Origin of the sequence: Alteromonas sp. KUL150, assembly GCF_009811475.1 — a bacterium.
Taxonomy (GTDB): Bacteria; Pseudomonadota; Gammaproteobacteria; order Enterobacterales; family Alteromonadaceae; genus Alteromonas; species Alteromonas gracilis.
The window spans coordinates 1-56689 of record NZ_BLIJ01000027.1; the positions used below are offsets into that span (position 1 = coordinate 1).

A 56689-nucleotide genomic window follows, 5' to 3' on the forward strand; every position below is an offset into this window, starting at 1 on the left:
TTGCTGACTTGCTGACTTGCTGACTTGCTGACTTGCTGACTTGCTGACTTGCATAGCGTGAGGGACAATCAACCATCACTGCAAGTTTTTTAAGCTCATTATCGATGCAATACCCCAAAATTAAGAAAGCCATTCGCATACACGAATGGCTATCTATCAATATATCAATTGTTGGCGCTTTACTTAGAAAGAACCAATTAACGATAGGCGAGCATTAATTGGCGCACCTACGGTCGCCTGATGCGTAGAATGCGCATTAGGGAAGTAGAGCGTATCGGTTAAGTTTTCCACGTTTAACTGAAGACGCGTCTTGTCGCTAAGCGTGTAATATGCTGATGCATCAACGCGAGTATAGCTGGGTAGTACAGGTGAGTCTTCACCTGTTACAACAAAACTTTCGTCTTGATATGTTGCACCAATACCAAAACCAAATACGTCATTAACTTCGTAGGTTGTCCATACCGACATGGTATTTTCAGGAAGCTCTCGAAGCGCAACACCACTGGCATTTTCGCCATCTAGGTTGCTGTAGTTCGCAGTAATATGCCACTTGTCAGTGATATATCCCTGGAGTTGGATTTCAAAACCTGAAATATCTGAATCTACTTCTATAAAGCGTTCAACATCATTCGGGTCGTTATCAAGTGACGTTTGCTCATTTTCAAAGATAGCCGCGGTAAAGCTCATAGTGTCGTTGAAATCCCACTTAATACCGATTTCTTGGTTAGTAAAGGTATCTGGGTCTAGTGCGTCAGCGTCACCATTGATATTAGCGTATTGCTCGCCACTGCGCGGTAAGAATGACTCGCTGTAGCTTGCGTAGATTGAAATGTTTTCTTGTGGCTTATAGACAAGTCCCGCACGTGGCGATACTTCTTCATCCTTTCTGCTGCGCGTTTCTGCCGCAACAACGTTAAACACTTCAATATCGAAGCTATCAAAGCGCGCACCTAGCACTAGGTCGAAGTTTTCTGAAAGTGCTATTTCGTCTTGAACATAGAAAGAGTAAACATCGAGATCTACGCGGGTGTCATCGTTGATGTCAGAAAACGTCGCCGTTACTGTATTACCGTCTGCGTTAATGCCAGTTAGGCCGTTGAAACTAAGTGGACGAGATATAGTGAACGACTCTTTGTCACCACCAGTAGAATCAAATACTGGGTTGAAGCGGTCTTGATTCGATTTGGTATTAATAACCTCACCGCCAAAGATTACCGTGTGTTCAATGCGACCTGTTGTGAATTCACCGACTAAGTTTGAAGATAAAATCAAATTTTCACGCTGGGTGTTATCTACATAGCCGTCCAACGTTACTTGATTGGCATCCCCGTCGTAACCAGCAGCATAAAAGTTTGCATAAACCTTGTCATAATCGCCATAAAACGCGTTAAAGTTTCCTTTGAGGTTATCAGAAAAGGTATGTTCAACATTAGCACGGAATACATCGGCACCTAGTGTTTGATAGTTGTTCTCTGGGTCGCCGAATACAATATCTTCAAACGCTTCTACTGGCTCACCATTGGCCGTTGGCACGCCACGGTCAATAAAACGTTCATGATCAATGTATTCATAAGAAAGGTCTACAATGGTGTCGTCGCTTACTTCAAAGCGAGCCGTAGGGTTGAAGCCATAGCGATCGCCATAGAAAAAGTCGCGATGGTTATCCAGACTTTCGTACATAGCATTAATGCGAAGCGCAGACTTGTCGCCTGTATCAACGTTAGTGTCTAGCTGAAGATTATATGCGCCAAACGTATTAGCAGATACGTTGTAATTTACAAACTTCTCGCCAGTTTTGGCCTTTTTAGATACACGGTTTAAGATACCGCCAGTACCACCGCGTCCAAATAATAAGGCATTTGGTCCGCGAAGAATTTCAACTTGTTCAACGTTATAAAGCGCGCGATAGTACTGAACGTCGTCGCGGTTGCCATCTAGGTAGAAATCAGCAGTCGAGCGCACACCGCGAAATACCACAGAATCGCGGTGACCTTCACCTTGAGAGGTATTAACACCTGGCGTGTAATCGATAATTTGACCAACGCTGGTAATACCACGAGCTGTAATTTCTTCAGCCGTCATTATCGACAAGCTTTGCGGCACATCTATGATTGGCGTTGGGCTTTTAATTGAATTTGACTGATTTACTGAAAGGTATTTACCTTCAACCGTTAGTCTCTCAATATCTTCCATATCAGCAGCAAACGCAGCAGGGCTCAAAACTATCGCAGTAGCAATACTCGTAAGTCTAAATTTCACAATTGCTCTCCAAGTGTTCTTCAAAGTGTTGTGTGTTCTTTTTACAACTATGTAAATCTTATTATTTGCTGAGCATTTGTTGTCGCTTCCAATTGCGCCTGCAATTGCAAATAATAATAGTTGTCATTTGTGATGAGGATAATATAGAAAATTTTGTAAGATGACGAGCCCCAAACAAGTAAAATTTAAAAACTCTTTATAAATTTTCTTAATTTTGCGTCCACACGGTGTTTTTATGATCAAAATTTAAACAAAAACAGTGTCTTTATGCCTGTTTCACCGTTTTCGAGGTGTCTTTTGAAGTGGGATTTGAAATGTATTACTCAGGCATGCATTAAGAAATACAGGAAATTAATAGTGAGCTTATTGAAAACGAATAACGAAAAAATAAACGTAGAGGGGTGTAAGTGTTGAAATAAAATAGCTATCACATTACTCATGCAATAGCTTATTAGCTAGCAAGTCCATTACGCCACAGCGTAACGGCTTGTAATGAGAGCCACAGTGTTTTTAGCGATGTTTCGCTTATCTCTATCGCTTAATACGTCGTTTATCTTAAAAAGCTGCGGCCAAAAACACTGCCCTTTTACAAGACTGTCAATTTCATCGACAACCCGACTTAAGTCATCAAACTCAATTTTCTTGTCAGCTTTTGCAGCTTTTAACCAGCGATGCAGAGCCGTTTCTTGCGCCTTTAACTGCGCCACTTCGTCTTTGAGTTTCTCGGGCTCGTAGAAAAAATGCCCAATTGCAACCCTGGCGATATCCAAGTGCGACTCAGTTACGGTAAATTCGATATCTTGAAGAATTAGCTCACAGAGCTGTTCAGATAAATCGCGAGACGAATCGTACTCCACTGTTATACTTAACTTTGCTTCTTCAAACTGCTTGGTTATGAGGTGCATCACCAAATCTTCTTTCGTGGCGAAGTGATTGTACACCGTACGCTTAGACACATTCGCTAATTCAGCTAGCTTATCCATGCTTGTACCATTAACGCCGTATTCTTGAAACGCCTGTGTTGCTGCCTGAATAATTGCTTCGCGTTTTACATCACTTCGCGTACGTGTGCTGCCCGTCATAACTTTGTTCTCGTATTAAGATACCTTCATTTTACACCGTGTAGTTTACTTTTCAATGCGACCGCACTAAAATGCACTCACTAGTTTACTTTTGGATTTGGCGACAACATTACTTTGTCCAAAGTAATTTGTGTTTGGGTACTCATATTCGCTGAGGTCTGAATGCACACGTCTATTTTCTATTTACCCTGACAATGGATTACATACACCTATGTCCATAATGCGATTTTCTCACATTTTATTTTTAAGCGTTGTTTCGGTTTCTATTCTCTCTGCCTGTTCTTCTGAAGAACCTGCCGAACAACAAATAAAGACGACTCCTCGCTACGTAAAGCTTGCCACTGTTAGTAACATACCTGACTTTGATGAGTTCACCTTCCCTGCTGTTGTTTCAGCGGTAAAAACCGTAGATTTAAGTTTTGAAGTTTCAGGTAGACTTATTCAAACCGACTTAGTGACGGGTAGCGATATAGATAAAGGAAAATTGCTGGCGACAATCGACCGCAAGCCCTTTGAACGCCGTGTAGAAGAATCAAAAACGCGCCTTGAACAAGCAAAACGTGAGCTAGACAGAATCGAGAAAATTGTTGCACAAAAGCTGGTTTCGCAAAGCTCATTGGATTCTGCAAAAACCTCTTACGAATTAGCGTTGATTGATTTAAAAAATGCAGAACAGGATTTAAGCTATACACAACTTTATGCGCCTTTCGATGCGAAGGTGTCCCAACGATTAGTCGAAAATAATAGCTTCGTAGCGGCTGGTACTCCCATAGCCCGCCTGCAAGATGTATCTAAGATTTACTTCAACATCAACGTGCCCGAGCGTTTGCTCACCGCTAATATTGGTCGCGGTATCAAACAAGCTAGCGCTACACTGGCGACTAATCGCAACCGTTGGTATCCGGTTAATTATGTAGAGCATTCCACCCAGCCTGATCCTGTGTCGCAAACCTACGAAGTGGTATTTGCCATGGAACCACGCGAAGAGCTTCCTCTCACACCGGGTGCCCGCGCAGTGGTTAAAGTTAGCCTACAGGGAAGTTTGTATCCCGAGGGCTTAGTGGTGCCTGTACAATCTTTGGTTGGCGATGAGGACTCAGGTTTCGCGGTCTGGGTATTTAACGATGAAACGAGTTCAGTGGTCAAACAAGCCGTCTCGGTTAAGCACATAGAAAACGAATTAGCGGTTATTGAGGGCAAGAACGAAAGCGATATTACGCTGGGCCAACAAGTAGTTGCCGCGGGCGCCACTCAAATGCGTGCAGACATGAAAGTACTTCCTTACCAAGGAGAGAAGTAGTTCATGGATATTGCACGCTATTCAATTGATAAACCCGTTAATATTTGGTTGATGGTCATCATTCTGCTTTTAGGCGGCATTTTGGCTATGAGCAAAATTGGTCGTTTGGAAGACCCTGCGTTCACTATCAAGCAGGTAAAGGTATACACCAATTACCCTGGCGCCAGCGCTGAAAAAGTAGAGCGTGAAGTTACCGAACGCTTGGAAATTGCCATTCAGCAAATGCCGCAGCTAAAGGAAGTAACGTCAATTTCATCCCCCGGCCTCTCGGAAATTACGGTTGAAGTAAAAAGTACCTACGACAGTAACTTATTACCTCAGATTTGGGATGAACTAAGAAAGCGACTTCGCGACACGGCAAGTTCGCTGCCAACCGGTGCGCGAGACCCAGTAGTATTCGACGATTTCGGTGACGTATACGGGCTTTACTATGCGTTAAGTGCACCAGACTTTGATACCCGAGAGCTTCGCGAGTTTGCACGAATTATTCGACGAGACCTGCTAACTACAGAGGGTGTAGCTAAAGTTAATGTCACAGGCGTTCAGAAAGAACAAATTGTGGCGTATATCAACCCTTACCAATTGGCTGGGTTAGGTATTTCGTTCCCCGATCTTGCTGCGCTTTTCGAAGAAAACTTGCGGCCATTTAACGGCGGCCGTATCAAGGTTGACGAGAAAAATGTGCGTCTTATCGTAGAACGGGAACCAGATAGATTAGAAGAAATATCTAACTTAACCGTGGTGATACCCGGCACCACTCGCTCGCTTCGGGTTGCTGATATTGCCACGCTAAAACTAGAACCTGCCGACATACAGCCTGTTTACGTGCGCTACAACGGTGAGGAAGCACTTACTTTATCAGTATCCGCTCTTACCGATGTAAATATCGTTGATGTGGGTGAGCGCGTAAACGCAAAAGTGGAAAAACTGCTTCAAGAGCTGCCTGTCGGCATTACGCTTACGCCGATATACGACCAAGCCTCAGTGGTTGATGAATCAGTAACAGGGTTCATTAATAACCTGGTCATGTCGGTAGCCGTGGTTACCTTAACTCTGTGTTTATTTATGGGGTGGCGCTCAGGTGTAGTAGTTGGCTCTGTGCTTCTTGTTACCGTGCTAGGTACTATTCTTGTTATGTGGCTCATGGATATTCAGCTTCAGAGAATATCCCTTGGTGCTATGGTTATCGCCATGGGTATGCTAGTAGATAACGCTATTGTGGTTGCTGAAGGTATGATGCTTCGCATGGCAACTGGCTCCACGGCTAAAGAATCAGCCAGCTTTATTGTTAAGCGCACTCAATGGCCGCTACTTGGCGCAACGGTTATTGGTATCGCGGCGTTTTCAGGCATCGGCCTTTCAAATGATGCTACCGGCGAGTTTCTTTACTCGCTATTTGCCGTAGTCTTAGTTTCACTAATGATCAGCTGGGTATTAGCAGTAACTTTGGTCCCTGTTCTTGGCGCGTATTTCTACCGAAAAGGTATGAGTCAGACTGCAGGCAACGAACTCTCAGCATCGCAGCGCTGGTTTAAGCGCACGTTGCTAGGCGCGCTTAAGCTTCGTTGGGTTACCATTGGTGCACTCTTTGTCATTACTGTTGTGGCTTATGGAAGCTTTGGTATGGTAAAGCAAGGCTTCTTCCCACCTTCCAACGCTCCACTCTTTTTTGTGCATTATTGGGGCCCGCAAGACAGAGATATTCGTGCAACAGAAGTTATCGCTAAGGAAGCGGAAAAACGTATTCTAGAGATGGAAAATGTAACGGATGTCACTACCTTCATTGGCCAGGGTGCTGACAGATTCACCCTTACTTATGCACCTAAAAGCGCTAATGAAAACTATGCCTTTTTCATGGTTCGAGCAAACGAACTAGATAACATCCCAGCTATTCAAGAGAAGCTTAGAAGTAAGCTTACCGACTTAGACTTCGATGCCAATTTCTATATGGAACGCATGCAGTTTGGGCCCGGTTCTGGTGCAAAACTGGAAGCAAGGTTTTCCGGCCCAGATACTGAAGTGCTTCGTGAATTGGCGGAAAAAGCTAAAGCGCTACTTTTTGCAGACGGTCAAGTTAAAGACGTTCGTCACAACTGGCGCGAAAAAGGCTTTGCCATTAACACCCAGTACGATAACTACAACGCGGGTATTGCGGGCGTATCGCACAATGACTTTAGCCAAACTATTCAATACGCGAGTAGTGGTGTTCAGCTAGGCACAGTGCAAGACGGCGACTACGCCTACAGTATTATTGCGAAAATGGGTAAAGCGGAAGACACCGAGCTTCAGTCGATACGCGAGTCGCAGGTATGGTCTACCCAACAACGTCAGTACGTACCTTTTACACAGGTGTCGCAAGGGTTAGAGTTAATGACCGAAGAAATGCGAATTCATCGCCGTGACCGCGTGCGCACCATTACCGTAGAAGCCGAGCCGGGTGACCATGAGACCGCCGCAAAAGCTCTAGCTCGAATTCGTCCGCTCATTGAAGATATTGACCTACCCGCGGGTTATGCTTTGGAATGGGGCGGCGAGTTTGAAAGCTCTAGCGATGCACAAAAAGCACTAGGTGCCGGATTGCCCGCTGGCTTTTTAGTCATGTTTATTATCTCAGTATTGCTGTTCGGTCATGCACGCCAGCCCCTGATTATTTGGCTTGTGGTACCTATGGCTGTGGTGGGCGTAGTAACAGGCCTTCTTAGTACAGATATGCCTTTCGGCTTTATGTCGCTACTGGGCTTTTTAAGCTTGTTCGGCATGCTTATTAAGAATGCTATTGTACTAATTGAAGAAATTGACCTTCAAATTGAAGAAGGCCTGGCTATTCGACAAGCTATTGTTGACGCTACTATCAGCCGTGTACGTCCTGTGTCATTGGCGGCGGTAACGACTATCTTAGGTATGGCGCCGCTACTGTTCGACGCTTTCTTTGCCGATATGGCAGTAACTATCATGGGCGGCTTGGCATTTGCCACAGTACTTACGCTTATTGCAGTACCTGTGCTTTACAGCCTGTTGTTTAAAGTCAGCTATCGTCAGAGCTAAGCCCTAAAAACTAATGGCCTCTTTACCGCAATATTTATAGACGCAGGTAGAGAGGCCACTTTTTTTGAAAAACTCATAAAATATAGACTAGGCGTACCGAGCTACCGCTTAGCCTCTACTCTACTTTGCATAAACTTCATCACATCGCGCCACGACACCATGCCAACTGGGTGCCTACCCTTATCGATAATGGGGATACAGGAAATCTTATGTGTATTAAAAAGCTCAATGGCCGCGAATACTGAGTCAGTAGGATTCAGCGTTATCACTTCACGGGTCATAATTTGATGGGCGCGTTTATCCAGCGTAGCGCGATCTAGCATACGCTCGCTTAACGTGTCGACGAAAGGACTAATCGATTTCATTAAGTCTCTGTCGGATATAATACCCTGCAGTTTATTGTCGTGAACGACCACTAGATGATGAAAGCCCGTTGCAGCAAATAACTCTCTTAACGACTGCAAGCTATCATCCATGTGCACGCTAACTACACGTGTAGACATAATTTTAGCAATGCTCATCAATACTCCTTATTCACTCAGCTTCTTTCTTTTGAAACATTCTGTCGCTAAATAATTGTCGCGACAACTCTAGACGGCAACCACAACTCTGCATACTAGCTCGGTAAATTAAGCCTTTCTGCCTGCTAATAGTATTAGCTAGGCCCATTAACATAAAACACTCTTAGATAAATATCCGTTGCGTATACTTCAAACGTACGGATTCTCGCCCATGGCCACCGCAACGCAGAATAACCTCAAGTCTAGTTCAAGCTGATGGTAATCAGGCTCCATGTGGCAACAAAGTTTATAGAAAGCTTTGTTGTGGTCCTTTTCTTTGAAGTGCGCCAGCTCGTGTACTACTAAGGCCTTTAATAAAGGCTCAGGTGCAAGTAGCAAATCACTATTAATGGCTAAGTCGTGCTTTCGCGTTTTACCTTGCATACGGTAGGTATGCGTACCTAACGCATTGGTAACCATATCTCCCTGTTTCTTAAACGCGGCGCGTCCAAATGGGGGCGCATTTTTTAAGTACTGCTTTTTAAAATCCGTCGCGTACTGGTAAAGCAGCTTATCTGTAGTTATATCATGGGCTTTGGGATATTTTTTCAACAAGTAGCTTTTTAGCCGATTGTCCGAAATTAGCTGTAGGGCTTGTTCTACAATAGTTGAAGGGTAGCCATTAAAATACCGGGCATATTCATTCACGTTTATTTCTCCTTAGCAGAAAGAATTATAAAGCATTTGAACGTTATTGATCACAGAGAGCGGCATGAAAAGTTTAAGCTTGAGTCTACTGAGAGAAAGTGCCTTACGTTTCTTCTTAAGCTATTAAAAAATGACAAGCCAGTCTTCACAATGACTTCTTGGCTGAGCGGTTAGGTGCTATCTACTAACTGTATATAGCTAAATAGAATTATTTTTAAACCGCCTTAACTTGATGCATTTTATTAATTGGTTTTTAGGTACTTTAAATAAAAGCCGTAATTTTTAAATTGCTTCTTCGTTTCTCTACTATCCTTGTACTAAAGTAAAATTGTCAGAACAATGCTTTTTAGGCTACATTTCACGCAGACTTCAAATTGGGTAATACAATGATAAAAAAGCCGTACTTGTTTTTCGCGGCCATCTTCAGCTTGCTGCTGGCTAACAGCCCGTCAGCAGAACAAAATAAGTTAAACATTAGCGGTTTTGGCACCTTAGCAACGGCTACCGCTGATACCAACAAATATCAATTTCGAAACGACCGGTCTCAAGCTGAGTTTGCAAAAAAAGATGGCTTTGCATTCAAGCCGTTGAGCTTAATCGGGGTACAGCTCGATTACAGCCTCTCAAACAACCTCGACTTTGTAGGGCAATTTGTTTATCGAGAGCAAGACGAGCAGGACATAGACTCAATAACGCAGATGGCGTTTTTACGCTATGACGTAACGCCTTCATGGCAGATCAGAGCGGGAAGACTTGCAGCCGATATCTTCCATTTCAGTGATACCAGAGACGTATCTATCGCCTACCCTTGGGTAAAAGTGCCTACAGAAGTTTACGGCATTGTCCCAGCTAGAAGCCTTGACGGCGCTGATATTCGTTACTTAAAACGTTATGAAAACTTCAACCTATCGGTAAAGGGTTTTTGGGGTAAAGGAGAGAGTGACTTTTCTAGTGTCGATTTCGAACCCATTACCTTTGACAACCTGAATACACTGGGCATTGAGTTAACCGCTTTTGATTGGAGCGTTGCGTTAAAACACACGCGCACTGAAGCTGGAAATGATAATTTTGACATAGCACAAGTAACATCAGCGGTTGAATTATTACAACCCCTTTGGAGCGGCGCGAGAGATTTTGCCAATTCATTACAACTACTCGACGCTACTATTCAGTATACCTCTCTGTATGCCCACCGTAATTTAGGTGACTGGGAAATATCCGGTGAACTTTCGCATATTGATTCAGAATCTGTCGCACTAAGACCCTCTTTTAATGGCTTTCTAAATATTAGTTATCTTTATGGTGCGCATACCTTTTACGGACTATTTTCTTTTGCAGAAACTGATACCTATTTTCTCAGGGAAGAACAGCCTGAATTTCCCATCATTCCTGCTACAGCTGAACTCGCTATGTTTGTTGAAGAAGTGGCCAGCACACTAGCCCACCGACAGAAGTCATTCTCTGTTGGCTGGCGCTGGGACCTTAAAGAAAATCTAGCTTTTAAAGCCCAAATAGAACGCAGCGATATAGAAGCCAGAGGCACAGGCCTTCGGGCCAGAAATGGTTTAGTTGTGGATGACGAGGCGAGTGTCGCTCATACCCTTTTCTTTGCTTTAAGCTTCAGTTTTTAGGGGAGTATCGTGAGATTTTTTGATCGTTACTTTCTAATGCTTACGGTGCTACTTGGGCTGCAAGGTTTTTCTTGTGCTGTAAACGCCTCAGAGAAAATTGTCGTTGTGACACACCCCAAAAACACCGTGCAATTTTTAGACAAAAAAGGCCTTATTGATTTATTTATGGGTAAGTATTCAGCGTTTCCAAACGGCAAGCTTGCCACCCCTATTGATGTCGAAATTGAGACTGAGCTTAAAACCCAATTTTACCAGGCGTTGGTAGGGCTACCCTTAGCACGTGTAAATGCCTATTGGTCTAGGTTGAAATTTTCTGGTCGAGTAAAGCCTCCCGCAATCGAAAAAACCATAGACGATGTGAAACAGCGGTTGAAAGAAGATGAGTCTGCTCTAGCCTATGTTTATGAGTCCGCTGTCACTGACAGCATGAAAGTGGTATATCGTTTTGATTAATGTTCAAGGATTAGGCTTCCGCTTCTCGCTATTTTTAATCGCGGCGTCAATGTTAGTGGTATTTACCACCGCTGAATTTTTTTATCGCACTACCTATGAAAATGAAATTCGTGATGCCAATAATGATATTGAAGAGCTTTATCAGACGGTAGGGGCGACAGCGTCTATTGCGGCTTTCCTAGAAGATGAAGATTTAGCAAAAGAGGCAATTAATGGCTTGGTTAAAAGCGACAAAATTCTAGGGGCTTCAATAAAAAGCGACGCGCTGTACTATCAATTAAACGTAAACGAAGCCATTGATAGTAATATCAATCCACGTGTTTTTATGGTGAGGCATCCCTTCATGCCAGAAGATATCTTGGCTGAAGTCAATGTATATCCCAATTTCGAGCATATTATTAATCAAGCAGAAAAAATCAGTATTGATAACAGCTATTCGCTTTATGCTGAAGCACTCGTGGTCGGCGGCGTAGCATTGTTAATCACATACTACATCATCATCTCTCCCATGCTTCGGGTAGGCCGCTCTTTAAACGAAATCACGCCTGGAACATCACAGCGGATCTCCACTCCTAAATATCACTCCCGAAGTGAAATAGGTAAACTCGTCTACGACACCAACCAGCTGCTGAACAAAGTCGAAGAGCAATTTACCCAAGAACGACAATTAAGAGAAGAAATCGAGTTTCTTGAAAAGCGATTTAGAATGCTGTTTGAGAACGCCAAAACTGCAACTGTTTTGATGGCTGAGAATGGCACTATAGCGCTTCGAAACGAAGCGTTTAATGATTTAGTAGAGAAAACAGAGCTTGGAATAAAGCAAGGCTATGGCGAACTGTTAAACGAACTATTCGAAACACCAGAAGCAATGAAAGCTGCACTTCAAGAAGCCTTTGCGCGAAACGAGTTTGCGACGGGAGAGTACAAGCTAAAAAGTAGCGCAAATGACAATGCCATTTGGGTTCAACTTATTGCTAGCCCATTACTGACAGAAGAAGGTGAACGTTACTACCAGCTTACGTTGAATGACATTTCGAGTCGTAGACAAGAGTTACAAAAGCTTGCGCTACAAGCAGATTTTGACGCTTTAACGGGTATCTACAATCGAAATGGCGGTGAAAAGCTCATAGCCAAACTCATGAGAAAGGAACACCAGTTCGCGTTGGCACTGATCGACCTTAACGGTTTTAAAGCGGTAAATGATATTTACGGTCACGATGCGGGTGACGAGGTTCTCATTTTTGTTGCTGAGCAACTGAAAGAAAAAATACGCAAAAACGACGTCGCGATACGTTGGGGCGGCGATGAATTTATGTTGTTACTTCAAGTTGATGATGAAACGTCGGTTCAGAAAGTGGTAGACAAAGTAAATAGTGGTGTTAAACAGCCCTTCTATTTTAACAATGATACAAGGCCTACTGTGGTTTCTATGAGCGTGGGCGTGGCTTTTTACCCTCAAACAAGCAGTAATATGCATGCGTTGATTAAACTCGCTGACATTGCCATGTATCAAGCAAAACAAAATAAGGTATCGGCACCTGACGACTACCTTATCTTTGCCAACCAATCTCGTTTCGATAATGGATATATGGATTAGAAAGCTTCTAACCACGATAAGATCCAGTCCCCTTGCCACTATTAATTTGTCAATAAAAGTTACTGTCCTTCGACATCTGCGTAATGAACGCAGCATTAACAAAATCTGTACACTATCAACCGTCTTTTTCGCTGTATTTAAAATGCTTATATCAGCGATAGATTATTTATAAAAACCATCTAGCCAGCGAGATAAATAACACTTAGACTGCGAGGATAAAAATAAAAACGACAGGTATTGCGCCAGCGCCCTAGGAGCGCGGCGTCCGACATCATTTTATGTTTTTTCACTACACGCTTATTAATCAAACGGTCCGTGTATTGGTCATTTATTATAAACATAGGTGATAAAGTACTTTTCATTTTAGTTACAAGGGTTCTCAATTTAATGTCACAACAAAAAGTAGGTTTAGTGGGCTGGCGCGGTATGGTTGGCTCAGTATTGATGCAGCGCATGCAAGAAGAGCAAGATTTCGCGCACATTGAGCCCACCTTTTTCACTACCTCTCAAAAAGGCAGTGCAGCGCCAGATTTTGCTGGAAAAGATGCAGGTGTATTAGAAGATGCGCACGATATTGAAGCGTTATCGAAGCAAGATATCATTATCACCTGTCAGGGCGGCGACTACACCAAAGCGGTATACGACGATTTACGAGCCTCTGGCTGGAATGGCTACTGGATTGACGCAGCGTCAGCCCTTCGTATGAAAGACGACGCCGTTATCATTCTAGACCCTGTTAATCGCAAAGAAATTGATAGTGGCATCGCAAAAGGTATTCGCACCTACGTAGGTGGAAACTGTACCGTTTCCCTCATGCTGCTTGCGCTAGGCGGTCTGTTTGAAAAAGACCTTGTTGAATGGGCTTCGCCAATGACGTATCAAGCCGCTTCGGGCTCTGGTGCAAAGCACATGCGCGAACTTATTAGCCAGATGGGCGCCATTCACAGCAATGTGAAAGAGAAGGTTGAAGACCCTGCTACTGCAATTTTGGAAATTGACCAGCAAGTGTCTGAATTTATCAGAAGTTCAGACTACCCTAGCGAACAGTTCGGTGTGCCACTTGCAGGTAGCTTAATTCCTTATATCGATTCGCAACTACCTTCAGGTCAGAGCCGTGAAGAATGGAAAGCCCAAGCTGAAGCCAATAAAATCTTAGGAATTCAAGGCGGCGAAGTACCTATCGACGGTATTTGCGTGCGTGTTGGCGCTATGCGCTGCCACAGTCAAGCCATTACGCTTAAGCTTAAGAAAGACTTGCCTGTAAGCGAAATTGAAGAGATTCTTGCAGCTCACAATGAATGGGTAAAAGTGGTTCCAAACGATCGCGACGCGACCATGCAAGAGCTCACCCCAGCGAAAGTTACCGGCACGCTGTCTATTCCAGTTGGCCGTATTCGCAAATTGACTATGGGCCCAGAGTATATTTCGGCATTTACCGTAGGGGATCAGCTATTGTGGGGTGCCGCAGAGCCGCTTCGCCGAATGCTGCGCATTGTGCTTGAGCAAAACTAACTGCTAGCTTTTAGCTAACTAAATAGAAATTAAAACGCCTTCTGTATTACTGCCAGCAAGGCGTTTTTTGTTTAAGGCACAATGGAATACCGTGCTGTTTAGCGCTGAGCCATTCCAAGTGCACTTTTATCTACTAGGCTGTCTCAGACCATACGGCAAGCTCATTCCCACCCGGCTCGACAAAGTGGAATCGACAACCGCCAGGAAAATCAAATAAGGGCTTGGTAATTGTACCGCCCGCGCTTTCTATATTAAGCTGAGTTTCAGAAATGTCAGCGGCATAAAGTACTAACAAGGGCGCCCCGCTTTCCGCTCGAGTCACTCGCTCAGCAGCAAATATCCCACCATCCAAACCCGCATTGCTAAACGCGCTGTATTCATTACCGTAGTCAGTAAAGCACCAGCCAAACGCAGATTCAAAAAACGTTTTAGAACGGCGAATGTCTAGAGATGCAAATTCGACATAGTTGAGTGTTGCATTGTTTTGCATGGATGTGAGGCCTGATTATAGGTGATATTAACTTTATAATAGCACCTATTGATATCTAATCGATTATATAGGTATTGATACAATCACGATGTTGAAGTGTTAAGGAAACAGCAAGTTTTAGGCTAAAAACTGATGTCCCACTGCAGAGAGTAGATGGTTTCGTCCCCTACTTCAGTATCAAACTGATCCAGTGAAACTCTGCTTACCTCTGCGGTTATTTTGTTTTCATGACCGTTAAAAAAATAGTTAATTGCTACCGACTTTTCAAAAAAGTGGTCGTTTTTTTCATTGTCACGTGGCGAATAAGTCCCGAAGCGTGTTGACATTTCAAGGGGCTCTGGCCACCAGCTGATTGATTCATTTAAAAAATATCCCGCCTGCACATAATAGCCGCGCAGCGTGGTTTTTGTATTGTTGTTCGCTAAATCCACAATATCTTTCTCATGATATTCCGCTTGAGCATTAAATCCTTTATAAAAATAGGCACCATCAATCACAAACTGCTGAATGTCGTACTGACCTTCTATCTCGCCCGCACTAAAGTTGGCTAAATTACCAGCACCAGAGGAAGAAAAACGTGTAAACTGGCTTTTGAACTTCGCCCCTGCTATTGCTAGGGCAGCTTTAGGATTAGCCGTTCGTTTAATGTCACTGTTTTTAAACCCAACAGATTCACCTAACATGTTCCACTGTAATCGACCTGTATACATATTCTCGCCATCGTGATTACTATAATCACCACGACCTGAGCCATTAAATACCCCTACCCAGTAATTGAAGTTGGCCGCGCCTGGGCCTTTAAGATTACCGTAAAGCGATGCCCCCATTTGCCTATCTAGAGTAAATATTCTATTAGTAATTGAGCGATCCAACATTTGTTGGCCGCCACTGCTAACACTGCGCTCTCTGGAATACTCAACTTTCCACTGACCAAATTTAAACCGAAGCGAGTCATACTTTTCGAAGGATAGTGTAGCGGTCAGCGTGCGCTGATCGGCAGCATCGTATTCCACACCGTATTGAATCCAAGGCAAACCAATGTGACCGTCTAACTTGACTCGCGCCCTGTTAACGCCAAATTGATTACCTGCGTTATGCTCAAAGTCAGCACGCTCTGTAGGTTGGCTTATACCGGGATTGGCATAGCGAAACTGAAGTCGGCCGCGCACGCGTAGTGAGAAGGTGTTGTTGTTGCTTTGAAATGAAAGGCCGTTGCCATGGTAACTTGAAAAAGTTGCGCTAGATTCACGCTTAATATCAACCTCAGACGCTACAACCGCCGTATGGAAAAGCGACGCCCATAGAACACTAATCAGAAGACAAGAGGAAAAACGATTTTGAAAAAGCAAGGCATGTCAATATAACAGAAGTTTGCGCGCAGGATATCTACTTTAGTATAAGAATCAAGAGCTCTGACATAAAAATGACATAAAACTGTAATATTTAACGTTGAACTACGTCGTTAGACTGGCATATCACGTTAATAGTAGAGCATTTGGGGGTAAGTAAGGACTTCCCTTTTGGGCAACTTCATGTTGTTTGATCAGGCTAACAATATGCTTATTCACTGGCGTAGCTATCTGATTTTTTTCACCGAGCCTGACTATCTCACCATTTAAATAATCTATCTCAGTTCGCCTCCCAAGCAACAGATCTTCATACATTGATGAGCGTGCTTCAGGGTCTATTTTGAGCGTTGATGCGGCAACCACGTTAAATAAAGAATTAGGCAATTTCATAATTGTTGGCATAAGTTTGGGAATGACCTTCCCCGTTCTTGCAGGTGTAATTCCTTCCGCTTTTAATACTGCTAACGCCTCAGACAGCACTTTTGCCATTACTAGCCTGTATTCACGGTTCCCTAGCTGCGACTTTAGCGGTATGCCCGATAAGGCATTTACCGCATTGTTTAGATTCATAATAAGTTTGCCATACTGGACGGCAGCCATGTCGTTATAAGCTGTTACTGGAAGCGATGCGTTTTCAAGCACCTCTATCAGGTCTTTGCATTTATTGTTCGGATCTTCTATGGCTATATTGCCTTCAGTACCACAGTGAAAGTGTCCGTGGCCCTTATAAAAGACATTAAAAGGCACCATGCCTGCAACAACTGCTTGATTAAGCTTCTGGCGAAGCATATATGCGTTACTCACACCATTTTGAAGACTAATGACAACGGCAGAGGGTTTGGCCCACAACTTAATAATATCTGCCGCCTGCTCGGTGTCTTGGCTCTTTACGCATAGTAGGATGACATCTGCACTGGCTAAGCTATCGTTATTCAATGAAAAATTGACGTGTTCAACATCGGTAATTTGATGGCGGCTTTGCCAGTCGGTCACTTTCAGTCCATTTGCTAAAATGTCGTCACATAATCGCTGTCGACCGATAAGCGTAAGTGTATTAGTCCCATTAAGCGTAAACCCGGACGCCAACAAACAACCTGCAACATAACAACCAATACTACCCGCACCTAACACCACGACTTTCATTGATGTAATTCCCATCTTCTAAACTTTTTGTTATCCGGTTAGACTGCTTTGTAATGATCAAAATGTAAACACCAAAATCACATCTATATAACAAAAAAATGTTTTTGTATCAGTTATTTCCTATTAGTGTGATTCAATCTTTCAATTTTCTTGTGTCGCATGATCTCCCTAGAATTAGACCAAGTAGTCAATTTATATATATGTTCAATTAGAGGGTCTCTAATGTTCGCTCAACAATCTGCGCCAACTAATACTTGCAACGCTGAAAATTCTGCCCATAACAAAGTTAAAGTTGCGTTAGTCGCAGAGGGTGGCGGTCAGCGCGGTATTTTTACAGCCGGTGTACTTGATACATGGTTAGATGCTGGGCATGACCCCTTCGATATCCTTATTGGCACATCGGCAGGCTCGCAAAACTTAACAAGCTTTGTGGCACGTCAAAAAGGCTATGCAAAACGTCTTATTCGAGGCTTGACCCGGCACAAACGATTTTTCCAAATGGGAAGAGGGTTAATGGGCAAGCATATTGTCGATTTAGACTGGTACTTTGATAAAACCCAAGAAGCGAACCGTTTACTAGATTTAGATACGGCTAAAAGCAATGTGGCAGATAGAGAAATACTGTTTACGGCTACGAACTCTAGAGACAGGAAAGCTTATTTCTTGAATCCAATGAAAAGCCAAAACAACTGGGTTGAGTTGATTAAAGCATCGAGCGCACTCCCCTTACTGTACAAACAAGGGGTGCCGCTTCACACTGAAATCGAGACCAAACAGGCCGCAAATACCGATTTTTATTTAGATGGTGGATTAGCTGCGCCATTACCCGTAACCGAAGCTTATAACCGTGGCGCTACAAAAATAGTAGTGATAAGAACCGTAGATAAAGGTTTTCAGGCACAGTCACCTTGGCTACAAAAACTAAGCGCAGTGATGTGCGCAACAGGCACCTGCCCAAAAACCATCGACTATTTACTGCAACACGAACATGCGTATCAAAAAGAATTAGCGTTTATTGAAAATCCACCTGATGGTGTTGAAATTATTCAAGTATTTGCGTCAGATAAACTACAAAGTAAGCTATTAGGTAGCACCGACGCGCAGCTACGTCATGACTACAAACTGGGAATAATGGCGGGGTCTTCATTTTTGACAAAGATTGAAATACCTTCAATCGCGTATGACAGAAACATGCGCTTTACATCGCCACCGGTTCAACGTCCAGCGCAACCCAAGCCTGCTAGACCAGTTGCTGCATCACAGTGTCTAAGTGCCTAAAAAACGGGTACAAAGGTTTTCAACACGATTAAAGCATTAAAATAATAAAAAGCCAGCTATTTTCTGAGTATAGCTGGCTTTTCGCTGCGAAATTACGAGTTACTAGTCAAACATGTAAGATACTGTTGCGCCGAAAGTTCTTGGCTGACTTGGGTAAGCATTGAAGCTGCCAGCCTGTATGGGAGGTGGAAATGCTGACAAATAGTATTCATCATTGTTTAAATTCCTCACCCATAGTTGAACACTAATTCCGTTAGTAAAGGTTAATCCTGCACTGGCATTTAGCATGTTAACTTCACGAGTGAGTTCAGGTGGAACATTCTCTACAAGTTGTGTTTCACTCTCATGTAGATAATCACTTCGAATAAAACCAGTAGTGCCATTTTCGAATTCTAAGTGATAAGTCAGGCCTGCAACGAAGCTTCGTTCATGTATGCCTGCGGGCTGCGTACCTGAAAGATCGATTGGTCCATTCACGCCATTTGCACCAACAAAAGAGTCGTAAACTGGGTCTAAAATTGTCCCAGCAAAGCTAAATACTAAATTCTCTGTTACATCTAGCGTTGAATCAAATTCAAGACCCTGCGTTGACTGTTTCCCGGCGTTCGCCAACACGTACCCCGTGCCTACAAATGTACTCGATTGAAAGCCTTCGATTGTTTGGTCGAACAGCGTGACGTTAAATGCTCCCCGTTTGAACCTTGCTTTTACCCCCAATTCATAAACCGTTGACTCTTCCGGCCCAGCATAGCGGGTTCCATACGTCTGATTAACACGCGCCAAATTGCCAGATTCCAGTGCCGATTGGTCAGAACCAAACGGTCGTGTGTCGCGGGAAAGGTTCCAAGACGAGGCTTTGAAGCCTGTAGCAGCAGTAGCGAATACGTTAAAGTTTTGATTAATCTCGTATGCGATACGCGCACTCCACGTCACTTTATCATCGTTAGTATTACCGTCTTCTACAGTATTAGGAAAAACGAGTTGCGGAGGCAAAAACTGAACGCCTTGGAGCGTGGGAATAAAACCAGCTAAAGCCGGTACCGCTGTTGATAACGGCACACCGAAAACTGTGGGATCATTTATGATATCGATAGAGGATAACACTTCGTTATTGTTTTGTTCTACCGATACGTCTTTCTCGTCTTCTGTGTAACTGACGCCCACTGTTGTAGTGAGTCTATCCGAAATATGGTAATCAAGATTAAAGAACACAGACAATGCATCATTTTTTTGTAGAAACTCGCTATTCACGAACTGATTTTCATTAAAAAAAGTACCCGGCGCTTGACCATACAAAGGTTCAAATGCGCCAAGAAATCCATCAGGGAAAACCGCATCAAATGGCAACGGAGTAGGTAACGAAGCGAGTGCTTGTGCTACCCCCGAATTCAACAGTACGTCAAAATAAGGCCGAATGTTTTGTCCGTAGAATAAGGTATCACCTGTATCTACCTCTTCTGAGAAGTAGAACATCCCGAACATCCAGTCCAATGTATTTTCGCCAAGGGAAGTAAGACGAAGTTCCTGAGTGAAGGTATCTATCTCTGTGTGCCCTTCCTCTGACAAAATATCAAGCGATGTATAATCTACATCCGCGAAATAGTCAGATTTATTGTTTCTGTAAGCGGTGATAGAGGTTAACGCGAATGTATCAAAATCAACGTCGATTTGGAGAGAAATTCCGCCATCCTCTACCGTGTTACTGGGATTAAAATTCAGCGCAGATTTGAAAGCAAAGGGATCATCAGTCTCTAACACGGTACCGCCCAATGCACGTACGACAGCCGTTGTAGGTCCATTAATAACGTCCGCCACAGTGCAACAGCGTTCATCTATCTCACTATAGTCAGCAATAAATCTAAACTTAACGTCGGTGCTAGGTTCGTATAAAGCCTGCCCTCTTATATTCCACCTATCACGATTATTTAGCGTATCTACGCCATCAACAACGCTTTCAGTATAACCATCACGTTTGTTCACTCCACCAGACAAACTAAATGCAAACTCATCGGTTATACCATTTGTATAGTACCCTTTTAGTAATCGCTGATCATAATTGCCCACTCCTAGCGTCAATTTACCCTCTTCGGTGAAAGAGGGTCCTTGCGTTCGCACACTTATTACCCCAGCCGATGCGTTTTTCCCAAAGAGTGTACTTTGCGGGCCACTTAATACTTCAACCTGCTGGACGCGCGGTAAGTCGCCAATTTGTGCGGCGGCCCTTGAACGGTATACACCATCAATAAAAACTCCAACAGAAGGTTCAATTCCCGTATTGTTCGCACCATTACCAAAACCGCGAATCGAGAAATTGGTATTTGCTGAACGTTGTAAAGGGTTCACTCTTAATGTTGGCACTAACGCCTGTAAATCCTGAATATCTAGTACTTGAGTTTGCTCGATAGCTTCTCCGCTAGTAACAGATACAGCGATAGGCGTTTCCTGAAGCCCCGTACTTCGCTTAGAAGCGGTGATTAGTATCTGTTCATACAACTCGTCTTCAGCTTGCTCGTTAGTTTCCTGTGACATAGCGGCGTGGCAATGCAAGCCTAGGCACAACGCAATTAATGTAGTAGTGCGGTTTAGGTTAAAGCGGGCGGGTAAGCGTTTACTCATCTTTCACAATTCTCTTGCTAATTTTTATTTTAAGGAGCCTCTGCTTACACGACACATTCCACATGGCTCAACATTTAGTTGTAATTACAATAACTACGCATCAATCGAAATGTAAACAGAATGTATACAATATGATAATAGAAGTGATGACGGGTGAAACGATTACAATTTAGTCGAAAGCAAGAAAATAGTGGGATGTAGAGGAACCAGGTAGGAACTAAAAGGTGATATTTAATATTTTAATATATTGAAATCATTGAAATCGATTAGGTAACGTCGATTTCGTTAAAGAAAGTGAATATTGCTAAATGTTTACCTTCGTTTTTCGGCTCACTAACATCAATAATAAAAATACAACCAGTTGATTATATTTGACTTTTTATCAACCAACTTGACAGAGGGTATTAAAAAAATTATAAAACGCGTTTTTAGTATAAAGCGAAGTCAAAAATGTCAGAATTATCAACACCTGTAAAACAAACTGAAGCGCACAAACTTATTGAAGGTTTATTGAAATCTAGTGATCCAGCGGCCGAACTAGACAAGATTTCTGAAGAGTACAACATCGCGAACTGGGGGCAAACAAATGCTGTTTCAGCCGACCTTTATAATGCAGTGCGCGACTTGCTTGGCAAGGGTGTAGTGACAGGTAACGACCTTGTGGCCGGCAAAGACACCATGGACCCAATTGTACATAAAGTACAGGAAGAAACAGAAAAGCTTATCGCTACCCCAAGCGAAGCAGACGCTGACCGTGTTCAAACCTTTGTACTTGGCTTCCTACGCACCTTCGTAAGCCAATTGCTTCACCCTGGTACAAAGAAAGCGATTTACGCGAAAAAACTTCCAGACCTAATTAAAGTATATCAGCAGGTTGCGAAATAATAAGCAGCAGCGCGGAATCAGAGACGAAAAGCCATCTGCTCAAGCATACCCGCGTCGCAATAAATGCGCTTAAAAAGAAACCCGCTACACAGCGGGTTTCTTTTTGCTTTAGCGAGAAGAATACACGCATCATTCAGCGCTGATCGGTATGTAGATGACAGAGAAGTATGGCAAATAAGTGGGATCCAGTAATATTTGGCGGGAATAAGTGGGAAGCCTTGTTGTGTAAGGGTTTGAGCAACTTTAGGAGTGCCAAAAATTTTAAGCCATAGCACAGAGTAGTTTGGCGGATTTTAGAGAATGTCTAAAAATGAAGGTCCAGTTTGGCAACCCACAATATGCGTATACCTGGCTAACCCACTAAATGACGCAATGTCAGTTTAAATAAGGCTTGTAGGCCACCTCAGAGAACTCAAACCAGCACAGCGTCGCAAAACTTATTTCGCACTTACGTAGTTGTAAGTGGGATCCTAAATAAGGGCGTTTTTGTGTATAAGTGCGATCCTAATAAGGGGTTTAAAAGCACTTTAAAAGAAGTTTGAAGCGCTCACCACTTTACCGACAATATCAAGATGCTCTCGATCATCATCGCCAAGCTCTAATGACAAGTGTTCGTCACATTCAGCTTTTAAAATTAAGCGGCCCAAAAGCGTTTTGTGTACCTTTCTACATGTGAAGCTTTCTTCAAAACGAAAGCAATAAATATTACCAGGTGTAAGGGCTTTGTCTTTTTCATCAACCTGGCAATGCGCGCCCGATTGAATGTAGGGTTCCATCGCATTGTCTTCAACAACTATCTGTTTTTTGTCATCAGCTGCTGACGTATTCGTCAACAACGCGATTGCGTGCTCTATTTCCTCTGCACTAGCAACGCTTTGCAAAACAACCCTGGTACGTGCCTCAATCAGCTCACGCAGATCGAACCCTGTTTCTTTAAACAATAAATAAAGGTAGTCAATATCAGGGAGTCTGTCTTTCTCGTAAGACTTCAACGTATTTTCGTGCCAATGGTCATGCCGCCTCGCGAACTCTTTTCTGCTTATTTTTTCTTCACGAATTCTTTTTATCAAAGCGCAAAACTCATTCACGGTCATAGAAAACCCAACTTTTTATTTTTAAATTTCAAAAGCATAAAGAAAATAGACACTTTTGTGTCTTTTTTAGCTTTACGCGAGACATTTTTGTAGCTTATGCTTTAAAAAAAGCAACACTAAATGGATCTAAAAATGTACCAAAAAGATTGGCACCCAGCAGACATCGTCGCTGCACTACGTAAAAAAGAGCTCACTTTAAAGGAGCTCTCTACTCAAAATGGCCTAGCTGCTCGGGCTTGCGATACAGCAATGCACAGACCCTATGCAAAACCCGAAGCCGTTATCGCTAAAGCTCTAGGGATGCACCCAAAGGAGATTTGGCCTTCTCGTTATCACGCTAATGGTACACGTCGCAGGTTTCTACACAGCAAGATTGTAGCAAAGCAGGCGGTAAAAGAAACTCACGACGCGAAAAGCGTTTGAGACACTTTTATATCCCACAATCTTCCGAGAACCTATTATGAAATTATTTACTGCCAAGGAAATTGCTCAAGCACTTAACATCACCAAACGGAATGTTAGCTTGCGAGCCAAGAGCGAGAACTGGCCCTACGAGTTGCTTGCTGGTCTAGGTGGCAAAGTTCCACATTATCGTATTGAAGGTCTTCCGTCTGATGTTGCTAATGCGGTTGAAAATGTCTTCAATCCAAACTCACTTGCTGCGAAAGCAAAAAACAAGAAGGCATTGGAAAGCGCAATTGAGGGCGTAGAAAAAAGCACGGTTCAAGACGCCAGAAAGCACGGCTTATTGGAAGCGTCGTTCCAAAATGAAAATGCCAAACGCGCCAGTACATCCCTTTTTATACTAAAACTCGCCCAAGAATTTGCCTGTAAAAGTAGCAGTAAGGTTACAGCCTGGAATGCCTTTATTGATCTTTACAATAACCGCGAATTAGACATTAACGAAATTCACTATCGCTTTAAACCTCGCCTAAGCTACAGAACACTTCTTCGTTGGGAGAAAAGCTACGACAAAAACGGTTTTCAAGGTCTTATTACAGGCTATGGCAAGACCAAAGGCAAAAGCATAATCGACAGTACGTCAGAGTTAAAACGCTACTCTGTCGCGCTAATCCACCAATTCCCACACATTAAAGGGCAGCGCTTAGCAGAGCTTTTAAAAATGGAGTTTGGCGGCAAATACCCAACCCCCTCACCTTCATCGTGCCGCGATTGGCTACGCAAATGGAAAGATGAAAACAAAACCACTTTCCTATCTCTTATGGATGCCAGTGGGTGGCAGAACAAACACATGGCAGCGTTCGGCAGCCGCAGTGCTGGTGTTGAACGCATTAACCAGCTTTGGGAGTTCGATAGTACGCCAGCTGATGTAATGCTAACCGACGGACGGTATTCAATAATAGGTGTTATCGACGTTTTCACGCGCCGTGTAAAAGTTGTTTTAAAGCCTACCTCGAATGCAGACGGTATAGCGTTGTTGATCCGCAATACTATTCTTGACTGGGGTATTCCCGAAGTCGCACGAACAGACAATGGTGCTGACTACTGCTCTGCACATATCTTCGCAATCTGGGATGCGCTGGGCATTCACAACCAAATTACCAACCCGTACAGCGGATGGGAAAAGCCATTCATTGAGCGCTTTTTCAGAACGTTTAGCCACGGTATCGCTGAAATGTTATCGGGTTTTATTGGGCATAACGTAAGTGATCGCGAAAAGATAAGCGCGCGCCTCTCATTTGCTCAACGCTTAATTGAAAGACGCGAAAAAGGCGCAGACAGAGTCGCGCTGGACGTGTCTATATCATCGGATGATTTTGAACGGTTCATTAACTCTTGGCTTGACCATCATTATGATCATACCGAGCACAGCGAACTTAAATGTACGCCATTTGAGAAGTACACCCAGCACAGACAAACCATCAAGCGTTTAGATAATGAGCGGATGCTTGACGTGCTGCTTGCCCCCGTGCCCAGTCAAAAAGGCTTTAGAACTGTCGGCAAAGAAGGCATTAGCGTTGAGGGTGTTGACTACATTCACGCTGAGCTTGGCGCGTATATCGGCGAACGTGTTCACTGTAGGTTCAACCCTGATGACATCGGCAAAATCTATGTGTTCGATCCTGTTAAGCGCGAGTTTATCTGCGAGGCATTTAACCCTGAGCTGGTCGATAACGACATTACAATGTCACATGCCCAGGAAGCGAAGCGAATTCAGCGCGCCAGACTTCGTCGTGAGCGCGACGCCATCAAACAAGCGGCTAAAGAATACGACGTGTCTGATGTGGCGCATAAGTTCTTGGCGTACCGAGAGTCACAGACTCAAGGGCTAACCTCATTCCCGAAACCCTCACAACAGGTTTCATCCGGGATCATAAATTCTATTTCACAGGCAGAGCCGAAAGCAGAAGGTTATTCAGCAGAGCGCAAAGACGAACTGGCGCAGCGCAGAGACGAGCTTACTGCAATAGAGACAATTCTAAACAGTGGCGACCCTATCTACCAAAACGAGCACCACAAGGCTCGTCATTACACACAACTCAATATAGATGGCCGCTTAGGCCCCACCGAAAAAGCGTGGCTGCATCAGTACCGCCGTGAGAACAGACGTTCGGCGCAGATGCTAGACAAACTTTTTACCCAAACCGAAAGCAAAGGAAAATAACCAATGAAGGCAATCACAGCAAAAACTAAAAACGTTATGGCGGCGTTTGACGCTTACCAAACCGTGGAACAGGCCGCACAAGAAGGCTCTCCAGCTATGGCCCTGTTTTCAGGTCAAGCGGGGCTTGGAAAAACAACAGCAGGCGCTTTTTTATTCGTCCAGGCAGACGGCATTTTAGTGCGCTGCTTAAAAAGCGACACCATGGGTACGCTACTGGAGCGACTAGCGCAAGACCTTGGGCTAGACAAGCGCCAGCGTAAGGCAGACATGATTAACTTCATCGTTAGAGAACTGGCGCTTACTGGCAAACCGCTGTTCATAGACGAGGCCGATTACCTTGCCGACAAGACCGAGGTTTTAGAAACCATTCGCGATATTTACGACTTGTCAGGCGTGCCCATTGTTCTAATTGGGTATGAACACCTGCCCAAGAAAATTAAGCGCCTTCCCCAATTGTTTGGGCGCATCAGCCAGCACGTGCAATTTCAAAAGGCCGACGAGGAAGACATTTCTATCATGGCCAGTGAACTGGTAGAGCACACCGTCATTGCACCCGACTTACTGCAAGAACTGTTAGATGCCTCAAGGGGTAACTTTCGTCGCATCACTACGGGGCTTGCCAGCATTGAAAAGTTCGCCAAGTCAAACAGCCTAAAAAGCATTGATGCTGATCAATGGGCTGGCCGTCAATTCTTCCCTGTCGCGGAGCTGTAAATATGTCGCAAACCCTCAGCCAGCGTAGCTGGGAGTGGATAAAAGAACAGCCAGACTTTCACTCGACTGAGCTGGCGAAGGAAATGGAAGTCACGTTGCACCAAGCGCAGATGGTTATTGACCACCTGAAACAGCTTGGTGCGGTAACAACAGTTAACCGTAGAGCTAATCCGGTCGTTTACGCCAAAGTTTCTCGCGCAAAACCGTATTTGCCAGGAAAGAACAAAAGTAGTCCGCAGCCAAAGTCAAAGCGCCAAAAAATATGGCAAGCAATGCGGTACCTGGAAGTGTTCACCATTCCTGAAATTATGGCACTGGCGCAATGCAGCAAAAGCAGTGTGGAGCGCTACCTCACCGACCTGTGCCGCTTTCAGTATGTTGTAAAAATTAGCTCGTTCAACAAGCGAGCACCAATGGCAAGACGCCGAGGCTGGCATAACCGCTACAGGTTGTTGAGCAACACGGGCCATATGTACCCGATTGCAAGACAGGAAGGCTTGTACGACCAGAACCTCAAAAAACTAGTGGTGGCTACCACGGCGACTAAGTGAGGAAACATGGATTGGTATGAATTATTAACAAACAAGGTCAAGGAACTGGGCCGTCGTCAGGTTGAGCTAGACACGGGTATGAGCAAAACCACGCTTTCTCAGGTGCTGAATGAAAAGTACCCAGGGAGCATTAGCAACATTGAAAAGAAAGTACTGGCAGCGTACGCAAATTTAACAGTGACCTGTCCAGTGCTTGGTTCAATAGCGGTTAAACGCTGTTTAAACGAACAGATAAGACCGTTTTCGGCAAGTAACCCGCAGCGCGTCAGGCTTTTTAGAGCGTGCCAAAACTGCATACACAGGAGCAAGCAATGAACGCTTACAACACTGCTTTTAAGAAAAGAGTGGATAAGGCGAGCTTGGCGATGACGCACCTCATCAAACAAGGGTGTGCCATCACTGGCCTGTCTATCAAAGACACATCCACCGTTATCAATATCCTCCCGCCAAGAGACAAGCGAGTAAAAGGAACATTGATTTCAATTACGGGTACGCACACTGGCCGATGTCACATGATGGCTACACGACTATACGGCTGCACGGTGCAGTGGCACTTAACCAATGAAGAACCACAACAGGAATTAAACGCATGACATCTATCGACAAGCTTTATCAAATTGCAAAACCAGAAGCCCCGACTGGGTTTATGGAAGATGGTGAGGGCAACCTGCGTCGTAAAGACCGCATTAAGCCGCTTGAGATTGAGCGCGACAAATTAACAAGAGAGCTCTTTATTAACGCAATTCTGGTTCATGACGAACTACAAGCGTTCACCAAAAAGTTGAAACGAGACATTGCTGAGTTTGTAAGTCACGCAATGAAAAATTATGACAAACGCCTAGGCGGTACCAAGGGCAACGTCACGCTTTATAGTTTTGACCGTCGCATAAAGATTGAGCGCAGCCGTCAAGACAGATTGTGTTTCAACGAAAACCTTGTTGCCGCAAAAGCAATGATTGACGAGTGCATCAAACGTTGGTCGAAAGGCAGCAACAAGAATCTCCAAGCCATTGTGCAAGGTGCTTTTAAAACCGATAAGCACGGGCGTTTTAGCGCTGCCAAGGTGTTAAGCCTTCGCCAACACAACATTCAAGACGAGCAATGGCAATTAGCTATGACCGCACTGGCTGATGCCATTGAGGTTGATAGCAGTGCTGAGTACTTCCGCATTTATTTCCGTCTCGAAGATGGCACGTATCGCCAGCTTGCACTGGATATCTCAGACATTACTACTGACACCAACAAGGAATTGAAAAATGAGCAATCAACCGAAAGTGCTTAGCCGAACCCACATTGGCTCGAAGCGAGAGATAGCCGAAGCCGTTGCGCAGCTGCCGCCAGACGTTGATGGAGTAGAAGAAACTTACGTGATGAATGTGTATCACGACGAAAGCAACAACGAAAAGTGGCTAGAAATAATGCCAGCTAAATAACGAGCGGCCCTTCGGGGCCCTTAACCAAAGCGTTGAAATGTTCAGTGCTTTGTTTAGGGAAAGGAGATAACCATGCTACGACTTTGTTTATTTATGATGTCACTTTACGCCACGGCGTATTGCTTTTACTTCGGATACAACTGGGGAGGTGTGGTTTCTCTTTTGGTTGCAGCCTTGCTGTTTGCTCAAGCGTTTTTTCAAGGCGCGGCTGACAGCTTGCCAATTGGAGACGAATAAATGTCTATCAAACGCGGATTAATTACCAAAATTCATGTTGCTAAAGCGCAGTTACGAATGGACGAGGAAAGTTACCGCAGCTTACTTAATCGTGTAACGGGTACCGACTCTTGTTCAGGCATGAGCGTGCAGCAGCTGGAAACGGTTATGCATGAAATGAAGGCCAAAGGTTTCAAAACGAGAAAAGCGCCGTCAGGACGCAGGCTATCGCCAAAATCTAAAGGCACTGAAATAGACAAGGTGCGCGCCATTTGGATAACCATGTATCAACACGGTTTTGTGCGCGATGGCTCTGAAAGTGCGCTGGATGCCTATGTATCGCGCATGGTGAATGTGTCACATGTGGGCTGGCTTAGAGGTGCACCGCTAGAAAGGGTGTTGGAGTCACTTAAAAACTGGCACCGCCGTGAAATGGCGAATGCGCTTATTGCCAACGGATATACCGTTTTGAAAGGTCACAGAAAGGTTTGGCCCACAGAAAACGCGCCCTACGACTACGTGAAAAGTGCGTTTGAGGAGTTATTGCCGTGAGTGACCAGAACCACTTTGACTTTGATGATGACTTCGACGCGCTGCTAGAAAATTTGCCGGAAATGGCAGACGACAAAGCGCTGGCGATGGCCAGATACAAAGAGCACTTGTGGGCACTGGTTCTTATTTGTGAGCGACGTCTTAACAAGGCAAACATTGACGGCGACAAGGCGTACAAGCTGAGCTGCCAGTTGATAGCTGAAATTGCCCACTACCAAGGCGGCGAGTGTAGATACTTGCCACGAGGCGAACGTCTGCAACAGGAACTGCGCGACATTCAAATGTTCCGTTTATGGCATAAACACAACTGGCCAGTAGAAAAAATTCGCAAAGAATACTGCCCTGAACTTAACCAAATTCGTGTTTACGAAATTCTGCGCACCAAACGTGAAGAATATCGCAACAAAATCCAACCACAGCTTTTGTAGGAAAACCAATGAAAACAGGCATACAACTGATAACAGCAGAAAGAGCAAGACAGATTAATGAAGAGGGTTACACCCTAGCGCTGGACTCACTTTACAAGCCAGGTGAGTTAACCAGTGCCGCTATTTGCTACGCCATCGTCGGTGGCAGTTCACCCAAAATTAGAGAGTCGGTGCACGTGCAAGCAGCAATGGGTTTGAAGCCAAAAGGTTGGCCTTGGGGTGTTGAATCTTGGAAGCCTGGGCAGGACCACTCTGTTGACTCAAGAGTTCGCGAGCTCACTAAAGCTGGAGCTTTACTGGCCGCAGAAATAGATCGTCTTTTAAACATGCAATAAAAGGTTATGAACTATGAGTAAAAGACTGTTCCCTGAATTAGACAAATTAGCTGCCAAAAGTAGCGAGCTTGAAACCATTGAAGGCTTTGTAGAGTTCATGCGAGAAAAAGGAGTTCAATTTGGCTGCTGGGAGAACAATACATTTGAAGCGTGCCCCATAAAGCTCAGTGAATTTATCTATGAGTATCTCGGAATCGATATGAGCGATGTTGAAAATGAGCGTCGCAAGATTTTGGAACAGTTGCAATGAGCCTCGTCATACTCGGCCACACCATTACACAAACGCAGCTCAACATCATTTTGGATGGCAGAGCGGTGGAACGTAACTATGTACTGGCGGTTAAAACGGGCCTTCCTGAAAACGTTGTCACAGAAACGGTACGACGAATTCAGGTCGAAGGCTTACGGGTAACGCCACTATTAAACAAACTGCTTTACGGCGGTAACAACAAACTATCTGGAGAAAAACCAATGTCAGAAAAAATAACAGAGCCAGAAGATATTCCAATGGATGAACTGTTTGGCTGTGTCGAACTGTCGAAGCGCGGCTCTAAGCTGTTGTTCAAACTGTTTGAAAGCTTAACAAAAGACCATCTGATCGCCGCTGGGTTTTCAGAAGAAGACATCGAACACTTTGGCGGCGTGTATCACACCATCAAATACCAAGCGCTAGAAGAACTCTAATAAGAAAGGACCAATAAATGCTCCAAATACTCACCCAAGCAAGCCTGTGCGAAGCCGACTTCAATCAAAAAATCGACTTCGTGATTGAGGGCTTTATTACCAAGCGCATGATGACCATGGTGTATGCCGATGGCGGGAACGGCAAAAGCTGGTTAGCGTTCGCACTGGCAAAGTACTGCGCGGTTCGAATGAAGCAGGTGTTTTACCTCGACTTCGACAACCCATTAAGCGTGCTAAAAGAACGAAAGGTACACGAGCTGCTGATAGCGCCATACTCCAACTTGCATTATGTACAGCGCAGCAAAAGCCCCCTGCCCCCGTTTGAGCTGCTGCGAACCCTTGCCGAAAACGCTACCGCCAATCAGTTTGAAGACATGATCTTCTTTGTGGATAGCTTGCGAGACTTTGCCGATGTAAACAATGAAGCCAAAGTAGGCATGGTTATGAGCATGCTAAAAGACATTCGCGAGGCAGGCGGTACCATTCTAATACTGGGCCACAGCAACAAAGACGGGCGCAACTACCAAGGCAGTAATGCAATACGAAATAGCCTAGACAACATGTATCAGCTTAAGAAGCGTGAGCTTGCTGAAGGCGTAGGTGTGATTCTTGAGGTCAGGAAAGAACGTGCCGCCATTGTCGACAAAGCATTCGATATCGACCCGAATACGCTAGAGCTAGAAGAGGTAGACTTAATTGAAGCGCAAGCTTCAGAGCAAGACCTTGAGTTCGTAAACCAGATTAAGCACGTGTTAGTTCGAGAAGGCCAAGTTGGAAAAGGCGACCTTCTTAACGCTGCTGGATATGCAAAAGATGATAAGACCGCGCGCGCTCGACTAGAAAAATACGACGGTATTTACTGGAAAAGCTCTAAACGCCACACCCGTATATTTTACCAATTGTTGTAGTTGTAGCTGTTGTAGACCTTCTACACGTTTTGCACAAATACCCAATCATTTGCATAAGGAAACATTGACACGCCGCACGCACGGGATTAAGGTTGCCGCACTGAAACCACAAAGCGGACAACCGCACCCGAAAGCCTTGCGGCCTTTTTATGCCTGTAAGTTAGGCATAGATCCGTCCATTTTCAATGGCCGGGTGGAGAGGCGTTAATACAACACCCGCAAGGGAAATAGGCCCGGAGCTCTTTGTGGCTTCAGTTGACACCCGGCTACCAGCTACTAACTGGTAGGCGTTAACTAAAAACACAAAGGAGACCATTATGGTCAATCAACTCCCAGACGTGGACTTGCGCCACTACATCTCTGTGAAAGAGAATCAACTCTATACTCCGTCAACACGCATTGCAGAAGTTTTCGATAAGCCGCATAAAGATGTCTTAGCAAAAATAAGAAGGCTTGATTGTTCAACCTTCTTCACTGAGCGAAATTTTTCGCTCAGTGAATTTACCGATACAACGGGTCGTAAGCTGCCTATGTATAACGTCACTAAAGACGGTTTCATGTTCTTGGTGATGGGTTTTACAGGCAAGCAAGCCGCCGCCATAAAAGAAGCTTACATCAATGCGTTCAATCAAATGGCCGATACACTGCAAAGCAGTCAGCTCGACAACAGTGCAGTACAAGCATTACAGGCTACCAATCAAGACTTGCAAGGCGAGTTGTTGCAGCTATACCGCGACAAAGCCCAGTTGTTAGAACAGCAGCTGTCGCACACTAAAAAGGCCAGTACGAGAAAAACACCCAGCAATAAATACTTCGAGCATAAAAAGCACCAGTTCATACAAAACGTTGTCCAGTACCTTCGTCAACATCCGGGGGCGAATAAAACAAATGTAATGGCGGCTGCTGGTTTCAAAAAGGATGATAAAACAGCCCGCAAATGGCTGGCAGATTATGAAGGCATCCACTGGGAGAGCGAAATTATCGGTATCTCTCACGCTTATTTTTGCAAGGAGTAATGCAAATGGACAACACAGACTTTTTAGAAGAGCTAAACACGCTTACCACATGCCAAGAGGCGCTCGCCGAATTGTTGGGTGCAGTACCCGAGGGAATATGTTCTACGCGTAAACTCGCTGTTTTACTCGACTACCTTCAGTCGCAGCAAGGAAAGCTAATCGATACGCTAAGTCGATAAACGCCAGCCCGCCATGTGCGGGCTTTTTATTGAAAGGTGGAGTTTAAATTTGACTGAATTCAAAATGCGATCCATTCTACTGGCTTTTAAAAGGAGTTTAATATGTTTAGAACTGCAGTGTTACTTTCTGTTTTAGCCATTGGCGCATGTTCAAATACGTCTGGGCTAGCCCCAAAAGTCAGTCATTCTGGATTTGATAATTCAAAAGTTGTTAATATCGCACCGCACGGTAACGCATGCACTTACATGACCTGCACTGGCTTCGGTCTGCAATGGAACAGTAAGTATCCAGATGATGCTTTTATGATCGTGCAAGTATTCAATGACGTTACCCCAATTTTTGGTGCGCAGTTAAATATTGATGGTGACATTATCACGCTTAAAGAAAGCCAACTTGTTTCAAGTTACGACGTCGATGGCTACACGCGAAATAGTTCGAAAGCTTTTTCAGTGGGTCTAGAAACCCTTGAGAGCATAGAAAACGCCAGTAGAGTGTGGATGCGAGTTGAAACGCCCGACGGTACAATAGAGGACGCTATCATAGACAATGGTAAAGATAGTAAGTCATACCATGCGCTCAAACGTTTTTTAGTTGAAGTTAAAAGTTAACCTAAACCCAGACTAATCCCACCTATCTCACCGCCATCGCTACGATGGCGGCATGAACCAAGAAAATTCCACTTACTACTACGGCCTTAAGTCGAAAATTCAAGCTCTTTCTTTAGCACATCAAGTTTGTAATGTGCTGGGACATGGCTCGCACGGCTACGCTACTAACTTGCTGCTTGAAACTGCTGCAGCCGAAACGTGTCTTGGTCTTTATCAAGACCCTACGCCAGTCGGTGCAGGTATGGGGCTATGTCAGCATGACGCCATTGCATTCAAAGACATTATTCAGCGTACACCCCGACGTTTTATTTATCTTATCGATAAGCACTTCGGTTGCGACATCACAAAATTACAGCATCCTCACTTAGCCAATGACCCTTTACTAAGTTTCATATTCTGTCGTCTGCATTATCGCTTACGGCCAGAGCCAATCCCTTCGTCATTGCGAGGGCGCGCGGAGTACTGGAAACAGTTTTACAACTCAATGGCAGGTAAAGGCACAGTTCAACACTACTTAGACAACGCTCATGCATATCTTTACTGCCTAACGCCATCAGACTTGAGCACACCACCATGCCCGTAAGCAAATTTAACCAAGAATGGTTTAACACGGGTCGCCGTGCTCGTTTTAAAGCCGAGAAACAAGCGAGAACTTCGGGAACCCTTACGCTGTTGCCTGAAAGCAGCTATCGCGCTACTGCTCATTGGTACTGGCGGCAGGGCTGGAATAGTGTGACGCGTCAAGAGCTGGAAGCTTACCTAGACAATGGTGAGACACCTCAGCGACTGAATGCCGAGCAACACATCACTAAAATACGTAAACAACTTGGAGCACATGCTTAATGTCTTTATTAGCCACTGCAGGAATTTCAGCCCTCATTAAATATGGTCCGTCACTGATTCGCCTCTTTGGTGAGCGTAAAGGTGGTGCGACGGAAAAGGTGGCACACACCATTGCCGATGTCGTAGAGGCAGTTAACGGCGACACATCGCCAAGTAGCGTAGCCAAGGTAAAGGCCACCGTAGACAGCTTACCGCCAGAGGTTGTAGGCGAAATTGAGCTAGGGCTAGCACAAATTGAAGCCGAGCGAGAGAAAGCCAGGCTAGCTCATGATTTGGGGATGCATACTCAGCAGCAAGAAACTCTGCGTTCGGGTAAAGAAATTAAAACATTTCGCCCTGAAATTGCGCGGCGGCACAGCTGGTTCACAGTGGCGTATATCTTTGTAATGGAGTTGCTCAATGCCTTCGACCATGGCAGTGGTGCCAATTGGGAGATAGCGCTACTTATCGCTTCGCCAGTGCTTGCTTGGTTTGGCTTTAGAACATGGGATAAATTCAGCAAGCAGGGAGCCAGCTGATGGATGCAGCGGATATGGCACATAAAGCCAGCGCCCCTTTTAAACGAATGGCCACGCGCTTTAGGCCTAACCAAGTAACACCTACACCACCCATTAAAACTGATGAGAATGGCGCACCTTTATGCGTGCGCTGTGATGCCGATATAACTCAACGCCGCAGAATAATAGTCGATGCTCAGCGCTGCGCCGATTGCCAACAAGATGTAGAGAACGGGAATCGATAGCATGGAACATGTAGTAAGCCACCTTAACGACAACTGGAAAATTTATTCGTTCTTTGTATCAGTAATGCTGATGGCTGGACTTTATTGGCTGAGCAAGTATTTCGCGACAAAGACAGAGTTAGCAGCGCACGTTAACAGCCAGGAAGAGCGCTTCAAACTAAACGAACTGAAGTTCAAAGACCATCAGATTGAGCACTACAAGCTACGCGATAAGGTGCATGAAATTGACAGCCACGTTAAGCACCTTCCAAGTGCCGGAGAAAGCGCCGCCCTTCGAGAAGAAATAGCCCGTTTAAATGGACGATTAGAAGGCATGGAACCTTTGTTTAAACAGGTGTTAAACAACGTAAACATACTTTTTGAAAACGAGTTGCGCGGAGACAAGAACTAATGGCAATCGCAATTATAGTAAACGAACACGAGCGCTTAAGCATTTTGCACTGCCTAGCAGCAATGGATGACTATGCCGCGAATAACAGCATTATTCAGGGTGTGTGCGCCAGCTACGGCAACACAATGACCATCGATAAGCTAGGCACTCAGCTTCATTGGTTGAAAGAGCAAGGCTTAGTCACATTGGACCATCATGAGAGTTACACCATAGCCCGCATTACACAGCGCGGCCTAGACGTTGAACGAGGCCTTGCCACCACACCAGGTGTTAAGCGCCCAGGGCCGAGGTAGCAGCCATGAGTGATAAGCGCACCCGTGGCAAGCCCAGCAAAATAGACCAGCTTCCCGACGACATAAAGTCTGAGCTGATTGAGCTATTGCGCGATAAATCCGTTACGCAAACCGAAGTGCTTGAACGGGTTAATACTCTTATTCGTGAGGCTGGCTTACCCGAAGAAGAACATATCTCACGTAGCGGTCTTAACCGCTATGCCACGCGCATGGCCACAGTGGGCAGTCGCATTCAGGAAGCCCGTGAAGTGTCTAAACAATGGGTAGACCAGCTGGGCGGTAAGCCAACAGGTGAAGTCTCGAAAGTGCTCATTGAAATGGTGCGCACCCTAGCGTTCGACCAAGTGTTAAAACTGTCTGAATCAGGCGAGGCTATTCCCCCAAAATTTATTAAAGAACTAGCCGTTGGAGTAGAAAAACTTGAGAAAGCCGCGTCTGAAAGTACCAAGCGTGAAAAAGAAATCCGCAAGGCCATGGCGGAAGAAGCCGCAGAGCGTGCCGCAGAAGTAGCCAAAGCAGCGGGGCTTACCGCAGATGGTGCTGCGCAAATTAAGCGTGAGATTCTGGGGATTGCCTAATGAAGCTACCACCAAAGCCCGCCTCTACGCCTAAGGAAATTAGGCCCAGTAAAACGCAATATCAAAAAGCCATTGAGGAATGCGACAGGCTTGAAACGCGGTTCGGCCTTCCCACCTTCATTCCCTTCGATGAGAACGAACTTTTACTTGGGTACCAGAAGCGCTGGGTAGCCGATGACTCCCCGTTAAAAATTGCTGAAAAGTCGCGTCGAACCGGTATTACGTGGGCCGAAGCATCAGACGCTGTACTTACCGCCAGTAAAACCAAAGGCGCACACGGTACCAACCACTTTTACGTGGGCTCAAATAAAGAAATGGCCCGTGAGTTTATTGATGCAGCGGCCATGTGGGCCAAGGCATTTGATAAAGTAGCAGGCGATATACAAGAAGAGCTATTCATTGATGAAGGTCAGGAAGGTAAAGAAATTCTGACCTTTGTTATTCACTTTGCCAGTGGCTTTAAAATTCAAGCGCTGAGCTCGAAGCCGTCTAACTTGCGCGGTATGCAAGGTAACGTAACCATTGACGAAGCGGCCTTTCACGACCAGTTAGCCGAAGTACTCAAGGCTGCTCTCGCCCTTACCATGTGGGGCGCAAAGGTGCGCCTTATCAGCACCCACAACGGCGCTGAGAACCTATTCAACCAGCTTATACAAGACAGCCGCGCGGGGAAAAAGCGTTACAGCATTCATCGTATTACGCTAGATGACGCATGCAATGAAGGGCTATACCAGCGGATATGCCAGGTTAAAGGGAATGACTGGAGCCAAGAGGCCGAACAAAAGTGGAAGGACGATTTACTTAACGATACCGCCAGCCAAGAGGATGCGCTGGAAGAGTATTTCTGTGTGCCTAAATCGGGCGGTGGTGCCTACATTAGCCGTGCCCTAATCGACAAGGCTATGGTGCAACCCGACGAAAGTGGCCAGCCCACCGTTATCCACTATGCACAAAGCGCTGAGTGGAACCAGATGCGCCCTGACTTGCGCGCAGCCGATATTAAAGACTGGTGTAAAGAGGTATTACTGCCACAGCTGGAGAAGTTAAACCCAGAGCAGCGCCACTGCTTAGGGGAGGACTTTGCACGTTCTGGCGACTTAACGTGTTTATGGGTTGGTGCAAGACAGCAAGACTTGAGCCTTCGCGTACCGCTTGTGGTGGAACTTAAAAACATTCCCTACAAGCAGCAAGAGCAAATTCTGTTTTTCATCATCGACAGGCTACCGCGCTTTATTGGCGCACAATTAGATGCCACGGGTAACGGCGAATACTTGGCAGAACAAGCGGTTGACCATTACGGTGCGGGGCTTATTGAATCAGTCAAAATAACCGAGAACTGGTATAGAGAAAGCATGCCGCCCATGAAGTCACACTTTGAAGACTTCACCATCATCCTACCTAGCGATGCAGATATTTTAGATGATCTTCGCTCTATTCAAATTAATAACCGGGGCGTGCCTCGCATACCCGATGCGAAAACCGACAGTAAAAAACAGCGACACGGCGACGGCGCTATTGCCTGCTGCATGATGGTTGCGGCCAGTAAAATGGAGGGCGGTGAAATTGATTACATGAGCCTACCTTCCAAAGCCGAAAGGCACAACAACCGCGACAAAGACGACAACTACTCAATCCAACAAAGTGGGTGTTATTAATGGAAACCTACGAGCAAAATGGCACACGCTTTCGTGTGCGCGAACGTGGCCTAAAAACGAAACAAACCGATAACTCTGCACGTGTGGCGCAAATGCGACGCGAGTTTGCCGAGCACCCCAGTTCGGGGCTAACCCCAGCTACCTTGGCGGTTATCCTTAAAAACGCTGAGCAAGGCAACTTGCTGGAACAGTGTTATTTGGCCGAAGACATTGAAGAAAAGGACGGCCACATACAGGCTGAAATATTCAAGCGTAAGATGGCGCTAACCGATATCGATTGGCAGATAGAGCCGCCTGTGAATGCCACCGCCCAGGAACAAAAGGATGCGGCCAACATAGAGCAAATGCTGAAAGATGTGGAAGATTGGCACAATATTATATTCGGCATGGGTGACGGTATATTAAAGGGGTTCGCCAACATCGAATTTGAGTGGGGCTTTTACAACAACTTTCGCATTCCCGAAGGTTTCGAGCACCGCCCTGCTACATGGTTTCAACTACACCACGATGACCAAAATTGTATTGCCCTTCGCGACCAAAGCGGCAAAGGCGAAAAGCTGCGCCCACTAAACTGGTTACAGCATCGCCACCCTGCTAAAAGCGGCTATGCCGCGCGCATTGGGCTTATTCGTCAGTTGGCATGGCCGTTTATATTCAAAAACTATTCGGTGCGTGACCTTGCCGAGTTTTTAGAGATTTACGGTATTCCTATTAAGTTGGGCAAGTACCCCAGCGGTGCAACTGATACTGAAAAGAGCCGCTTGCTTCAAGCCGTACTCGGCATTGGTCACAACGCTGGGGGCATTATTCCGAAGGGCATGGACATTGAGTTTCACGAGGCAGCGAAAGGCGGAGGCAGCGACCCCTTCATGACAATGATGAGCTGGTGTGAACGCATCCAATCTAAAGTCATTTTAGGTCAAACCCTCACATCGCAGGTAGACAGCACCGGAAGCCAGGCTCTAGGTAATGTGCACAACGAGGTGCGGCAAGACATTCGCGATCATGATTTGCGCCAAATAGCCAACACCCTAAACCGTGACCTAATTTTACCCATGCACGCGTTAAACAGTTCGAGCTACCGAGGCGACCCAAGACGTAAGCCTCGCATTATATTCGACACACAAGAGCCCGAAGACATCAGCCAGTATGCTGACAGCTTGCCAAAGCTGGTCGACATTGGCTTTCGTATTCCGGCCAGCTGGGCACAAGATAAATTGCGCATTCCTGAGCCAGAAGGTGAAGAGGCTATCTTGGCTCGCGCTGTTGCCTTACCCGCGCCAGAAAATAAACCCAATCAGGCCGAAACAGAGAAAGAGGAAGCGGAAGAGGAAAAGCCGACAGCGCCACCGCAGTCAGCTGCTCTACGTTTAGCACTTGCCGCCCTTAGGGCGCAGCCACCGAAAGAAGACGGTGCAGACGTACTGACCCAACGCTTAATCAATCAGGCTGGCGAGTCGTTCGGGGCATTAATGCAGCCTATTGAGTCGCTAGTGGCCAATGCCGAATCATTAGAAGAACTGCTGGAGCAGCTGCTGGAACTAGAAGACCAACTGCCCACTGAAGATTATCAACTACTTTTGGGCCAAGCGTTTGCCGCTGCCGAATTAAGTGGCCGATTTGATGTGAACGAGGGGAGATAACAATGCGAAAAGCGTGGATTAAATTTTGGTTTAACGACTACACCAGAGTGATTGGTGTGTTCTTCGGCGGGCACTTATTAATTACTGGCCCATGGGCATTTGCACTATTAAGTTTCTTCGATGCACTTGAACACTTTCGTAACGTTATTTGGTTTTTGTACTCGTTTATACTGCTTTGGGCGATGCTTGATAACGACTACACCAAACTGGATGATCTATAACTGATGCCAGCGCAGTACGGCCCTCAGAAGTTTTCTGAAGCCATTACCCACTTTAGAAACAAGTTAAACATGCCCAGCGAACGCTGGGCTGATGTGTGGCGTGAACAGCACAACAACGCGTTTATGGTGGCTGGCGCAACGAAGACGGATTTGTTGGCCGACATTCGCCAAATGGTAGACAGTGCAATAGCCGAGGGCAAAAGTTTAAGCTGGTTTCAAAAAGAGTTTAAACACCTGGTTAAAAAGCACGGATGGGACCATACGGGCAGCGCCGCATGGCGAGCAAACATTATATACGACACCAATATGCGCCAAGCCTACAACGCAGGGCGCTTTCAGCAATTGCAAAACTTTCCCATTTGGCGCTATGCCCACGGAGATAGCCGCTACCCTCGCCCACATCACCAAAGTAAAGACGGTATCACCCTACCCAAAGAGTCACCTTTCTGGCTTACGTGGTTTCCACAAAATGGCTGGGGCTGCAAGTGCAAGGTGTTTGGCGAAACAGAGCGCAGCATGCGCAGACGCGGCTATAAGATGAGTAAAGAGCCCGTTATTGAGACTCGTGAATGGGTGGATAAGAAAACAGGTGAAGTACATTATGTGCCCGTGGGTATCGACCCTGGTTTCGATTATTCGCCTGGCTCAAAATCGCAAGCCGATGTGTTGCGCCAGCAGCAACTTTTAAAGCCGCCACTAAAAGAGCGCCTTCCTGAACGTGTGGTACCTAGCGCTTACTCAACGAATAAAAATGTAACCATTCATGGATTAAACAAGGTCATTTCAGAGTTGAGCCAGGCGCAACCACAAATGCGCCAAGTGACCGACTTTATCACTACCTACGGCATGAAAACCTTGTTTCTTAAACCGACTGAAATGGTAAGAGGAAGCAAGAAAGCCCGCGAGCTGGAGGACGACATTACCAGCTACCTGAATGTCCCAGTATCGAAAGCCTATGCCAACTGGCCTGTGCCCAGTAACACCGCACGGCGTGCAAATGGCTATACAGCACTAGCTTGGAATCACGTAGTCGTAAAAGCCAAAACGGGTGTAAACTTAAACAAAATAGCCAACATTACCGATTTAACCAATGCGGTAGAGGCGGCAATACTCGCTTTACAGGCTGGCAAGCGGCAATGGTCGCTGTCGCATATTGTAAGGCACTACACAGACAGTGGTGATCACGGTGGCGCAATAATCACATGGCTTCATGAAATGGGACACCAAGTTCAATTTCAGGCCATGCGCATGAATATTCCTACACCTGGCTTAAATGAAAGTATTACCACGTACAGTATGCAAGACACCATGGAATGGCATGCCGAGCACTTTGCGGCATGGGCGCTTAATCGCGCTGTACTTGAAACGCACTATCCAGCCATAACCGCATACTTCGACGAACTAATGGGGGAACTACTGTAATGAGTATTTTTGATAAAATTAACGCTGACCATAAAGAAGAAAGCGAGCAGCTGCGTGACGCACAGCAAGTGCTTCAATCGTCGGTACCTACCGCAGAAAAGCAAGCGCGTATTGAAGCGTTAATGCACAAAGCACCTGAACATGAAAAAACCATGTTTGGTGATCTTCTTTCTAACCTAGTGCTGCAGGCAGATTAAAATGGCTGGCAGCTTCATTACGGTTCGTGCTTATGGAAGTGGAGAGATAAATGCGTTGCTTTCTCGTATTGCTAGGGCAGGAACTGACTTAGAACCAGCGTTCGCGGAAATCGGTGAATATCTGATAGAAGCAACCCAAGAACGTTTTAAGCTTGAGCTTGCGCCCAATGGGGAGCAATGGGAACCGCTAGCGCCAGAGACATTAGCACGAAAAGGTGGCGAAGATAGAATACTGCAGCAATCCGGTACCATGCGTGATTTGTTAACCTATCAGATAACGGGAAGAGTACTCACGTTCGGAAGCAACCAAGAATACGCCGCCACGCACCAATTCGGTAGAGAGGAAGACGGCATACCCGCCCGCCCATTCTTAGGATTAACAACAGGGCCGTGGAGAGATGCAGACGAGATTGTTGAAATACTGCAAGACCACCTAAAAGATGCTGTTGCATAAAAACGCGATAGAAGCCATCCTAAGAGGACTTTGTCGTTTAGGCGAGCAAAGTTACCAATCAAAAAACTTAAACACTTCTGAAAGGATTTAAACAGCAATGAGCGAAGGGAAGCAACTGGTCGAAGATGAAAGTACGGCCCTAGACAAAATCATTCACTATTTCCCGTATTTTGCGATATCAATCACTATTCTAATGTTCGCCATTTACTTCATCAGATTTCATGGCGGTCTTGGTGACCACAACGCATTTGGAACATTCGGCGACTTCTTCGGTGGCATCCTCAACCCGATGCTTACATTCTTCACCATTTTACTTTTGCTTCGCCAGTTGAGGTATCAACGAAGTGAGCTGTATGCAACAGTAAGAGAGTTACAGAACACAGCGAAGATTCACAAAGAGACCATTAATCATAATCGAGCCGTTGATATTTACGAGAAAACTAGCAACACTTTCGAAATGTCACTTGCCCACTTTTTCGAATCGCTCGACTATAACTTTGTAAAAATTCCAGCGTCCGGAGATGATGTGGTCCCACTAGGCGGCTTGCAAATTCCAAAAGATAGAATTATCAGGAAAATTAATAATAAAGTTTCACTAAATACTCTCTTACCACAATGGGCGCTGGTTAAACCCGTTTTAGATAGCGACAAAGCAGAAAATTTCATCAATCATCTTCGAGCGGCACTAAATCGTACCGTTCGACATGGGAATAAGGTGTACACCCTCGCCAATACATATCAGCAGTTAGAGGTTAACAACCTTCTTTATCTGGAGAAATTTAAACGATTTAACGATAAGCTAATAAGTCTGCAAACGCACATCAAGGCACTCAAACTAAAAAAAGATGCAGCTCCAGTTACCGAAGAGCTAGATATTCTGATAGGTGATTCCCGCTCACTAATTGTACGAGCCGAAAACCCCCAAACCTAGACTAATCCCCTTCCTTCCCTATAGCCCGACATACTGGTCGGGCTATGAAAAAACAATTACCCGAACTTACATCTTCAGTACTTGGAGGCCGCCATGTAGCGACAACGCTAGCAGCAGCCGTGTCCTTTGCTGCCCTATCGAACCAGTCGAACAACGCTGAGTCTCCACTTGGCGTTGCTGCCTGTACCTTTTCAATTGATATAGAACAGCCCTGGCAACAAATACTCCCGGGAGCTGACTTCGCTGCCTATGATGGCCGCCCAACAGAGGTGCCAGGTAATAAGTGGCGCATCGATAATGCTAAAGGCGAAGCCCTCGCCGCCAAACTGAATGCGCGAGCCGATGCAGGCGAGCAGCTGCTTGTTGATTACGACCATCAAACCCTACTTGCAAAAGAAAACGGTAAAAAAGCCCCTGCCAGCGCATGGGGCAACAAGTTCGAGTGGCGCGAAGGCAAAGGCTTATTTGCCCAGCTTAACTTTACCCCCACCGCGCGCAAACACATTAAAGACGGTGAGTACAAATACTACTCACCCGTGGTGATTTACAACAAACATACAGGCGAAGTACTCGACCTGCACAGTGCCGCACTCACCAATGACCCAGCAGTAAAGGGCATGAGTCAAGCCGCTGCCCTTCATGCAAACGTTAATAACCAACCATCGGAGCCTAAGCCCATGAACGAAGCATTAGCCCTGCTATTTAACCTGCTGGGTATTACTACCCCATCTACCGACATCGATGCTGCTGCATTACATGCACAGTTAACTAAGCCAAGCGTGAAAGCCAAGCTTGACGAAATTAAGTCCAAGTTAGACGGCGCAGCGGAAAGCGACCAACAAATTGCCGCGCTTACGGCAAAAGTTGAGCAAGCCAAAGAAGGTATTAACCCAGCCGAGTATGTGCCTATTGAAACCTATAACGGCGTGGTAGCAGAGCTAGCAGCATTATCGGCAAACCACAGCGCAGTGACTGTCGACCAGCTTATTGAGCAGGCCCAAAAAGACGGCAAGTTCGTGGCGCAAGCAGAGCTGCCTTACTTACGTAGCCTGGGCAAAAGTAGCATGGCAGCCCTTAAAGCTCAGCTTGATGGCCGCGCAAGCGTGGAAGCCTTTGGTGGTAAACAAACCAAAGAAAAGAAACCAGACGGTGAAGACCAAAACGCCGTTGCGGCCCTTACCGCTGACCAAAAGCTTGTAGCAGACCAACTGGGCATTTCCCACGAGGACTACGCCACCGAGCTTAAGAAAGACTAGCTCTACGTCTAACCACACACTTAATTTGGAGAAATAAAGCACATGGCTATTATTACCTCACCTGTATTAAACGCAATCCGAACTGGGTTTCGTAAAAACTTCGAAGACGGTAAAACCCGTGGCATGCCGATGTACAATGCCGTGGCAACAATCGTTCCATCCTCAACCAAATCGAATACCTACGGCTGGTTAGGACAATGGCCAGGCTTCCGTGAATGGATTGGCGAGCGTCAGCTTAAATCACTTAAAGAGCACGGTTACACAATCACCAATAAGGCCTTTGAATCAACCGTGGCGGTTGACAGAGACGATATCGAAGATGACAACTTAGGCGTTTATTCGCCCATGATGGACGAAATGGGCTACGCCTCATCAGTATTCCCAGACGAACTGATATTTCCTTTACTAGGTGCTGGCTTCACATCTACCTGTTACGACGGTCAATACTTCTTTGATACCGACCACCCAGTCAATGCTGAAGTAGACGGCAGCGGAGCCGACACCTCGTTTTCTAACGCAATCATTGATGCAGGCTATGCAGGCGATGCCTGGTATCTGTTAGACACCTCTCGAAGCTTAAAGCCGCTTATCTTCCAAGAGCGCAAGGGTATGCAATTTGTCGCCATGGATAACCCTAACGACGAACAAGTGTTCATGAATAAGGTTTTCCGCTACGGCGTAGATTGTCGCTGCAATGTGGGCTACGGCTTCTGGCAAATGGCTATCGGCGTTAAGAAAGAACTGACTCCAGCAACCCTTTGGGAAGCTATCAACATGTTCCGCAGCTTCAAAGCAGATGGTGGCCGTCCATTAGGTTTAGGTAAGAACAAGTTAACGTTGGTGGTGCCGTCATCGCTGCACGAGCAGGCCACTAAGATTAATGAGCGCGAACAAATAGATGATGGCGGTGTAACGGTAAGTAACGAGCTCAAAGGCAAGTTTACGGTACTAAACCCCGATTACCTTCAAGCTTAACTACCTAGAACCTTAACAATCACTACAACTACTACAACTGGCTTTTAGATTAAGGCCAGTTGTTTTGGAGAAACGTTATGTCAAAACTAGCTATTACTGCACTGATTATCACCGCGAGCGTGCCTTCCTTTCGCCGCGCCGGCACAACATTCACTGATGCAGGTCAAGCCTTCCCAGACGGCTACTTTACAGACGAGCAGCTTGCCGCCATCCGCGCCGAGAAAAAACTGTCTGTACGCGAAATGCCAGCTGATGCCATCCCAGAAGGCATTGATGCCACGCTGGTCACTGCCGCGCTCACCGCTGCCGCCGCTGAAGAAAAGACGCAAGCGAAAAAGACTGCTTCGCAAACCGAACCTACCAAGTCGACGGGAACGAAAGCAACGGGTAAAGCCAGCACAACCAACGACACAGGTGCTAGCGCCTAATTAGCGCTAGTCGGAGCATCACTATGGCGTATTGCACTACTGAAAACTTAATTGACCGTTACGGAGCCGATGAACTGTTACGTCTTACTGACCGCGACAATAACGGCTTTATTGACGAGCAAGCAGTAAGTGCAGCCATAGAGGATGCCAGTGACTTGATTGATGGCTATTTGGGTGGGCGCTACACCCTGCCCCTAAATGTTGTACCTAGCGTTCTAATTAAAATATGCGCTGACATCGCTAGGTTCAATATGTACGACCACACCGTTCCTGAAACCGTCGATAAGAACAACAAGGCGGCGATGGACTTTTTGAAATCTGTGGGGAAAGGCGAAGTGCGTTTAGGTCTATCAGATAGCAACGAGTCGCCCGCATCTGACGACCAGATTCAAATTCAGAGTGAGACAGGCGTGTTTAGCCGTAGCAACTCAAAAGGGTTTATCTAATGTTGGATTTGGTTAAACCAAGAATAGCTAACGCGTTTGACGAGGTTGGTACCGCCGCCAACGTGCGCAAAGCGATGAGCCAACCACTACATCGCAATAACGCCGCGTTCGTCGTGCCAGTGAGCGATAGGCCCATGACAAACAGCCGCGACGTTGATTTAGGCCGTCCGCTACAGGAGTTTATTGTTACGTTTGGTGTAGTCATCGGCCTGCGGGCCATTAATGACCCAACGGGTGAGAAAACCTTGGCAGAACTAAAAACCCTGCGCAACACACTGCGTGACGCTCTCTTTGGCTGGAAACCTGACGACGAGCATGAACGCGTTATTTTGGGGAATGGCGACCTTATCGGTTTCACCAACGATGGCCTTTGGTGGATAGATAGATTTTCAACCAATACCTGGTACAGAGGAAATGCAACATGATCATAGTGACCAACGCCAGCGACAACGATATTAGGCGCGCAGCCGTTACTTTTAAGCCTGGTGAAAACAAGTTTAAAACGGGTGAGCTAAGCGACGGCAAACGCGCGCAAATTAGTGCACATCCAAAGCTAAAAGTCGTGGTTGTTGAAGACCGCCCAATTGAAACCAAAGCGCAGCCAAAAGCACAGGAGAAGAAATCATGAGTATCACTCCAGGGTTTCGAGAAGACAAAAAATTTGTAGTGATGGCGCTTCGCAGAGAAAGCGACACTAAAGGCACTGACTACATTGCCGCAGGTGCACAGTCTTTGGCACTACTTACCAAAGGGTTGGCGGTTGATCCTTATCAGAGCGAACAAATCACACGTGATTTAGATACGGGTGAGCAAGGTGGAGAGAAGGTCATACACGCTGGTGAAATGATGACACTTACCATCCCTGTTGAAATAGCGGGCTCTGGTGATGCATCAAGCGCAGCTGCATACAGTGCAATCCTGCAAACGGCAATGCGTGACGAAAAAACCGATGTTGCCAATGAAGTGACCCATAACCGGGTTCTTAATGCATCGGAAGAGCAAGACGGTACGTTCTACTTTTACTGGGAAGGGATGTATCACATTTTACTTGCAGGAAAATCATCCCTTACCGTCGCTGGAAAAATAAACGAACTTGGATACCTAACTTTTGAGGTGAAAGGAATCTACGGCGACACCATCGAGGGACTGCCACCTCAACCAGATTTCAGCGGATTTCAGGATCCTCTCCCACTAAGTAATTCCAACACCAAATTTACTTTGGATGCTCAAGCTCTCAACCTCTATGAGTATGAGCTTGCCGACAATCATAATGTTGAACATGACGAGGGAACTGAGCAAAACCAAGTGTTTATTGAAAGTTGGAGCGAAGAAGGAAAGTTCATTATTGAAAGCCCAGCACTGTCAACTTTCGACCCCTTCGCCTTAATGCGAACTTCAACACTTGTTCCATTTACATTCACCCACGGCGTTGCCAGTGGAGAAGTGTTTGAGCAATCGAGTTCAGGTATTCAAATTTTAACGGTTAAGCCTACCGCTATTAAAGGAAAGCAAGCGTGGGATTGTGGTTTCAGGGTTATCAAAGGCCATCACAGTATCATCAAGACCAGCTAATACAACGTGCCCCGCAGGGCGATAAAAGCGCTGAGCAAAGGAGTCAGCGATTTACTCACCGCCAGGGATGGCAACTCTGTTTGAGAATCAACCATGCCATTTATCTTAGCGAAAAAACGTGAAATCGAATGGCCTGTATCAATTGAAGTTCCAATTGATGGCGGCCATACCGAATCTCAAAAATGCACTGCAAGTTTTGAGGTTTTAAATCAAGACGAGTACGACAAGCTCATTGGCGATGACGTTAAATTCTGTGTTCGTGTCGTCACTGCATTTGGTAGTGACATTCAAGATGAAGACGGAAAACCACTCCCCTGTACAGCAAAAACAAAAGAAGCGTTATTTAAAAGTGCAGCATATGTGCGAATGGGCTTCATTAACGCATACCACGAAGCCGCCACGGGAATCGTAGCAAAAAACTTGAAGGGGCAGCCAGGCACTGGGCAGTCGGGCCGCAAAACCCGCAAAAAGAGATAGATGCCCTTACTGAACAAATGCGAGAGCTTGGATTAGCAAGCCACGTTGGTGAGTTGAACAAAGTAATGCGCTCGGACGAACGTTATGAAGTTCTAGAGGAAAACTGGCCTATCGTCGAATGGTTCATTGAGACAGAAGACCTGTATTTGTGGAATCAAAATGTTTGCCTTGGCCTTGATGTTAAAGCCGTCCGCGATGATGCGTTTATGTCGGGTCGCGAATTTACGAGTCAACAATACAAAGGACTTCGAATAATGGGTCGAACCTTCGCGGAAGAAGTCACAAAAATTTGCACGACGAGTAAGTAATGAGTGAAATAGTAACTGGTATTCGACTAAGGGGAGACGCGAGTGGCTTAGTAAGTGAGACACAACGTGCTCGCACAGCTCAAGAAAAATTCACTAATACAACTCGCCAATCTGGCAATCAAGCCCAGCGAACAAGCGCCCAAGTTGCAGGTCTTTCTGCTGCAAAAGGTCAGCTTACTGCAAATATTCGGACAATGTTTTCACCTGTTAACCTTTTAACTGGAGGCATCGCAGGATTAATCGCTGCAATGGGAATTGGGGATGTCATCCGCTTCTCGGATGAAATGAAACGTCTTGATAACCAAGTGAGGTTGATAACTAAATCGGAAAAAGAAAGAGTTGCAGTTCAAAAGGACCTGCTGCAACTATCTAACAGAACATTTTCAGATATTGCTGCAACCACTGAGCTCTTTGCAAAAATGACGAGAGCCACAAAAGACTTAAACGTAAGCCAAAATCAATTGCTAGCAGTCACACGAGCGGTGAATCAGTCTTTTGTTATAAGTGGAGCATCAACTCAAGAGGCTGAGGGATCTACTCGGCAATTAGCTCAAGCATTGGCTTCAGGCGCTTTCAGAGGTGATGAGTTTAATAGTGTTGCCGAGCAAGCTCCACGACTTATGGAGGCGCTCTCCACGCAGTTAGGTGTTACAACTGGCGATTTAAGGGAGATGGCTGCAAATGGCGAGCTAACTAGTCAGAAACTCATTGCTGCATTGATTAACCAGTCTGACGCCATTAACGCTGAGTTTGGGAGAATGGCACCTACTGCCAGTCAAGCAATGACGGTTGTTTCAAACAACTTCAAGACACTGGTATCAGAAGTAAACCAAGCATCAAACGATTTTGGCGGACTAACCAATACAATTTCTGGCATTGGTGAAGCACTTGGAAGTTTAACCTCTATCGTAGCCAGCGGAGAGATGGTTGCCTATTTATCAGCTTATGCTGGTGCTTGGTCGGGCTGGGCAGATTCTGTTTTTGATTCAATTGACTTGGCTATAGGTGCAGTTAATCAATTCCCACTACAAGTTTTAGCAGCAAAAGCGATCACTGAAGAAACGCTTGGGTTGCTTGCTGATGCATTTAAGTATTTCCCTCAGAACATTAAAGGAATGGTTCAGATACTAACTGTCGAGTTAGCCAATCTGGAAAGAGTAGCCAAAACTTACGCTGGCCTATTTAGAGACACGGTTTTATTAGAGTTACAGCGACTTATAAAAAAGGCTGGCGCATATGCGAGCGAGCTAGTGGATGTACTTAATCCATTTGACGGAGACGCGTTTGATTTGAGCGGAGAACTCTCCAGCATTGATGGTGCTTATGACAAGGTAACCGAAAAAGCGAAAGCAAACGCAAATGCGCGGATTGCTGCTTCAAACCAAGCACGTGACCATGTTCTACAGGATATTTTTGCAGAACGAGATGGCGCAATTTCCGCAATGAATGAACAGCTGGCAGCTGCAAAGTCTCTTGCTGAGTTCAGACTTCAAAGACCTGCAGCCAACGATAACAGCTTTAGTGCTCCAGAACCTTTCGTTCCTGAAGAGAGAACCTCAACGCCTGAAGAGCAAAACAGTGAGTATGAAAAGCTTAGGCTTAAGTTCGCTACTCGTGAGGAAGCACTTCGTATCAACGCGCAGAATGAAATGGCGATCATAGCCGCAGCGATGGAACAAAAGAAGATTACTGAACAACAAGGGTTGGATTTAATTTTCGCGGCACGTAAAAAGCACCTCAGCCAAGTACAGGCGCTAGAAGCCCAAAAATCAAACTTAATATTAGGTAGTTCTGCACAAATATTTGACGGCCTTGCAAGTCTCGCAGGTTCATTCGCGGGAGAGCAATCAAAAGCCTACAAAGTTCTTTTTGCCATTAGTAAAGGTTTTGCCATCGCGCAAGGTGTTATGAATTTATCTACCGCGATAAGTAACGCAATGGCTTTGCCATTTCCTGCCAACCTACCAGCTATGGCCAGCGCAGCAGCTACGGGGGCCAGCCTGATTGCAAATATTAAAGGTGTGACGCTTCAAGGACAGGCCCACGGTGGGCTAGACAAGAATGTGAGAGAGGGAACCTGGTGGCTTAGAAACGACGAGATGGTACTCAACCCTCAACAGCGTCGAAGCTTTGAAAGCATGGTTGCCTCTAACGACTCGCGAGCTTCTGTAGGGGGAAGCGCTGCTTCACGAATAATCCATATTACTAACCACATAGACGCAACAAATGCGGTACCAGGCATGGAAGAAAAAATACGCGAGAGCGTGGAAATGGCGCAGCTGCAGTGGCAAGCCCAGCTGCGAGAAGACTTTTCTAATGGTGGCGAGTTATCGCAAAGCTTAAGTGGGACGATGGCCGCATGAATGAGATTTTTGATTTTCCTCAACTTCCCGTTAGCCGTTGCCTGTTCGTTCCTCAGTTCAATACCAAAATGAACAGGAGCTCATTTAATGGATTTGAACATATTGTCGAGAACCCAGGCGAACGATGGATTGTTTCCTACAAATTTTCAGTGCTGACATTTGAAGAATGCAAGGTGCTGAAGGCGCACTTAGCTCACTTGCGCGGCCCTGTTAATAAAACCCGTTTGTACGACACAACCTTTAACCAACAAAGCGGATTGTGGGCAGGCGTTCCTAGAGTAAATGGTGCAGGCCAGTACGGCATGATGTTAAACGCCGATGGGTTTGTACCAAACCTTTTGGTCGCGAGTGCAATGGACCGCTGTGTGATTGGCGAGCAGCTGCTTGAGATTAGACAAGACTGCTATGCCGATGAGTTTGGTCGCACCACGCTTTACTTTACGAACGAATTACGCGAGCCCGCCACAGACAACAGCATTATTCAAAGCGATGTTTCTGCGCTTAAAACCATCGCGCGATGGATTAAACCAGAACAAATACAGCAGCTGTCTGGCAACCGCCGTTTGTACCGCAATATTACGCTTGATTTTGAAGAGGCATTCACATGATTGAGAGCGCAATTTCACCCACGATGTTAGAAGCCGCAAAGGCAAGCCCGTCACGCTTGCTCGCCTTTGCAGAATTAAACTTTAAGTCTGGCTGGGTACGAGTTCACACAGGTGTGGGCACCCGCGTTTATAACGGGCAGACCTATCTAGGCATAGGTGAGCTTGGCAGCATTGGCAGAGTTAGAGAGAACGCGAGCCAAAGTGGCAACAGAACCACGCTTTCACTGCTTGTGCGCGACCCATCGTTACTCAGTGAGGTCATGAACTTAGACCCCAACGGTCGCGAGTGTTTCATCCATCTAGTCGCGTTCGATGAGAACCGCCAAATAACAGAAGGCGCTGATTATTTTATCGATGCAGAAATGGTTGACCTAAAAGTTATTACAGGTAAACGCGCCGCGAACAAACCTGCGGTTATCAAAATCACTATTAACGACTGGTTCGAGCGATGGGCTCAACCTGTCGAAGTGGTAAAAACCACCGATGCAGCGCAGCAAGAACTTCACCCGGGAGACCGATTTTTTGACCTTGTAGAAGTGATCGCAGGCTCCCCTCTTTCCAGCCTTCCAGTTAAGACAAATTACGGCGGTGGCGGTAGACGTTCAACGCGCGGTAGAAGCGGAGCCCACCAACGATGAGAAACAAAAATTGGCCAGAAGCGCTTGTCACTTACCTGCAAGAGAATTTAGACACCCCGTTTGAGTGGGGCACGTTTGATTGCTGCTTGTTCGCTGCAAATGCTGTTCACGCGATGACAGGGAAAGATTTTGCAGAGCCGTTTAGAGGTAAATACACCACCGAAAAAGGGGCAGCCAAGGCATTAATTAAATATGGTCATGGCGATATTAAAAGTACGTTAAATGCCATATTTGGTCCGCTTAAACCCCGTTTAAACGCAGGTCGCGGTGACTTGGTACTTGTTGAAACCGACACGGGTGATGCCTTAGGGGTTGTTGCTAGCGGCAAAATTTGGGTGGCGACATTAAATGGCCTTGCCACTATGCCATTGAATCGCGCATTAGGTTGTTGGAGTGTGCCATGCCACCAGTAGCTGTCGGTGTTGCATTAGGGGTAGGCGCCGCAGCAGTAGGCGCTTCGGTTACGGTTTTAGGTGTTGGTCTTTCAGCTGCACTAAGTGCAGTAGCAATTGGCGTTGGCGGAGCTGCAGTAACGCATTTTCTGGGAGATGCCCTTACACCCGACATGGGCGATTATGCATCTGACCCTGCCGCTGACCAGTCGTTAAACACTAATGCTAACGATGTAAGAAAAATAGTGTATGGCGAGGCGCTAGTAGGCGGCAAAATCGTCGGCTATGCCAAGCCCACTATCGGTGGTGATGACTACCACATAATGGTGCTTCACCTTATTGGCCATCCGTGTGAGAGCGTAGATATTTATGAAATAGAGGGGAAAACCAAGAGTGAGCTTTCAGGTTTAGTTTCCAGCCGAATCTATTTAGGCGACCAAACCACAGTGTGCCCACTTGCTAACCAATATATCAGTGGGTGGACATCGGAACATATAGGCGTAAACCAAACCTATGTGACGTTAAAAATTAAAGTTGATGATGAAGCGTTCCCGAGCGGGCTAAACGAAATTAAATTCGTTGTTCGTGGCCACAAGGTTTACGACCCCAGAAAAGACACGACGCAAGGTGGTGATGGTGAGCAGCGTTTCGATGATGAATCAACATGGGAGTGGTCAAGCAACCCAGCGCTATGTAGTTACGACTGCTTACGCCGTTACGGCGCAAAGCCCGTTCCTCGTCGACGCCTTCCTATGGACTTTATTGCTGTTACCGCCAACTACTGCGATGAACAGGCTATCTATAGAGACGCAGAGGGCAATGAGCAAACAGGAACGCGCTTTGAGGTAAATGGCGTTTTAAATAACGGCATGCGTCAGCAAGACATGCTTAACCAAATTATGGCGTGCATGGGAGGCAAACCCTATCGTGTAGGTGGTGTCGTCTACTTTAAGCCCGCTATGTATGCTGGCCCAGCAACAATAGTCATTGACGTAGATAACGACTCAATGACGTTTCCAGAGTACCGTCCTCATCGCCCTTACAAAGAAAAAATTAACACGGTCAAAACCGAGTTTGTTAGCCCAAATCACAAGTGGCAAATGACCAATGCCCCTGTGGTAAAGAGCGCCGAGTACCGCGAAAACGACGGTGCTTACTTAGAGTCAAACCTGCGCTTCACGCTAATAACCCGCGACCATCAAGCGCAGCGAATAGGCAAACTGGCAATGGAGCGTAGCCGCGCGGGTTTTATGGCTACACACATTGTCCCGGGTGTTAGGCTAGATATCATTCCTGGTACATGTATAAAGTTTGTTGATGTCGAAACAGGCGTGAGTAAAGAATTTACCGTTGAAGACAGAGACTTTGATACTGAAAAACATCAGACCAAACTGCAGCTAATAGAAGATGGCCCGCAGATTTACCCTGACAGCTTTGAAGCTGCTGAAGGCGACTTGACGCCAAACACATCTTTGCCAGATGCTACCGTTGTCCAGGCTCCTGAAAATTTACAGTGGACAACCACCCCAAATGACAGCTGGCGACAAGGTGTTTTAACGTGGGACCATCCATCGCCGGCTAACGTGATCAGCTATGTTGTTTCAGTCAGCAACAAAGACAGCCAAACACCCGAGACTCAACTAACATTTACGCCTGCAAACAAAGCTCAGAGCTTAGCGCACTTGCCTGTTGGAGATTATACCGTAGCAGTATCTGCACGAAACCGATTTAGAACCAGTCCAGGCATCGGACGAGACATTACTATTGGCGTGCCGTCAACGCCCACGCAAGGTGTGGTAGTAAATGTGTTGCCTGGTCGCATTGTGATTAACGGCCCTACTCTTCCCCATAACAACGCAACATATGAATGGAAGTACTCCTATGATGGCGATGAGCAGGAACATTTCGATAGCGCCATTTATATGGGTAAAGGCGACACCGTCACTATTACAAACACCCCACACGACGGCATTATCTATGTTTGGTATCGGCTTGTTGATGGCGACCAAGTAGACCCGAATTGGCTAAGCTTCAGTGTTGCCGATTTGATAGGTACCACGTTCGACAGAGTAGACCCTGAAATCATATCTCGCATTCAGTGGCCTGGCTTACCAGCAGCACTGGGTGATCATATCGATGCTATCACCAATGATGTGGCATATTGGAGCACGCAAACCAGCGAACAAGGTGACGACTATCAGCAGCTAATCTACAACCTAACCGAAGCAGTAAGCGCGAATCAGATAAACAGCACCAAAATTCTCGGGCTACAGCAAAAAGTGGGTAATACGAGTGTTGCTGCCCAGTTCACAGAATTCCAACAGGTGAACATCGGCTACGAAGACGAGAATGGCGATTGGATAGTCGGTGCGCCCCTTGTTCGTGCATTCGACGAAGTAAAGGTCGTGAACAAAGATGGACAAGAACTCTCAGTCATCAACTTCATGCAAGCACTTGAAAACCAGATTGGTGAGCTAGGCGGCACCTATTATCTAGGCGTTGTTGATGAGAACGAAAACTTCACAGGCTTGAGCATTCAAGGAGGAAATGGAGATAGCGACATTCTGCTTTATATGGACAATCTTCGCTTTGCCAGTACCGCAGGTGAAGTGTTTTTCTGGTTAAACACAATAAGTGGGCGACTTGAGATAGGTGCTCATGCCGAATTCAAAGGCACTATGCGTGCAGCAAGAAAAATTACGGTTTTACCTAACGTGATGGAGGTTGAAGACCCATCTGGCTTTGGACCTGACAATTTATGGATATGGAAAGGGGGGCCAATTTTGGATGCGCAAGGAGAGCCAGATTATGATGCACTAACAAAACAGAACGCCTCTCTAGGCTGGAGAGATCTGAACGGAAACGAATACTTCGGGGGTTCTGTTACCACAGGGCAGCTCATAAATGGCGGCGACTCCACGCTTCTCACCGTAAACCCATCTGTTGTAGTTGGGCCATTCACAACGAATGGCAACCCGAAACAAGTAAGCTACGGAATTTCATGGACTGGTACCAGTGATAGTGACGGTTATTGTCCTACTGATGAAAGCTTTATTCCTCGATGCACTTTAACACTTGAGCGCGCTCTAGACGGAGGCGCATGGACGCAAATCCAAAGTCATCAGGTCGAAGGTGAAATTCTTTACACAGAACTTAATGAGCCTGAACTAACCAATGACCCCAGTGGTCGTGTATGTAGAAGATTTGAGTCAACTCGCGGTTCTTTTACTTACACAGACACTAATACATCCCAAGCAAACTTCACCTACCGCTTACGAGTAACTGAGCAATATAGGTACCACGTCACTCAGTTTATAAACAGTCAAAACCTAAACCTTATCAGCGTAGAGGAACGTCCATCATGAGCGCTGTGAGAGAATTTGCTAGCGTCAGCATAAGTGACAACAGCAACCAAATCCAAATTAACTCTAATGATTCGAACTTTTCAGTTGTGCCGGGGAGCGTAATTTTTATCGCTGGTGATCGCCCACGGTTGGTAACTAGTGGGGACACTACGAACAGAACATTAACTCTAGCAATTGCGTATAGCGGAAACGATATCGTAGAGAAAAGCGCAACACTTATACCGCTTGGTCAGAACAGTGCTCTATTGGACGCTATTACTTCACTAACCCAAGCGCAGAACGGACTAGCCGAAGCATACGGCGAAGGCCCTGGTACCGTAGGTGAAATTAGTTTTTCAATGATTGTCGACCCACCACAAACCGCTACGCAGTGGCCCACTTGGACTCAAGTGCAAGGTGACATAACCGAAGTGTTGCCAGAACCGGCGACGCGTTGGCCTGCCTTTTCTGAAGTAACTGGCACAATCGACAAAGAACAGTTACCCGAAGCAGTAAGGCAGGATAAGAAATCGTTGGCGACTAGCCCGCCAATTCGGTTAATTCAAAGCCTGAATCACATTTTAAATGATTACCCTACTATAAAAAAAGTTGATGCCCGCCCAACAGAATCACCAAATAACAAGCGTCTAATTCGCTTTGATGATGTGAGAACCGAGGTCCATATTGCATTGACGGATAGGTGGTTCACTATTCCAACGACAATCTCTAGTCGAGCGTTTCCAATATTCTATCGAGGTTTAATTCTTCGTTTTAATAATAGTGCCGCCTATACAGGTAATATAAAAATGCGCGTTTATCCAATGGGGACGGGAGGTTCAGGCCTACCGAATAACCCGTCTTTGGCGGACCATCAGTGGCATGAGTATGAAACGACGGTAACGGACTTATACAAAATTGGTGAGTTTAATAGTCAGTACTTCGAGGGGATTATTGAATACATCGAGTTAGATACTGGCTGGCATCAGTTCGATGTTAACCAGTCTGATGTTGGCTCTCTGAACGCTAAGTTCGATGTTGCATTTGGTACCTTTCGCTCCCCGTTTAGGACTTTCTATCAAAAGGTTGATGGTTACTGGTATAGCGAAGATATGACGCCCTCTGTCCCCAATCAAATCGGACCGAGCTGGGCACAAGACGCACAAAACCCGCGAGTTTTCACCGTAACGGATGCTGAAGACGGTAACGACGCATTACGTTTCTTCGATGATTCTTTTGATGATTTTGAATTTGAGCTTGTCATTATCGCGGAATACCTCAGCAACACCCTTGCCTTAACGGTTTCAAACCGTGATCCCAAC

64 protein-coding genes (1 of these 64 cut by a window edge) are annotated in these 56689 nt (G+C 45.8%); 55 read left to right on the forward strand and 9 right to left on the reverse strand.

Translation table 11 applies throughout. From position 1 onward, the window contains the following. Positions 1–183 precede the first annotated feature (183 nt). Together GVO62_RS04865 and GVO62_RS04870 are read right to left on the reverse strand one after the other, a co-directional pair. Entirely contained in the window at positions 184–2259 is a 2076-nt protein-coding gene (locus GVO62_RS04865; RefSeq protein ID WP_159117981.1) for a TonB-dependent receptor, read from the reverse strand. A gap of 467 nt (positions 2260–2726) precedes the next feature. Further along, positions 2727–3341, reverse strand: coding sequence for a TetR/AcrR family transcriptional regulator (locus GVO62_RS04870; RefSeq protein WP_120960121.1), 615 nt, complete (start codon positions 3339–3341; stop codon positions 2727–2729). Between the two features lie 211 nt (positions 3342–3552). Between GVO62_RS04870 and GVO62_RS04875 the strand changes: the two genes are divergently transcribed. Together GVO62_RS04875 and GVO62_RS04880 are read left to right on the forward strand one after the other, a co-directional pair. Then, the gene (locus GVO62_RS04875; RefSeq protein ID WP_236547071.1) at positions 3553–4641 is read left to right on the forward strand and encodes an efflux RND transporter periplasmic adaptor subunit; all 1089 of its coding nucleotides are present in this window, start codon (positions 3553–3555) and stop codon (positions 4639–4641) included. 3 nt (positions 4642–4644) lie between these two features. Next, the gene (locus GVO62_RS04880; RefSeq protein WP_159117982.1) at positions 4645–7686 is read left to right on the forward strand and encodes an efflux RND transporter permease subunit; all 3042 of its coding nucleotides are present in this window, start codon (positions 4645–4647) and stop codon (positions 7684–7686) included. Between the two features lie 101 nt (positions 7687–7787). Here GVO62_RS04880 and GVO62_RS04885 read toward each other — a convergent pair whose 3' ends face one another. Together GVO62_RS04885 and GVO62_RS04890 are read right to left on the reverse strand one after the other, a co-directional pair. Next, positions 7788–8207 carry a CBS domain-containing protein gene (locus GVO62_RS04885; RefSeq protein ID WP_159117983.1) on the reverse strand — a complete coding sequence of 140 codons (420 nt, stop codon included), beginning with the start codon at positions 8205–8207 and terminating at the stop codon, positions 7788–7790. A gap of 189 nt (positions 8208–8396) precedes the next feature. Continuing rightward, positions 8397–8894, reverse strand: coding sequence for a M48 metallopeptidase family protein (locus GVO62_RS04890; protein WP_159117984.1), 498 nt, complete (start codon positions 8892–8894; stop codon positions 8397–8399). Positions 8895–9280: 386 nt separating this feature from the next. On the opposite strand from GVO62_RS04890, the gene GVO62_RS04895 reads away from it, so the two are divergent. The 4 genes from GVO62_RS04895 to asd all read left to right on the forward strand — a co-directional run bounded on the left by GVO62_RS04895 (position 9281) and on the right by asd (position 14087). After that, complete coding sequence (locus tag GVO62_RS04895; RefSeq protein WP_159117985.1) at positions 9281–10525, forward strand: hypothetical protein; 1245 nt, start codon at positions 9281–9283, stop codon at positions 10523–10525. A gap of 9 nt (positions 10526–10534) precedes the next feature. Beyond that, positions 10535–10978, forward strand: coding sequence for a hypothetical protein (locus tag GVO62_RS04900; protein ID WP_236547072.1), 444 nt, complete (start codon positions 10535–10537; stop codon positions 10976–10978). Continuing rightward, on the forward strand, positions 10971–12575 hold the full coding sequence (locus GVO62_RS04905) for a sensor domain-containing diguanylate cyclase (protein WP_159117986.1): 1605 nt from the start codon (positions 10971–10973) through the stop codon (positions 12573–12575). Before GVO62_RS04900 ends, GVO62_RS04905 begins: the two co-directional genes overlap by 8 nt. 387 nt (positions 12576–12962) lie before the next feature. After that, positions 12963–14087: an aspartate-semialdehyde dehydrogenase gene (gene asd / locus GVO62_RS04910; protein ID WP_159117987.1), complete on the forward strand. Its 1125-nt coding sequence runs from the start codon at positions 12963–12965 to the stop codon at positions 14085–14087. A gap of 133 nt (positions 14088–14220) precedes the next feature. Here the strand turns inward: asd and GVO62_RS04915 are convergent, their stop codons facing one another. The 3 genes from GVO62_RS04915 to GVO62_RS04925 form a co-directional block, all read right to left on the reverse strand. Further along, on the reverse strand, positions 14221–14577 hold the full coding sequence (locus GVO62_RS04915) for a VOC family protein (protein ID WP_159117988.1): 357 nt from the start codon (positions 14575–14577) through the stop codon (positions 14221–14223). Positions 14578–14699: 122 nt separating this feature from the next. Continuing rightward, a complete protein-coding gene (locus tag GVO62_RS04920) occupies positions 14700–15926 on the reverse strand; it encodes a porin (protein WP_159117989.1) in 1227 nt (408 codons plus the stop codon). 126 nt (positions 15927–16052) lie between these two features. Beyond that, a complete protein-coding gene (locus tag GVO62_RS04925; RefSeq protein WP_159118040.1) occupies positions 16053–17069 on the reverse strand; it encodes a 2-dehydropantoate 2-reductase in 1017 nt (338 codons plus the stop codon). 222 nt (positions 17070–17291) lie between these two features. Between GVO62_RS04925 and GVO62_RS04930 the strand changes: the two genes are divergently transcribed. Further along, positions 17292–18347 carry a patatin-like phospholipase family protein gene (locus GVO62_RS04930; protein ID WP_236547073.1) on the forward strand — a complete coding sequence of 352 codons (1056 nt, stop codon included), beginning with the start codon at positions 17292–17294 and terminating at the stop codon, positions 18345–18347. A 102-nt stretch (positions 18348–18449) separates the two neighbouring features. Here the strand turns inward: GVO62_RS04930 and GVO62_RS04935 are convergent, their stop codons facing one another. Further along, the gene (locus GVO62_RS04935) at positions 18450–20963 is read right to left on the reverse strand and encodes a TonB-dependent receptor (protein ID WP_159117990.1); all 2514 of its coding nucleotides are present in this window, start codon (positions 20961–20963) and stop codon (positions 18450–18452) included. Between the two features lie 450 nt (positions 20964–21413). Between GVO62_RS04935 and GVO62_RS04940 the strand changes: the two genes are divergently transcribed. After that, complete coding sequence (locus tag GVO62_RS04940) at positions 21414–21848, forward strand: hypothetical protein (RefSeq protein WP_159117991.1); 435 nt, start codon at positions 21414–21416, stop codon at positions 21846–21848. A gap of 527 nt (positions 21849–22375) precedes the next feature. On the opposite strand, the gene GVO62_RS04945 is transcribed toward GVO62_RS04940, so the two are convergent. Next, positions 22376–22918: a S24 family peptidase gene (locus GVO62_RS04945; protein ID WP_159117992.1), complete on the reverse strand. Its 543-nt coding sequence runs from the start codon at positions 22916–22918 to the stop codon at positions 22376–22378. Positions 22919–23074: 156 nt separating this feature from the next. Here GVO62_RS04945 and GVO62_RS04950 point away from each other — a divergent pair, with 156 nt between their 5' ends. From GVO62_RS04950 to GVO62_RS05180, 47 genes are all read left to right on the forward strand, one after another. Further along, positions 23075–23365 carry a helix-turn-helix domain-containing protein gene (locus tag GVO62_RS04950; protein WP_159118041.1) on the forward strand — a complete coding sequence of 97 codons (291 nt, stop codon included), beginning with the start codon at positions 23075–23077 and terminating at the stop codon, positions 23363–23365. Positions 23366–23402: 37 nt separating this feature from the next. Further along, positions 23403–25568, forward strand: a complete 2166-nt coding sequence (locus GVO62_RS04955) for a Mu transposase C-terminal domain-containing protein (protein WP_159117993.1) — start codon at positions 23403–23405, stop codon at positions 25566–25568. Between the two features lie 3 nt (positions 25569–25571). Then, positions 25572–26282: an AAA family ATPase gene (locus GVO62_RS04960; RefSeq protein ID WP_159117994.1), complete on the forward strand. Its 711-nt coding sequence runs from the start codon at positions 25572–25574 to the stop codon at positions 26280–26282. A 2-nt stretch (positions 26283–26284) separates the two neighbouring features. Then, the gene (locus GVO62_RS04965; RefSeq protein WP_159117995.1) at positions 26285–26833 is read left to right on the forward strand and encodes a hypothetical protein; all 549 of its coding nucleotides are present in this window, start codon (positions 26285–26287) and stop codon (positions 26831–26833) included. Between the two features lie 6 nt (positions 26834–26839). Next, complete coding sequence (locus GVO62_RS04970; RefSeq protein ID WP_159117996.1) at positions 26840–27148, forward strand: hypothetical protein; 309 nt, start codon at positions 26840–26842, stop codon at positions 27146–27148. Continuing rightward, entirely contained in the window at positions 27145–27426 is a 282-nt protein-coding gene (locus GVO62_RS04975) for a hypothetical protein (protein ID WP_159117997.1), read from the forward strand. Before GVO62_RS04970 ends, GVO62_RS04975 begins: the two co-directional genes overlap by 4 nt. Then, positions 27423–28115, forward strand: a complete 693-nt coding sequence (locus GVO62_RS04980) for a DUF3164 family protein (protein WP_159117998.1) — start codon at positions 27423–27425, stop codon at positions 28113–28115. The genes GVO62_RS04975 and GVO62_RS04980 overlap by 4 nt, the downstream gene beginning before the upstream one ends. After that, positions 28090–28266 carry a hypothetical protein gene (locus GVO62_RS04985; protein WP_159117999.1) on the forward strand — a complete coding sequence of 59 codons (177 nt, stop codon included), beginning with the start codon at positions 28090–28092 and terminating at the stop codon, positions 28264–28266. The genes GVO62_RS04980 and GVO62_RS04985 overlap by 26 nt, the downstream gene beginning before the upstream one ends. Positions 28267–28338: 72 nt before the next feature. Beyond that, a complete protein-coding gene (locus tag GVO62_RS04990; RefSeq protein WP_159118000.1) occupies positions 28339–28503 on the forward strand; it encodes a hypothetical protein in 165 nt (54 codons plus the stop codon). After that, positions 28504–29034, forward strand: coding sequence for a gp16 family protein (locus tag GVO62_RS04995; RefSeq protein ID WP_159118001.1), 531 nt, complete (start codon positions 28504–28506; stop codon positions 29032–29034). Next, positions 29031–29462 carry a Mor transcription activator family protein gene (locus tag GVO62_RS05000; protein ID WP_159118002.1) on the forward strand — a complete coding sequence of 144 codons (432 nt, stop codon included), beginning with the start codon at positions 29031–29033 and terminating at the stop codon, positions 29460–29462. The genes GVO62_RS04995 and GVO62_RS05000 overlap by 4 nt, the downstream gene beginning before the upstream one ends. 8 nt (positions 29463–29470) lie before the next feature. Then, positions 29471–29797, forward strand: coding sequence for a hypothetical protein (locus GVO62_RS05005; protein ID WP_159118003.1), 327 nt, complete (start codon positions 29471–29473; stop codon positions 29795–29797). A 13-nt stretch (positions 29798–29810) separates the two neighbouring features. Then, positions 29811–30047: a hypothetical protein gene (locus GVO62_RS05010; RefSeq protein ID WP_159118004.1), complete on the forward strand. Its 237-nt coding sequence runs from the start codon at positions 29811–29813 to the stop codon at positions 30045–30047. Continuing rightward, positions 30044–30481 carry a hypothetical protein gene (locus GVO62_RS05015; RefSeq protein WP_159118005.1) on the forward strand — a complete coding sequence of 146 codons (438 nt, stop codon included), beginning with the start codon at positions 30044–30046 and terminating at the stop codon, positions 30479–30481. The genes GVO62_RS05010 and GVO62_RS05015 overlap by 4 nt, the downstream gene beginning before the upstream one ends. A gap of 17 nt (positions 30482–30498) precedes the next feature. Then, entirely contained in the window at positions 30499–31389 is an 891-nt protein-coding gene (locus tag GVO62_RS05020) for an AAA family ATPase (RefSeq protein WP_159118006.1), read from the forward strand. A 317-nt stretch (positions 31390–31706) separates the two neighbouring features. After that, positions 31707–32405, forward strand: a complete 699-nt coding sequence (locus GVO62_RS05025; protein ID WP_159118007.1) for a Rha family transcriptional regulator — start codon at positions 31707–31709, stop codon at positions 32403–32405. Positions 32406–32410: 5 nt separating this feature from the next. Next, positions 32411–32584 (forward strand): hypothetical protein, encoded by a 174-nt coding sequence (locus GVO62_RS05030; protein WP_156141753.1) that lies wholly within the window; start codon positions 32411–32413, stop codon positions 32582–32584. Positions 32585–32686: 102 nt separating this feature from the next. Then, positions 32687–33193: a hypothetical protein gene (locus GVO62_RS05035; protein ID WP_159118008.1), complete on the forward strand. Its 507-nt coding sequence runs from the start codon at positions 32687–32689 to the stop codon at positions 33191–33193. Positions 33194–33245: 52 nt separating this feature from the next. After that, positions 33246–33776, forward strand: a complete 531-nt coding sequence (locus tag GVO62_RS05040; protein ID WP_159118009.1) for a hypothetical protein — start codon at positions 33246–33248, stop codon at positions 33774–33776. Beyond that, entirely contained in the window at positions 33767–34036 is a 270-nt protein-coding gene (locus GVO62_RS05045) for a hypothetical protein (protein WP_159118010.1), read from the forward strand. Before GVO62_RS05040 ends, GVO62_RS05045 begins: the two co-directional genes overlap by 10 nt. Then, on the forward strand, positions 34036–34554 hold the full coding sequence (locus tag GVO62_RS05050; RefSeq protein ID WP_159118011.1) for a hypothetical protein: 519 nt from the start codon (positions 34036–34038) through the stop codon (positions 34552–34554). The genes GVO62_RS05045 and GVO62_RS05050 overlap by 1 nt, the downstream gene beginning before the upstream one ends. Continuing rightward, on the forward strand, positions 34554–34778 hold the full coding sequence (locus tag GVO62_RS05055; protein WP_159118012.1) for a hypothetical protein: 225 nt from the start codon (positions 34554–34556) through the stop codon (positions 34776–34778). Before GVO62_RS05050 ends, GVO62_RS05055 begins: the two co-directional genes overlap by 1 nt. A 1-nt stretch (position 34779) precedes the next feature. Next, complete coding sequence (locus GVO62_RS05060; RefSeq protein WP_014976452.1) at positions 34780–35169, forward strand: DUF2730 family protein; 390 nt, start codon at positions 34780–34782, stop codon at positions 35167–35169. Then, positions 35169–35462, forward strand: coding sequence for a VpaChn25_0724 family phage protein (locus tag GVO62_RS05065; RefSeq protein WP_014976451.1), 294 nt, complete (start codon positions 35169–35171; stop codon positions 35460–35462). Before GVO62_RS05060 ends, GVO62_RS05065 begins: the two co-directional genes overlap by 1 nt. A 5-nt stretch (positions 35463–35467) precedes the next feature. Next, entirely contained in the window at positions 35468–36040 is a 573-nt protein-coding gene (locus GVO62_RS05070) for a DUF3486 family protein (protein ID WP_159118013.1), read from the forward strand. Further along, positions 36040–37695, forward strand: coding sequence for a terminase large subunit domain-containing protein (locus tag GVO62_RS05075; RefSeq protein ID WP_159118014.1), 1656 nt, complete (start codon positions 36040–36042; stop codon positions 37693–37695). Before GVO62_RS05070 ends, GVO62_RS05075 begins: the two co-directional genes overlap by 1 nt. Next, positions 37695–39338, forward strand: a complete 1644-nt coding sequence (locus GVO62_RS05080; RefSeq protein ID WP_159118015.1) for a DUF935 domain-containing protein — start codon at positions 37695–37697, stop codon at positions 39336–39338. The genes GVO62_RS05075 and GVO62_RS05080 overlap by 1 nt, the downstream gene beginning before the upstream one ends. Positions 39339–39340: 2 nt before the next feature. Next, complete coding sequence (locus GVO62_RS05085) at positions 39341–39559, forward strand: hypothetical protein (RefSeq protein WP_159118016.1); 219 nt, start codon at positions 39341–39343, stop codon at positions 39557–39559. A 3-nt stretch (positions 39560–39562) separates the two neighbouring features. Beyond that, positions 39563–40981, forward strand: a complete 1419-nt coding sequence (locus GVO62_RS05090) for a phage head morphogenesis protein (RefSeq protein WP_159118017.1) — start codon at positions 39563–39565, stop codon at positions 40979–40981. After that, complete coding sequence (locus GVO62_RS05095; protein ID WP_159118018.1) at positions 40981–41178, forward strand: hypothetical protein; 198 nt, start codon at positions 40981–40983, stop codon at positions 41176–41178. Before GVO62_RS05090 ends, GVO62_RS05095 begins: the two co-directional genes overlap by 1 nt. A gap of 1 nt (position 41179) precedes the next feature. Continuing rightward, on the forward strand, positions 41180–41632 hold the full coding sequence (locus GVO62_RS05100; RefSeq protein ID WP_159118019.1) for a phage virion morphogenesis protein: 453 nt from the start codon (positions 41180–41182) through the stop codon (positions 41630–41632). A 97-nt stretch (positions 41633–41729) separates the two neighbouring features. After that, on the forward strand, positions 41730–42563 hold the full coding sequence (locus GVO62_RS05105; RefSeq protein WP_159118020.1) for a hypothetical protein: 834 nt from the start codon (positions 41730–41732) through the stop codon (positions 42561–42563). A gap of 44 nt (positions 42564–42607) precedes the next feature. Then, positions 42608–43819 (forward strand): phage protease, encoded by a 1212-nt coding sequence (locus GVO62_RS05110; protein ID WP_159118021.1) that lies wholly within the window; start codon positions 42608–42610, stop codon positions 43817–43819. A 42-nt stretch (positions 43820–43861) separates the two neighbouring features. Continuing rightward, entirely contained in the window at positions 43862–44794 is a 933-nt protein-coding gene (locus GVO62_RS05115) for a Mu-like prophage major head subunit gpT family protein (RefSeq protein WP_159118022.1), read from the forward strand. Between the two features lie 77 nt (positions 44795–44871). Beyond that, positions 44872–45222, forward strand: a complete 351-nt coding sequence (locus tag GVO62_RS05120) for an HI1506-related protein (protein WP_159118023.1) — start codon at positions 44872–44874, stop codon at positions 45220–45222. A 23-nt stretch (positions 45223–45245) separates the two neighbouring features. Continuing rightward, the gene (locus GVO62_RS05125) at positions 45246–45668 is read left to right on the forward strand and encodes a gp436 family protein (RefSeq protein WP_159118024.1); all 423 of its coding nucleotides are present in this window, start codon (positions 45246–45248) and stop codon (positions 45666–45668) included. Next, positions 45668–46093: a phage tail terminator protein gene (locus GVO62_RS05130; RefSeq protein ID WP_159118025.1), complete on the forward strand. Its 426-nt coding sequence runs from the start codon at positions 45668–45670 to the stop codon at positions 46091–46093. The genes GVO62_RS05125 and GVO62_RS05130 overlap by 1 nt, the downstream gene beginning before the upstream one ends. Continuing rightward, complete coding sequence (locus GVO62_RS05135) at positions 46090–46296, forward strand: hypothetical protein (RefSeq protein ID WP_159118026.1); 207 nt, start codon at positions 46090–46092, stop codon at positions 46294–46296. The genes GVO62_RS05130 and GVO62_RS05135 overlap by 4 nt, the downstream gene beginning before the upstream one ends. Then, positions 46293–47240: a hypothetical protein gene (locus GVO62_RS05140; RefSeq protein WP_159118027.1), complete on the forward strand. Its 948-nt coding sequence runs from the start codon at positions 46293–46295 to the stop codon at positions 47238–47240. Before GVO62_RS05135 ends, GVO62_RS05140 begins: the two co-directional genes overlap by 4 nt. A 93-nt stretch (positions 47241–47333) precedes the next feature. Beyond that, positions 47334–47717, forward strand: a complete 384-nt coding sequence (locus GVO62_RS05145; protein WP_014976435.1) for a hypothetical protein — start codon at positions 47334–47336, stop codon at positions 47715–47717. 65 nt (positions 47718–47782) lie between these two features. Further along, positions 47783–48025 (forward strand): hypothetical protein, encoded by a 243-nt coding sequence (locus GVO62_RS05150; RefSeq protein ID WP_236547074.1) that lies wholly within the window; start codon positions 47783–47785, stop codon positions 48023–48025. Continuing rightward, entirely contained in the window at positions 48025–50388 is a 2364-nt protein-coding gene (locus tag GVO62_RS05155; RefSeq protein WP_159118029.1) for a tape measure protein, read from the forward strand. Before GVO62_RS05150 ends, GVO62_RS05155 begins: the two co-directional genes overlap by 1 nt. Next, positions 50385–50996 (forward strand): hypothetical protein, encoded by a 612-nt coding sequence (locus GVO62_RS05160; protein ID WP_159118030.1) that lies wholly within the window; start codon positions 50385–50387, stop codon positions 50994–50996. Before GVO62_RS05155 ends, GVO62_RS05160 begins: the two co-directional genes overlap by 4 nt. Next, entirely contained in the window at positions 50993–51634 is a 642-nt protein-coding gene (locus GVO62_RS05165; protein WP_159118031.1) for a hypothetical protein, read from the forward strand. Before GVO62_RS05160 ends, GVO62_RS05165 begins: the two co-directional genes overlap by 4 nt. Continuing rightward, on the forward strand, positions 51631–52047 hold the full coding sequence (locus GVO62_RS05170; RefSeq protein WP_159118032.1) for a DUF6950 family protein: 417 nt from the start codon (positions 51631–51633) through the stop codon (positions 52045–52047). The genes GVO62_RS05165 and GVO62_RS05170 overlap by 4 nt, the downstream gene beginning before the upstream one ends. After that, positions 52035–55391, forward strand: coding sequence for a phage tail protein (locus tag GVO62_RS05175; RefSeq protein WP_159118033.1), 3357 nt, complete (start codon positions 52035–52037; stop codon positions 55389–55391). Before GVO62_RS05170 ends, GVO62_RS05175 begins: the two co-directional genes overlap by 13 nt. Continuing rightward, positions 55388–56689 carry the 5' portion of a hypothetical protein gene (locus GVO62_RS05180; protein WP_159118034.1) on the forward strand. The gene runs 129 nt beyond the window's last position, so the window shows 1302 of its 1431 coding nt (coding positions 1–1302); its start codon is at positions 55388–55390; its stop codon lies off the right edge, out of view. The genes GVO62_RS05175 and GVO62_RS05180 overlap by 4 nt, the downstream gene beginning before the upstream one ends.

Excerpts from the sequence above, each read along its gene's own strand:
- GVO62_RS05070 (WP_159118013.1), top strand. The coding sequence starts at position 35,468 with ATGAGTGATAAGCGCACCCGTGGCAAGCCCAGCAAAATAGACCAGCTT.
- GVO62_RS04895 (WP_159117985.1), top strand. The coding sequence starts at position 9,281 with ATGATAAAAAAGCCGTACTTGTTTTTCGCGGCCATCTTCAGCTTGCTG.
- asd (WP_159117987.1), top strand. The coding sequence starts at position 12,963 with ATGTCACAACAAAAAGTAGGTTTAGTGGGCTGGCGCGGTATGGTTGGC.
- GVO62_RS04915 (WP_159117988.1), bottom strand. The coding sequence starts at position 14,577 with ATGCAAAACAATGCAACACTCAACTATGTCGAATTTGCATCTCTAGAC.
- GVO62_RS05150 (WP_236547074.1), top strand. The coding sequence starts at position 47,783 with ATGCGCTCGGACGAACGTTATGAAGTTCTAGAGGAAAACTGGCCTATC.
- GVO62_RS05135 (WP_159118026.1), top strand. The coding sequence starts at position 46,090 with ATGATCATAGTGACCAACGCCAGCGACAACGATATTAGGCGCGCAGCC.
- GVO62_RS05050 (WP_159118011.1), top strand. The coding sequence starts at position 34,036 with ATGTCTTTATTAGCCACTGCAGGAATTTCAGCCCTCATTAAATATGGT.
- GVO62_RS04985 (WP_159117999.1), top strand. The coding sequence starts at position 28,090 with ATGAGCAATCAACCGAAAGTGCTTAGCCGAACCCACATTGGCTCGAAG.
- GVO62_RS04995 (WP_159118001.1), top strand. The coding sequence starts at position 28,504 with ATGTCTATCAAACGCGGATTAATTACCAAAATTCATGTTGCTAAAGCG.
- GVO62_RS05125 (WP_159118024.1), top strand. The coding sequence starts at position 45,246 with ATGGCGTATTGCACTACTGAAAACTTAATTGACCGTTACGGAGCCGAT.
- GVO62_RS05010 (WP_159118004.1), top strand. The coding sequence starts at position 29,811 with ATGAGTAAAAGACTGTTCCCTGAATTAGACAAATTAGCTGCCAAAAGT.
- GVO62_RS04885 (WP_159117983.1), bottom strand. The coding sequence starts at position 8,207 with ATGAGCATTGCTAAAATTATGTCTACACGTGTAGTTAGCGTGCACATG.
- GVO62_RS05110 (WP_159118021.1), top strand. The coding sequence starts at position 42,608 with ATGAAAAAACAATTACCCGAACTTACATCTTCAGTACTTGGAGGCCGC.
- GVO62_RS04930 (WP_236547073.1), top strand. The coding sequence starts at position 17,292 with ATGTTCGCTCAACAATCTGCGCCAACTAATACTTGCAACGCTGAAAAT.
- GVO62_RS04975 (WP_159117997.1), top strand. The coding sequence starts at position 27,145 with ATGAACGCTTACAACACTGCTTTTAAGAAAAGAGTGGATAAGGCGAGC.
- GVO62_RS05100 (WP_159118019.1), top strand. The coding sequence starts at position 41,180 with ATGGCTGGCAGCTTCATTACGGTTCGTGCTTATGGAAGTGGAGAGATA.
- GVO62_RS04870 (WP_120960121.1), bottom strand. The coding sequence starts at position 3,341 with ATGACGGGCAGCACACGTACGCGAAGTGATGTAAAACGCGAAGCAATT.
- GVO62_RS05080 (WP_159118015.1), top strand. The coding sequence starts at position 37,695 with ATGGAAACCTACGAGCAAAATGGCACACGCTTTCGTGTGCGCGAACGT.
- GVO62_RS05005 (WP_159118003.1), top strand. The coding sequence starts at position 29,471 with ATGAAAACAGGCATACAACTGATAACAGCAGAAAGAGCAAGACAGATT.
- GVO62_RS04935 (WP_159117990.1), bottom strand. The coding sequence starts at position 20,963 with ATGAGTAAACGCTTACCCGCCCGCTTTAACCTAAACCGCACTACTACA.
- GVO62_RS05040 (WP_159118009.1), top strand. The coding sequence starts at position 33,246 with ATGAACCAAGAAAATTCCACTTACTACTACGGCCTTAAGTCGAAAATT.
- GVO62_RS04960 (WP_159117994.1), top strand. The coding sequence starts at position 25,572 with ATGAAGGCAATCACAGCAAAAACTAAAAACGTTATGGCGGCGTTTGAC.
- GVO62_RS04940 (WP_159117991.1), top strand. The coding sequence starts at position 21,414 with ATGTCAGAATTATCAACACCTGTAAAACAAACTGAAGCGCACAAACTT.
- GVO62_RS04990 (WP_159118000.1), top strand. The coding sequence starts at position 28,339 with ATGCTACGACTTTGTTTATTTATGATGTCACTTTACGCCACGGCGTAT.
- GVO62_RS05075 (WP_159118014.1), top strand. The coding sequence starts at position 36,040 with ATGAAGCTACCACCAAAGCCCGCCTCTACGCCTAAGGAAATTAGGCCC.
- GVO62_RS05055 (WP_159118012.1), top strand. The coding sequence starts at position 34,554 with ATGGATGCAGCGGATATGGCACATAAAGCCAGCGCCCCTTTTAAACGA.
- GVO62_RS05175 (WP_159118033.1), top strand. The coding sequence starts at position 52,035 with ATGCCACCAGTAGCTGTCGGTGTTGCATTAGGGGTAGGCGCCGCAGCA.
- GVO62_RS05165 (WP_159118031.1), top strand. The coding sequence starts at position 50,993 with ATGATTGAGAGCGCAATTTCACCCACGATGTTAGAAGCCGCAAAGGCA.
- GVO62_RS05065 (WP_014976451.1), top strand. The coding sequence starts at position 35,169 with ATGGCAATCGCAATTATAGTAAACGAACACGAGCGCTTAAGCATTTTG.
- GVO62_RS05090 (WP_159118017.1), top strand. The coding sequence starts at position 39,563 with ATGCCAGCGCAGTACGGCCCTCAGAAGTTTTCTGAAGCCATTACCCAC.
- GVO62_RS05105 (WP_159118020.1), top strand. The coding sequence starts at position 41,730 with ATGAGCGAAGGGAAGCAACTGGTCGAAGATGAAAGTACGGCCCTAGAC.
- GVO62_RS05015 (WP_159118005.1), top strand. The coding sequence starts at position 30,044 with ATGAGCCTCGTCATACTCGGCCACACCATTACACAAACGCAGCTCAAC.
- GVO62_RS05140 (WP_159118027.1), top strand. The coding sequence starts at position 46,293 with ATGAGTATCACTCCAGGGTTTCGAGAAGACAAAAAATTTGTAGTGATG.
- GVO62_RS05130 (WP_159118025.1), top strand. The coding sequence starts at position 45,668 with ATGTTGGATTTGGTTAAACCAAGAATAGCTAACGCGTTTGACGAGGTT.
- GVO62_RS04980 (WP_159117998.1), top strand. The coding sequence starts at position 27,423 with ATGACATCTATCGACAAGCTTTATCAAATTGCAAAACCAGAAGCCCCG.
- GVO62_RS05025 (WP_159118007.1), top strand. The coding sequence starts at position 31,707 with ATGGTCAATCAACTCCCAGACGTGGACTTGCGCCACTACATCTCTGTG.
- GVO62_RS04970 (WP_159117996.1), top strand. The coding sequence starts at position 26,840 with ATGGATTGGTATGAATTATTAACAAACAAGGTCAAGGAACTGGGCCGT.
- GVO62_RS05020 (WP_159118006.1), top strand. The coding sequence starts at position 30,499 with ATGCTCCAAATACTCACCCAAGCAAGCCTGTGCGAAGCCGACTTCAAT.
- GVO62_RS05145 (WP_014976435.1), top strand. The coding sequence starts at position 47,334 with ATGCCATTTATCTTAGCGAAAAAACGTGAAATCGAATGGCCTGTATCA.
- GVO62_RS04950 (WP_159118041.1), top strand. The coding sequence starts at position 23,075 with ATGTACCAAAAAGATTGGCACCCAGCAGACATCGTCGCTGCACTACGT.
- GVO62_RS05120 (WP_159118023.1), top strand. The coding sequence starts at position 44,872 with ATGTCAAAACTAGCTATTACTGCACTGATTATCACCGCGAGCGTGCCT.
- GVO62_RS05115 (WP_159118022.1), top strand. The coding sequence starts at position 43,862 with ATGGCTATTATTACCTCACCTGTATTAAACGCAATCCGAACTGGGTTT.
- GVO62_RS05045 (WP_159118010.1), top strand. The coding sequence starts at position 33,767 with ATGCCCGTAAGCAAATTTAACCAAGAATGGTTTAACACGGGTCGCCGT.
- GVO62_RS04965 (WP_159117995.1), top strand. The coding sequence starts at position 26,285 with ATGTCGCAAACCCTCAGCCAGCGTAGCTGGGAGTGGATAAAAGAACAG.
- GVO62_RS05030 (WP_156141753.1), top strand. The coding sequence starts at position 32,411 with ATGGACAACACAGACTTTTTAGAAGAGCTAAACACGCTTACCACATGC.
- GVO62_RS05170 (WP_159118032.1), top strand. The coding sequence starts at position 51,631 with ATGAGAAACAAAAATTGGCCAGAAGCGCTTGTCACTTACCTGCAAGAG.
- GVO62_RS04925 (WP_159118040.1), bottom strand. The coding sequence starts at position 17,069 with ATGAAAGTCGTGGTGTTAGGTGCGGGTAGTATTGGTTGTTATGTTGCA.
- GVO62_RS04880 (WP_159117982.1), top strand. The coding sequence starts at position 4,645 with ATGGATATTGCACGCTATTCAATTGATAAACCCGTTAATATTTGGTTG.
- GVO62_RS05035 (WP_159118008.1), top strand. The coding sequence starts at position 32,687 with ATGTTTAGAACTGCAGTGTTACTTTCTGTTTTAGCCATTGGCGCATGT.
- GVO62_RS05155 (WP_159118029.1), top strand. The coding sequence starts at position 48,025 with ATGAGTGAAATAGTAACTGGTATTCGACTAAGGGGAGACGCGAGTGGC.
- GVO62_RS04955 (WP_159117993.1), top strand. The coding sequence starts at position 23,403 with ATGAAATTATTTACTGCCAAGGAAATTGCTCAAGCACTTAACATCACC.
- GVO62_RS05060 (WP_014976452.1), top strand. The coding sequence starts at position 34,780 with ATGGAACATGTAGTAAGCCACCTTAACGACAACTGGAAAATTTATTCG.
- GVO62_RS05095 (WP_159118018.1), top strand. The coding sequence starts at position 40,981 with ATGAGTATTTTTGATAAAATTAACGCTGACCATAAAGAAGAAAGCGAG.
- GVO62_RS04875 (WP_236547071.1), top strand. The coding sequence starts at position 3,553 with ATGTCCATAATGCGATTTTCTCACATTTTATTTTTAAGCGTTGTTTCG.
- GVO62_RS05085 (WP_159118016.1), top strand. The coding sequence starts at position 39,341 with ATGCGAAAAGCGTGGATTAAATTTTGGTTTAACGACTACACCAGAGTG.
- GVO62_RS05160 (WP_159118030.1), top strand. The coding sequence starts at position 50,385 with ATGAATGAGATTTTTGATTTTCCTCAACTTCCCGTTAGCCGTTGCCTG.